The following is a 57,671-nucleotide window of genomic DNA, read 5'->3' as shown; positions in this document are numbered from 1 at the left end:
GCTAACCACCTACGGAACATGGTTTTTTGATGAATTGGATTTTTGGAAATTATTCTCTGGCTGGTGGGGAAATAAGTTCGTCTTCCAATTGGGGGCTACTTACTATCCAAAATCTAACCTACCCTCTCTGAATCTTGAGTATACAGCTGCCAGACCGTGGACTTATTCACATTTATTTCCAATTAATAGTTACACTTCAGGGGGCAGAATATTGGGGCTTCGCGAGGGGCCCAATTCGACGACAGTAGCAATATCCAGCTCATGGCAATTAAATTCAACCCTGTTGCTCTCAGGAGGAGTGGAAATTAACAGGCGGGGTGATGATCCTGGTGCTAATGTATTACTTAGCTATTCAGAACGAGGTGATTTTGAGACTGAAGATGATCAGTTTCTAAATGGACAGATAATAAGGTCAACAAGAGAATATTTTGCACTAGATTTTCACTACAGCCAGGCACTTTCTTTCAAAGCCATTTGGCTGTCAGATCAAGGATTAGAATTAGGAACCAGGTTTACCTGGTAAGGGAAGAAGATTGAAGAACAAAATTATCAACGCTGCTGGTAAAACTTTTCTCATCACTTGTACCCTCTTCATCATGATTGCTTGTCATAAGGGAGCCAAGGATCCCTCTCCAGATTCTCTAGGAAGTATAACCTCTACCTCATTTAAGCTTGAGTTCAATAGCTATGATCTGCAAATACTGGATCAGGAAGACATGCCTTACAGCCAAATTAGCCTTCTGCAGGTAGGTAGTCTCCCCTCTGATTCCAACGATACATTGCGAATGGGCATGTTTATTTGGGAAGGTGAGTACTACAATCACCCAGTACGACTTGCTCAGAAAATTTTACGTTGTGAACTCACTTATAGAGAAACTGGGGATAGCCTCTTCTTAAGGGGGGCTGATATATATATCCAAAAATTGTTTGAAATTGGACATTGGAACGATGATGCTATCTATTTTCCGTACGAATTCGAGCTATACCCCCACGCAGGTCGAGGAGAGGACAATGACATCAAGTTAAGGAATCCTTGGTTCTCTGGTATGTCTCAAGGACAAGTTTTATCCGCACTTTCATTACTATACAGAACGACGGGGGATGTTAAATATCTTGACTATGCAGAGCCCGTATTTAAGAGTTTCACCAAATTAAAATCGAACAACGATCCATGGATTGTATACATTGACTCAGCGGACAATTTGTGGATAGAAGAATATCCATTTGATGACCCGACCAATGTGCTCAATGGATTTATTTTTGGAATATTCGGGTTGTATGACTACTATCTTTGTGATCAGCAAAATGAACTGAGAAAATTTATCCTGAATGCTACCATCACTACAATCGAAAACAATATTCAAAGATATCGTAGAGAGGACAGCTATAGCTATTATTGTTTAGGGCACAGATACGCAGCCGAAAGCTATCACCACATTCATGCTGATCAATTGGCCACATTATCAATGATAGCCAATAGTGATTATTTATTTGAAATGAGTGAAAGTTTCAAACTTGACAATGATTGATTTGAATGGACTTGGGACAATTGCACCTAAGATACGAGATGTAGATAATCAAGTTATGCCACATTCCAAAAATCTTTAGCAGAGCACTAAAACAGTAGGTTCTCAATCTGACAAGTCTACTGATCAGATATTTTATTCAGTACTTTTTCCCAATGCATGACTGTTATTATCTTTTGAAGGATACCGTTATGCCTTGAAGCACATTGGAGATCAGGCTCTCCTTCAAAAAATGTTTCCTGACATAAGCTGCTCCATTGGATCCATCATTAATCCGTTTTTCAGAATTGTTGTAGTAGATCATGATGCTTGATGCAATTTGTTCTGGATTTTCTGGTTCTACAATCAGACCACATCCCGACCTATTTACGATGTCCTCTACTTCACCTCTAATTGATACAATTACGGGTTTTCCTGCTCCCATATATTCAATCAATTTGGACGGGATTGCGTTTAGAAATAGATCGCTTTTTTGAAGAGGAACCACACAGATTGCAGCGGAGAGAATGTAGTCGATCAGTTGATCTCGGGGTATCGATGAGATAAATTCAACATTGGTTAGTTCTCTTTGTTTCGTCATTGCTACCAAATATTCTTTGCGTGCTCCATCCCCCACTATCTGGAAGGTAATATCCTCATCTTTTAGGATGGTTGCAGCCTCAATGATGGTTTCAAGATTTTGAGCAAGTCCAATATTCCCGCTGTACAATACTTTAAAACTATCCTGGTCGGACATGACAGGCGAAGATTCAAGTTTCCGGATAAATTCTGAACTTATACCATTCATCAATTGGTAGTTGAACTTGAGCAGTTCCTGAGGAAATTTCCTGCGAAAATATTTTTTAAATCCTGGTACCGTAAAAAGAAAACCATCGCTCATCCGATAAATGGTTTTCTCCATCAGTCTCCCAATATTTACCATAATCTTTGAGTTTAGTTCGCCTAACACTTCGGCGGACTCTGGCCAGAGATCACGAATATCCAGAAGCACAATACTCTTTTTGAACACTTTGATAACAGATCCAACCAATCCAACAAAAAGTGGTGGACTTGATACGATGACTATGTCATAGGACGGGAGCTGTAGGGCTTTAATCATAGCTGATAGCATAAAACTGATAAAGAAACCAAAGCGTTGCAGAGTCGTCTGCCGTGAATTCGCCCAAACCGGAACCCTGATAATTTTTATGCCAGATTGGGGTGATTCTTCAGTATGAGTACGAAATTTAGAATAACCATTGGCAATTATACCAGTAGGGTAGTTTGGGATTTCACAAAGTATTGTTACATCGTGCCCATAAGAAGACAAGATGTTAGCATACTCGCCCCACCGGGTAGCTGCAGCACCGGTCTCAGGTGGAAAGTATTGTGAAACGATTAGAATTCTCATGCTCAGTCTAATTTCTTTGCAATCTCTGCATATACATGAAATAATTGTTTTTCCTCAGATTCCCATGAATACTTGTGCTTTGCTAAAGCCATGCCCCTACGCCCAAACTCTGCCCTGATGGTATCATTTCTGAGAAGGTATTTAATTTTCTCCACTGCCAGGGGAATATTATCATGGGGTATGAAATACCCTGCGTTATCATTTTCAAATAATGACCGCCAATATTCAAAATCAGATGCGATATAGGGCACCCCAAAACGCATATACTCAAATAGTTTTGTTGGCAAAGAATCAATATAATTGTCAATGGGGTGGAGAATTGCTAAACCAATTTTGGATCCAGCTATATCTTGCATGGCGACCTGATAATCTAACCGTCCTGAGAGCACAACGTTCTCTGTGAGGTCATTATCAAATATCAATTGCGATAGTGTTTCTTTCATACGGCCAGATATAGGGCCGACAATTTTCATCAGAAAACCAGGGTATTCAGATTTTAATGATGCAGCTATTTTTACCATCTCAATTGCACCACGTTCTTTAAGAACGCCTCCAACATATATTACATCAATCGTTTTGGAAGTATTTCCATTCTCTTCCCACAAAGGATAATTGTGAATTATATGAGAATTTTCTGGCATAAACGATTGATAAGAATCCTCAGCAAGAATGATGCTGTCGAAATATCTCATCGATGCGCTCTCCAACATAGAAAATATCCAAAATAGTGCACCCCTGAAGATCTCTGGTATCCAATTACGTTCTCTTATGAGTTGCCTGGTATTTTCATGGACATCATAGACGACGCATTTGCCCTTAATAAATTTCGCGAATAAACCCAGAAGGATTAGTTCGGGATCATGAAAATGAAATACATCTGCCTTGGATCTTAAGATTCTCCAGAATAATATTACAAATGTTCTAACCCTCGACATTTTGGAGCTCCATTGGGGCAATCCGAAGATCCGAACATTGTTTTCCTCTTCATAGCTGAAGGTTGCTGGAGCATGCAATTCAACACTGAATTTTTTGGCCAGGCTGACTGCTTGTTTGTGATATATGCGTACATCATTCCAGGGGTGAACCGAAGAAAAAATAAAGGTTTGAAGTTTTTCGCCAGCATTATTCATAATATTTTTGAAAAGCTATTCAACGATTTGACCTGGTCTCTAGACTGAAACATAAATATGCTAATTAAAACCACCATAAATGCTATTTTTAACAAGACCTCACCGGCAACTGCAACGTTCATCGCTTCAGCGCCTCGGACCACCGCGTAGCTACCACCACTGAACACAATTAAGCGTAAATAAGATTTGAAACTGGGCATGGGAAAGTTCGTCAGCTTTCGTATAACCATCAGACTTCCCAGCGCTGATATCAGATAGCCAAGGAAGAAACCATACACCCCTGCCTTCAATACAGGTACCTGGAAATAAACCCCAGCAAAAAATGTCACGACCAGAGAGATGGCAGCGGAAAAATAAATTATGGAATTGTAGCCTTTGTCAGACAATGCATCGATGGGGCTTCTTAGTATCTCTGCAACAAGGTAAAACGGAATTGTCAGCAGTATAACCGAGGCCATCCAAGATCCAGTATCCGTAATTGATCCTAGCCAATAATTCAATAAATCACCACCCATTGAGCTTAAAAATATTGATAAAACACAGCTAACGATAACAATCAATTCCAAGAGTTGAGCAAGTCCTTGGCCAATTTTTTCAGTTCCATTGGTCTCCACCAATCTAGCTATTCTGGGCAACAGAACTATACCCAGAGGACCTATTACAAATAGGAATGTTCGAACAATACTAATCAGTGAATTAAAAAACGCTAAATCGGAATATGGATTTGAAAATGATACAAGTATTGGTGCCCCGGCCAAAAGAATGAACTGTGAAATAAAACTGATAATGCGTTCACCCCCAAAGTGGGTAAGCTTCTTGATATATGCAGTATTGTTAACCCATACGGATTTATCAGGTATCAATAATAGGTAAGAAATACCACTGATTAAGATCATCCCAAATCCAATTATAGTAAGGGAGACCTTTGGTATTCCAATATATGAGAATACAATAATGGGCATTATGGCTGTCCCTAATAGTTGTATACTATTGGCTCCCATCATCTTTAGGTGGCCACGATAAATGCCATATATCATTGCCTGAAATGCAATTCCAGCCATATAGATTCCGTATGCACTTGAGTTTGAATGAACAAAACCCGGTGCCAAGCCCAAGTGAACTAGAAGCATCATCGCTGCAATTATTGGTATGGTAAAGATCGTAAAAAGAAGAAAGGCACTACCTTCGACGCTACGTGTATTCCATCGTCCCAACATACTTGGGACACCTATGTTCATGCCCAGAAGTAGGATCCCCATTAAAGAAAGGGTGGTCCTCTTTATCAATAGAAATTCACCCAAAACTTCAAGACCATATTTGCGAGCGATGAGCCCATTAAGTACAAAGACACCCATCAAAACCATGAGACCATTTATGGAAGTAATAAAATAATCAATCCTAAGAGAGTTTTGCCCTTTGAAAAGGCGAAAGAATATAAATCCCTTTGTCATGTACTTGTTGAGCGTCTTGCTTTTAGGACGAGGTGAGAATAGGTGGTAATCCGGGAAGGGGACAATTCAAGCAGCATCCTACTCAGCCCCATTGGTCAGTTTTTTAGACCTCAGCCAAGGAATAAATAAATTACGCAATAAAACTGATGCCTTAGTATTGTTTGAGGTTTTTAAATATTCAAAAACCATCAGGAAACCGATAAGAACAACTAAACCTTTAGTGAAAAACAATATTGTAAAATTTGAACTAAAGAATCCGAAAGTGAAATTTGGGATGGCTACTGCAATTGAGGTGATGTAGATGATATTTTTTCGATACTTCGCCACATCTAATATTTTCCAGTGAAAAATATGTGTAATGAATCCAAAAAATAAAGTTGCCAAAGTTGTACCCCACCAACCAAAGCTTGCCCAATACAAACCCAGATAATGAGCATTTGCTGACCCCGTGGTGGTAGGCATTTTCCACCATAATTTAGCGACATAATTTGAGACATTGAAAAGACCCTCAGCAGTCATCCAGGAGAACAACTGGGTTGATCTTCCCAATAGAAATTCGTGCCTTTCTGGAAAGAACTGAAAATAGTAAAAGAGTACTTCAGCAGGGGTAACCAATATTCTATTGATATATGACCACAAGAGAACCTTATAAACATCTGGTCTATCTGCAAAAAGAAAATAGGATATGAGAACTGGACCAGACAGGATAATCACGAGAAGCATCAGGATGAAATAGGGTTTTATTTTTGTCCTCTTGAGAAATATATAAGCAGCGATGGACAAAAATATTGCTGCCAGTGGTGATTTCTCAAGTGTGAGCGAATTCACAAAGAGGCCTAAAATAAAAAAAGACACAAACAACAATTTATACTTTTTCAGCTTATAGAAATTTGTCAAAAACAAGGTGCTCACAATACCAAAGGGGATGAAGAGCGAACGTAGCCAATGAAATAGATACTTCTCAACAATGGTCATGTGAAGGGTTTTTAATGCATCCTCACGCATTAGTGCAAATTTTGCGTTTCCGCCAGGATTCTTCAGCACTTCAATAAGCGGGATTTGATCAACACGCAAAAGGTACAGACCAAGAATCAAAACACAGATTGAAAACAGTATTAACCCCATTTCATAAAAAATGTTATCGCCCTTATCTGTCTCAACTTTTGACCCTAAAATAGACCATGCTCTAGGAACGTCTATTTTTCGATAGAGTTGCCCTAGAAATAGTCCTGCCGGGAACAAGTAATAAAACAATAATATTGAATAGAAATATGCTGATTCATTCTGATGATCCCGAATCATGAGTATATATATAGATGGGATGGCAATAAACACAGTATACGTGGCTATGACCGCTGATGGGATTGAGATTATCCTTATTCCGGAAAAGCCGTAGATAAGACGATACTTATAGGTGATCAAGATGTAAGCAAAAATACTGATGCAAAGCAGTGAGGATTCTAATAGCCATTCATTGGGCATCCAAATCAATACTGCAACCAAAACCAGAGGAAGCATGAAAACTAATTTTAGATCAATATTCCAATCATTAGCATGAATGGTGCCGCTATTATTGTTTTTCATCGGGAGGAATTATTTTTCAATTATCTTCCGATTTAGGCTAGCAATCTTTTCCGAAAATAGACATAATACATTGAGAGTACTGAGGAGAACACAAATCCAATTAGTAATATTTTAATTCTAGCCGGTTTCAATTTTTTATGGATTGGAATAGCAAAATCCAATACTTGAACCGTGGGGGTATCTTTCGCCTCTTTAATCTTAGCCTCTTCATATTGTTGAGTTAGAAACACAAAAAGTGTGTTTTGTATTTCTACCTCACGGCTCAAACGCATCAACTGCACGCCAAGCTCCGGGACTTCCGAAAATGCAGGGAACAGATTTGAACTGCCTGAAGCCTTTATCTTGGACCCAGCATCCATAGAACTCAATTGGATATTTAGCTCTTTAATCTCTTTCTGAACTCTATCCATGTCAGGATGTCCAGGTGTTAGTGTAGATTCCATCACACCGAGCTGTACTTCATTTGATAGAACCTGCCCTTTAAGCAAGGCTGCTGTCTCTATTGCCACCCGCGTCTGTTCGGGTAGGGAGATCATTCCATTTTCTTCTTGAAAAGTTTTAAGCCTATTTTCAGTCTCTTTTAGATCCTGTATATTTTGATTATATCTTCTTTCAATGAATTGCCTTTGAAATGAAGCCTGTTGAGTTTTTAAACTCTTGCTCACTGAATCGAGTTGTGCCACAAAAGCATTTGCAATATCTGCAGCCAGTTGCTTTGAATATTCTTCCTCGTCATCGGGATGGAACCAGCTCGTAGAGGCTGTGACAGAAATTTGGATTGTACCTTCTTCCTCAACTGAAAAGTTAGAACTTTCCCGCAGTGCTTTGACTGCTTTTTCCATGTTATCACAATCATACACAGTCACCAGGTCAAATTTATTTACTATACTCTCCATAACAGATCGACTTTTCAGTACGGCCAAACTGCTCATCGTTTCATCACCCGACTGCGACATTAACCCACTAAAGGGAAGCTCAGATAGGGTGCTAAGGATGCCCGAAGTTGGACTTTGTGATGGAGGCATCAATAGTGCGACTGCTCTAAACGTTTTGGGCAACATAAAAGCAATAGCCACCGATATCACCGAAGCAAAAAATACATTCCTAATAATTTCGTATCTGGCTTCCCAGATGATCAATCCCAATCCTAAAAGATCTAAATCATTTGGTCCATTACTATCGATGTCATTTTTCATAGTTTCATCTTCACTGAGAGGGTTTTTTTTATTCATATAGATGATCGATTCCTAAAATTTTCCAGCGGACACGAAAAAGTCCTGGGTATTAAAGATGATGTTTAAATCACATTCAACACTTTTGATTGATCCAAATGAGTTTATTAATTTCAACAGATTATCCTGATGGATTCGTCCTCATCTTCCCGCTGTAGCCAGGTAGGTAAGATAAAGGGTTGAGAGTGCTGTAAAGACACCTAGGATACTTGAGTTCCCAATAAGAATGTCCTTCCTGTTCCTTGGAACATATATCACATCACCCCTCTTGACGATCACGTCATTTCCGCGTTCAGTATCACCGTCCAAATGGGTTACAGTTACTCTACGCGGGTCTCCAAACTCCAAATTACCTCCAGCCAGGCTTATATAGTCAGCAACAGAATATCCTGGATAAAAGGAAAAGCCTCCTGGAACCTTAACAAAACCATTTACCATCACTCCTCGTTCCCATAGAATATTTATTTCATCTTGAGCTAATAGAATGGTCTCATCAAAATGTTTGGGTGAGATCACCAGATGCTGAGTCTTACCATCGACCATGCGGGTAAGGGTTATATTTCTTACATCCGCGCTTTCACCATAAACAACTTTCCGGCGAAGATAGCTACCTAAAGTTTCATTCTCAGAAATAATATCATAACCAGCCCCCATAATTGAGCCTCGGACTACAATGCCGCTTTTGTCGACTTGACCAAAAGGAACCTTAATCCTATCGCCTTCATAGAATGTTGGATTTGAAGTGAGCTCTCCAAATAAAATATATTTATGAAAATCAATGATCTCAACTTCACCCTGTGCCCTGGTAATTTCTATCTCGAATTCCTTCGCAAGCTGGTGGAATTGGCCGACTCCTTCAATCACATCCGACAATCTTGAAGTCGGGGTAACCGTAGCAAACCCTGGTTGTTGTACGGCACCAGTTACCTGTAATAAGAAGTGCCTGGGTTTAACAAGTACCATACTCACCCTTGCTGAAGGGTATGCCTGTCCAAGCACGTATCGTTTCACTACTTCCATTCCCTCTGTAAGAGATAAACCTGAAACGTGACATACTCCTACCCCAGGGATAAGTAAATCACCTGTAGGTGTTATGGATATCAGAAAAGTCTGGTTAAGTGCAGTTTGAATATTCAAGCCAATCTCATCACCAGGTCCTAGCATATACTCATTCGGATCGATGACCCTTTCGAATACCAAATCCTCCAGACCATCGGCCACCGCCTCTACCTCCATAGGTGCTTCAAGGCTTTCTGCGACTTTATTCTGCGGTGCATTTGATCCGAAGCTCTGAGCAATGGTAATACTAGTTAAGAAAATGTAAGTAATAGCACTTAGCGCGAATCTCATCATGAGGCTCCCAATCGAATAATTTTATCACTCTTGATTCCAGCAGTGGCATTTCTGGTATCAACGATAAGTCTCGAGTTTTCTACGATAGCCTTGATATCATACTCGGAGTGATTGGTAGTAATAACCACACAATCATAGTCACCGAGCTTATCCATATCCAGATCGATGCTGGATTCCATCCTTGAATCAAACTTTACTTCATCAACATAGGGATCATGGAAGCTGACCCTGGCACCTTTGGCTTCCAGAAGTGCGTACACATCCAGAGCCGGAGATTCTCTCACATCATCAATATCAGGCTTATAAGCCATACCCAATAGCAGGATCTTAGACCCATTGATACTTTTTGATCTACCATTTAATCCTTCGGCTACCAGATCAACCACATACTCAGGCATGGAAGCATTGATCTCACTGGCCAATTCAATAAAGCGAGCCTTGTAGTCAAGGGTTCTCATCTTCCAGGAGAGATAGTGGGGATCAATGGGGATACAGTGACCTCCCAAGCCAGGACCTGGAGTAAACTTCATAAATCCAAAGGGTTTGGTGGCAGCAGCATCGATTACTTCCCACACATTCACCCCCAGCTTTGCACACATGATGGCCATCTCATTGGCCAGACCAATATTGATACTCCGGAAAGTATTCTCAAGGAGCTTGGTGAGCTCAGCAGCCTCAGGGGAAGACACCGGGATGAGCTTATCCATGACATGGCCATAGACAGCCATACCCAGCTTGAGACAGTTATCAGTAACACCACCAATGACCTTGGGGGTATTGGTTGTATGATAAACTGGATTACCAGGATCAACTCGTTCAGGTGAAAAGAGCAGGTAGACATCTGTTCCAACCTTGAGACCCGATTCTTCAAGGGCTGGTTGTATGAGATCACGGGTAGTGCCGGGATAGGTTGTACTCTCTAATATGATGATGAGATCTTTATGCACATACTTAACCAGTTCTTTGTTCACATCCAGGATATAGGTGATATCAGGATCTTTGGTCTTACTTAAAGGGGTTGGCACTGCGATACAGATGGCATCGATGTGTTTGATACTTGAGAAGTCTGTGGTGGCAGTGAAGGTACCTGCATCCACCAGAGCTGTCAGTTCAGCATCATTCACATCCTGGATATAGTTCTCTCCAGCATTCAGCTGATCTACTCTGGCCTGGTTCACATCAATACCAATGGTACGGATACCTGCCTTGCCAAATTCAACTGCCAGGGGGAGTCCTACATATCCCAGACCCACTATCCCTACAGTAAAATCCTTTTGCTCAATTCTTTTTAATAATTTTTCCAACGATACATCCGCCCAATTTTATAAATTCTTGTTATATGTTACTACGGCCTACATTTCTGTAATTAAAGCCAAATTCCTTCAACTGATCGATACTCAAAATATTTCGAGCATCTACAATATTTGGAGCTCTGAGATGTGTCTTCAATTCTTTTAATCCAAGCCCCCGCAGTTCGTTCCACTCTGTCAGAATGATAACCAGATCAGCATCCTGTACTGTCTCCAAAACCGTCTTACGAGTATCCAGGTTGGGGAGAAAAAACTTCTTCATATTTTCAGCAGCAATAGGATCGTAGGCTTTCACCCTTGCTCCAGCTTGTTCTAATCCCTGAATAATTGCCAAAGCAGGTGTATCACGAACATCATCTGTATTGGCCTTAAAAGCCAGACCGAGAATGGCCACAGTTTTGTCTCTCAAATCAGGAACAAGTTCCCTTGCTTTGGCTAATATGACATTTCTCTGATTCTTATTCGCTCCAATAGCAGCTTTGACAACTTGAAAATCAACACCATGCTGCTCACCTGTATAAACCAGAGCCTCAGTGTCCTTGGGAAAGCAACTCCCGCCATAGCCTGGTCCGGGATGCAGAAACTTTGAACTGATACGGCCATCCAGACCCATGGCTCTGGCAATGGTATGAACATCTGCTCCAACTTTGTCAGCCAGGTTGGCCACTTCATTGATAAATGATATTTTTACTGCCAGAAAAGCGTTGGAGGCATATTTGATCATCTCTGAGGAAGGAACATTGGTGACAACCATAGGGGTTTCATTGATAAACAGAGGACGATAGACATCCTTCATCATTTCTTCTGCACGTTTGCTGCTCACACCCAGAACCACTCGATCGGGAATCAGAAAATCTTTGACTGCTGAACCTTCCCTTAAAAACTCCGGGTTGGAAACCACATCAAATTCGTAATCAGATTCCTTTTCCCGGGCAATCAGGGCTTCCAGACGGGCACCTGTGCCAACGGGTACCGTAGATTTTGTGCAAATAATTTTATAGCTGTTCAAATTTTTAGCAATGGTGACTGCAACGGCTTCCACAGCCTTAAGGTCCGCTTCTCCGTTGTCACCCATGGGTGTTCCTACAGCTATGAAAATGACTTCAGCATTCCTGACGGAAGTTTCAACGTCTGCACTGAAAGTGAGGCGGCCGGCATTTACATTGCGATCCACCAGCTCTTTAAGCCCTGGTTCATAGATGGGAATCCCACCAGCTTGAAGCATATCGATCTTGTCTGTATCGATATCTGCGCAAACAACAGAATTACCAAAATCTGCCATTCCAGCCCCGCTGACGAGACCAACATACCCAGTTCCAATCACACAAATATTTCTCATTTATTCCCCAAAATAGTTACCTTCATAAAAAAGCACAGCAATATAGACGGCTGTATAGTTGGCAGAAAGTTATTTCCCTATAAGAGCCCGTTTCTTCGCCGCCAGATCCATTCAAAAGTCAACAACACAACCAATACTGCGAAGAGAAGCGGCGAACGAACACCTCTATATTGATATGAAGATTCTCTCACCACCATTTCAGTTGGTATATTGGGCAATTCATCTTCACCGATTTGGATAACCTGCCCCCCACTTCGGGATGCCAGACGAGAGAGGAAAACCTCATCCACGCCCCGGCTCTGATCTTCTCCATTAAAGCTCATCAAGTGAATCCTACTCGTATCTCTACCCCATAGTTCCCCAAACCGATATGCTTCGGCGATGACAACAACCTTACCAGGGTGCTTGGTATCAAGTTCTGTCTGGTAAATTCCGTACTCATCCCGGGAAAGATTTAAGGTTGTTTTATTGCCGGCCTTATCCTCCTGCCAGACCCGCAATTCCGCTGCCCTGATAATTCGATTATCAAGATCCCTTATTGTCACATCAGATTTGATATACGCCCCGGTTGAGGCGGTGTGAACTGGAATATCGATCTGGACTGGGTTGAAGGAAGCTATTTCCTCCAAATACGTGAGGAGGTAGTTCCAGACTAGCTTAAAAGAGGTCTTTGATTGAGGGTGGAAAAACCATTTCCAAAATCCACTGCCTGAAAATATTGCCCGGGGTGGCTGATCACTTATCCTTAGCACCGGTATGGCTGAAGAACCGAAGCCAACCATTAATAATTGATCACCCCCAATATCAATGGAATTGGGTGGGACATCTAAGGGAGCATAGTCCATGAGGTCTCCAGGACTTAACCCCTGCCCCTGTAACCCAAGATAAAAAGCGTGTTCCTTGGAGATTTCGCTCCAATAGCTGGTCTGTGAACCCCCGGCATTATTCACAGTAAACCCCTTTACTCCAAGCCATTCAATCCATTTGGGATGTAGCTTTTCCACTCCATCATAAAACATAACTGATGGGGTTGTTGAATTTTTATCAAGATTAAATGTGGTATGGGAAATCGCTTCAAGGACTCGATCCCCCGAGTGATTGAGGATGATCAAATCTAGATTCTCGGGAATAGAAATGGTTTGGGCTTGCTCACCCTTTCGATAAGTCCCTTGAATAATATGAATCTGGAAAGTTGAGTCAGAAAAACTCTGGATCAAAAATTTATGCAGACGGTTAATTCTCTCACTAATGATTAATACGTTTTTCTTAGCCTTGTTCGGAATAATTTCAAGAAATTGTTCTGTAAGGAAGTCTCCGTTCTCCAGAAACACTTTTACTTTAACCTGAGTGACATGCTTGTTCGTTTTTCCCAGGAGCACCTTCATATCTTGAAAACTCTGATTGAGCTGGATAATTTCTTCACTCAACAATTGATCTATTTCGGTTAGAACTTGTACCGTAGCTCGTCGACCAAAAAGACCCTCTTGCTCTAATTTTCCCTGTATCAGGATTTCTCCATCGCCAGCCTCACCAACCAAATAACTCACATCAATTAATTTTAAGGAAGCGTTTGATTTTGGCTTAAGAGGGTAGACCACGTTCACCCCTAGTGATTTTGACCACGCCATATCCAATGGAGATCGTCCCCCATTCAAGTGACCGTCTGAAAAGAGGAAAACCGCAGCGTATAGATCTTCTGCTTCAGGACCATTGATTGCAAGTGGGCTCCAGTTAAAAGCACTTGATTTGTCTGAAAAAGTAAAATTATCAGAGCTGATCTGCTGTCCCTCCATGGTCCAGATATCAACATCGGTATTTTTCTCTAGCGCTTCGATTGTTTCAGTGATGGATTTTTTGAGGTCCTCGGTGTTACCCTGCCAGGCATTCCCCATACTGCTTGACTGGTCTATAATGACTGCCAATCGCTTGGGGACTAAGTATTGTCTCTTCAAAGTAAGTTGAGGAGCGAAAAGCAAGAGGAGCAATATCAGCAAAGCCAGCATCCGGAAAATGGGGATAATCCAGGTCAGCCAGTAGTCAGAGCGGGATGAGCTGTTTTTCCGCGGTTTGTTCATTAAAAAGGTAAAAACACTACCTAGTGTCAAGAGAGCCAGGAAAAGGTATCCGTCACCGCTAAAATCGGCTTCTAATGAAAAACCAAATGGCAGGTTCATTTAGCCGCCAAAACTGAGTTTTAAATTGGGAACGGCTGCCATATCCAGGGAATCCGATCCCTGATTACCAGCTTTCCAATAGCCCATATAGGCGATCATGGCAGCATTGTCGGTACAGTAACGCATATCCGGTTGATAAAGCGTTTTATCCTGTTCTTCAGCCAGCTCTACCATCCTCTCACGGAGTCTTGAGTTTGCGGCTACACCACCAGCCAAGACTATCCTGTTATGACCTAGATCACTGGCAGCCTGCATGGTCTGTTTTGAGAGAACGTCAACCACAGCCTCTTGAAAGCTGGCTGCAATATCAGGTAAATGGGCTTTGATAAACGCTGACTCTTGCTTTGAAATATATTGAAGTACATTTGTTTTAAGTCCTGAAAAGGAAAAATCATAACTATCCTTAAATGCACTTCTGGGAAACTGATGGAAATTCGAATTGCCTTGTTTGCTCAGCTTATCAATAAGTGGTCCGCCCGGATAGCCAATACCCAGCAGTCTGGCGACTTTATCGAAAGCCTCTCCAGCGGCATCATCTCGGGTCTGGCCAATCAACTTATAGTCTCTGGCGTTTTCAACATGGATCAGTTGCGTGTGACCTCCAGACACCAATAGACAGAGAAAGGGTGTGGGTAAGGTCTTGTGACCAATAAAATTGGCGAAAATATGACCTTCAATATGATTGATGCCATATATGGGGATATCCAAACCCAGTGCGAGCCCTTTGGCATAGCTCAAACCAACCAATAAAGATCCCGCCAATCCTGGTCCCTGGGTTACTGCAATCCCCTGGACATCTGCCAGAGTCATATCTGCCTGCTCAAGTACACCTCGAACTACTGGACCAAGCAGCTTATTGTGCTCCCGGGAAGCGTATTCAGGTACCACTCCTCCATAACTGGTATGGACAAGTTGCGTTGCTGTAATGTGGTGAATCATTTCAGGCCCACGAAAAAGAGCAGCCGCAGTTTCATCACAGGATGTTTCAATCCCAAGGATAACAGTGTCTTGCATCTATTTTTGTACGATCTCTATTTTATCTGGAATAAATCGATTTACTCTTTTTACACCAACTGGCAATACTGCTTCAGGTACATATAATTGTTCATTTTGATTCCAATGTGCCCGATAGTCGAAACTGACAATAAAGTCTTCTGGTTTCAGCTCCAGGAGTCGATCCATACCACCTTCTGCTTCCAATCCAATAAATTGAGGAATCACAGAAATTTCTACATTGCGAGGGACATTCTCAAGTCTGATTGGAATATTGAAAAACTCAACTGCTCCGATACTTTGAATATCAGCGCTCAGGGTTATGGCAGAAGTATCCAGGATAAACAGCTGGGCTGGCTGAAGTGATAGAGCCAGTGATACTGACACATCTACATTGACATCAGATACCTGATATGGCGGTACAGTAATACTGGTGAGCTCATTAAGCATTGAAGCAGGACCATGCACCATCACTTTACTTGGCTTTACCTTGATATCACCAACCAGCATATATCCCAGGGCAGGTTCAATGACAGCCTGGACATTTACATTGAGTTCTTTATGGGCCATGCTCTCAACACTCACCCAGATTGATTCTGGCTCAACAATATGCAATAGATCCAATTTATAGTCCCTGGGTAAAATGAATTTATCAGGATGCTCGGCATAGTATTCATTTAGGTGATAGACTTGTGTGTTTTTCGTTTTTGTCAAATCAAGTACTAATCCAGCTTCTGACAAGGGCATGGTCATATTTGCCCACAGAAGTGTATGTCCCTTGCCCCGGAATCTTGCGGTAATCATTTCAGGAATTTCATTATTGAAGGCTTTATCATCAGAAAGCCCGTCAATTCTTAGAGGAATATCCAGATCAAAAAAATACTCAATGTCTGTGACGACAAAGAACCAAAGCAAAATTGCCAGGATCACTGATCCCACTTTTATCTGAATGTCTGTGGTGAATATTTTTTTTAGCATCTATTAATATAAAGTTAATGCCCTCAGGCACAAAGCCTTCAACACTTTTGAGGAAGTTGATTTAAAGCCAGCAATTCAAGTGAAAATGAAAAGGCGATGTACCTGAAAAACAAGATAAACATCGCCTTTATATTTCAAATCGGGGTAGATTTCCCATCCCGATGAGATTAGATCAGGAGTGCTTACTCCTTAGCTCCCTCATCTGAATCAGCAGCTTCAGCTTCAGGGGCTTCAGGGGCCTCTTCGACTTCTTCAGGGGCTTCGACAACTTCTGGAGTTACCTCCACCTCTGCTACTTCTTCTACTTCCTCGACTTTAACTTTCTTTTTAGGAGCAGCCTTTTTCTTGGCTGGCTTCTTCTCGGCTTTCTCAGCCTTCTCTGCCTTTTCAGCTTTCTCGGCTTTCTCAGCCTTCTCTGCCTTTTCAGCTTTCTCGGCTTTCTCTACAGGTTTTTTTTCTGCTTCGCGGATTTTGCTAAGAATGGCTTCTGGGATCTCGAGTTTATCGCTTACCTGGTCTTGACCACGGATAAATTCATCGATATCATTGCGTTCTTTATCTTTAATTGCTGAGGCGTGGCTGACGACAACTTTTTTCTCAGTCGCATCCACTTCAACAACCTTTACTTCAACTTCAGCATCCTGTTCAAACTGATCGAGGATTTCCTTGCGCTCTTTCTTACGGAAATTGCCCAGAGAAATTATTCCTTCTACATCCGTATCAGGGAAGCTAAGGATGACGCCCTTTTCGAGAAGCTTTATGACCGTACCCGTATGTGATGTATTCACAGCAAAACGATCCTTTAGTTCAGGCCATGGATTTTCCTGTGCCTGCTTGATTCCCAGTGAGATTTTGCGTTCACTCTGGGAAATATCAAGGATTTTTACCATGATTTTGTCACCACGGTTCACAATTTCTTTGGGATGGCGAACTTTGCTCGTCCATGATAAATCAGAAATGTGAACTAAACCGTCAATGCCCTCTTCAAGTTCGATAAAAGCTCCGAACTGTGCCAGGTTGCGGACGGTACCCTCATGGGTTGAACCGACGAGATATTTCTCTTCGATGGTTGTCCATGGATCGGGTTGAAGCTGTTTTACTCCAAGGGAAATCTTGTGGTTTTCAGCATCTACTGAAAGCACGATGGCATCGATCTCATCACCTACATTAAAAACATCTGAAGGATGCTTAATGTGCTGGGTCCATGAAATCTCTGAGATGTGAACCAGACCCTCAACACCGGCAGTCAGTTCAACAAAGGCACCATAGTTGGCAAGGCTAACAACCTTACCATGTACAGATGTTCCTTCTGGGTATTTTGCTACAACACTTTCCCATGGATGGGGTTTGAGTTGTTTGAGACCCAGTGATACTCTCTGCTTGGTTGTATCATAATCTATAACCTTGACCATGATGTCCTCATCCAGACCAACAACCTCTGAAGGATGATTGACACGACCCCATGAGAGATCTGTGATATGGAGCAGACCATCAATTCCACCCAGGTCAACAAACACACCAAAGTCGGTAATGTTCTTGATCCGACCTTCGAGAATCTGGCCAACTTCAATTTCATCCAGGAGTTTACTACGCTGTTCCTTCAGGCTCTCTTCCAGGAGTTCCTTGCGGGAAACAACAATATTTTTACGAAATTCATTGACCTTAACGATCTTGAATTCGAAAGTTTTTCCAACATAAGCATCGAAATCTCTGATAGGTCTTACATCCAGCTGTGAACCAGGCAAGAATGCATCAACACCGAGGATATTTACAACCATTCCACCCTTGATACGTCGGGAAATGGTACCTTCAACCGTTTCAGCATCAGCATATTTCTGCTTAACATTATTCCAGACACCCATGAACTCAGCTTTGCGTTTGGATAGTACGGCCTGGCCGAGCTTATCTTCAATGCGCTCCAAAAAGAGTTCAATGGTTTCACCAATTTCAGGCACATTATCATCAAATTCATGACGAGGAACGAGACCTTCAGATTTGAAACCAAAATCTACCATAACCTCTTTGTCGCTCACGGAAATAATACGAGCCTTGACCAATGACTGTTGATCTAAATCGATGACAGCATGATCCAAAAGTTCCTGGTACGCAATGGATTCTTTGCTGGTAACTTCCTGATCTTCAGGCAGTTCACCTTGTTTCAGGGTTTTGATCTCAGCAAAAAGATCATTCATCAACGCACGTTTCCCCTGGGATACATCAGGTGCGTCTGTAGAAGCTTCAGAAGGAGCAACTTCCTCGGCAACCTCTGATTCAGGAGCTTCAGCTGGAGCAGCTTCTTCCACAGATTCTGCTTCTGGAGCTACTTCTTCGGCAACCTCAACTACTGGTTCCGCTTCAACAACGGGTGCTTCTTCAACAACATCAGCAACTTCTGCCACCTCTTCAGTTGCTTCTACTACTTCCTCTACAGGAGCAGCTTCTTCTGTTGCTTCTTCTTTTACTTCTTCAACAACCTCTTCAGTTGCTTCTTCAGCAGCAATTTCAGTTGCTTCCTCAACCACGGCTTCTTCAGCAGGGGCTTCAGGGGTTTCCTCGGCGGGCGTCGTCTCGACGGCGTCTTGGGATTCCGCGGATACTTCAGCTGTATCTTCTGTTGCTTCTACAGCAACGTCTTCTGTTACTTCTTCAGCCTTTGCATCCATGTCTTGTTTCTTGGTCATTAAGTTTCCTCCATTTGACTTCGCTGTCTCCACCCTGGAGACAATAAATTCTATTTGATCATCGATACTTAACGCGGTCGTATCGAGTGTAATCGCATCTTTGGCAGCTTTCATGGGCGCCAACTTGCGTTTGGCATTGTGTTCATCTCTCTCGAGAATCTCTTTTTCTAATTCTTCTACGGATTTATCAATACCCTGTCGGGCAAAATCTTTCTGTCTGCGTAAAGCTCGAACCCGAACATCAGCCACCATGTATATCTTGATATCAGCATCAGGAAAAACAACTGTTCCTATATCTCGCCCTTCAAGAACAACATCATGGGATTTGGCAACTTCACGCTGAACCCCCAGCAATCGTTTTCTTACTCCAGCGATGGCGCTGACATCAGCTACCAGGGCGGTTACTTGAGGGGATCGAATTTCATCCCCTAGCAGGGTTCCGTCCAGATAGATTTCCTGATTATCATCGTTGAATGTGACTTTGAGATCAAGATCATCCAATAAGCTCTGGAGTGCATCGAGCTTTGATAAATCCATGTTTTCATTGATTATTTTTAGGGTGATAGCTCGATACATTGCACCTGTATCGATGTGTCGAAAATTTAATTTTAGTGCAACGCCGTGAGCCGTTGAGCTCTTGCCGGATGCCGCAGGGCCATCAATTGCAATAATCATTTCAAAAAGCCGCTTTAATCAATATTATTTTATATCCTCGTTTCAAAGCGGCGCAATATAGACGACCATTAATGCCAACACAACCTAGAATAGTTGACCTAAATAATTGAATTTTATAAGGGAGTGACGGCAAGAACTACTTGATGCGATAGCCTTTATCCTCGTATTCCAATACCCAATTGACGATGATACCAATATCCATACGTTGGGTTGCCCCTAGAAAACGTCTGTTCCTGAAGTAATAGGAAGAATAATCCTGCTTGGTTTCTTTCTCCATATCATCACCCAATGCTGCAAGTCTTTCCTGCCACTTCTCAATATTAGATTTTCGCAAATCCAGCCAACCCCCGCTGGTCCACTTCTCAATATTTTCAGGATTAATTTCAAGGACAGTTCTCCCCTCAAAATTTGGCTCAGACATATCAGGACCGCGGAGAAATGTGAGACCATCCTTGAATAGAATTGGTGTGCCAACCGAGAGGATTGTGGAGCGCAGCTCCTTATTGGTGAGAATTTCCTTTTCCATTTGACCTGCAAGCTCTTCAGGATCAGCACTCAAGACCTCTGATATATTTCCCTTAAGACGTTTGAGGATGTAGACTTCGTATAACAGTTTTGTGAGACGGGGTGGACCCAGCAATTCGAAAGCCACACTATCCTTCCCCGTTTCTTCCTCGAGGACTTCCATTTTCTTCAGAGCATCCTTTCGGATGAGTCCAGCTCGATAGGAAGGAGCCAAAACAGATGAATCAAGACTGGAAATGATGTCATTCCCCGTATTTCCACCCTTGATCTCCAGAAGCGTCAAATCAGCGATCTCTTCAGGTGTTACGAATTCCATTTGACCCTCGCCAGTCAAAACCGAGAATTCTCCAGCGGAGAAATACCCATTTTCACCAGCATCGATATATACTGACTCTAGAAACTCATCTCCCACTCTCTCCCAGGTAGATTCAGGGGATTTACTCAGGGCATCACCTAATATTGTGGTTTCATGTGGTAATGAATCATAGAGAGGTATGTGACTTCCCCTTCTCACTACCTTGCCGTAACCAATTTTTTTCCAGGCGATGGCAGCGGTGGGTTTGATTTCTTTGATTATGGGAGCATTGGGAGTTCTGCCAAGCAACCAGAGCAACATGGTATGAGCGCCAGCCAAAGATGACTTACTCATAAGCATTTTCGAAGGTTTGTCTTCAGAATGAGTATAGGGAATATTAAAACCCATACCACCCGTACCACTGGTACCCACTTTTAAATACAATTGAGTATCAGCCTGGCGCATACTTTCGATAAGTATTTGGACGTGACGAATTAACTGAGGGATATAAAGCGTGGAGATTATTCGTTCAACCGTATCAATCAGCTTATCGTCAACCGTTTTGCCCTTGCGGATTTCATTGATTTCTGCCCGTAGCTCTGCAACAATCTGATAAACATTCTGGTAGGCAAAAGCTGTGGCGGTATTAATACAATCAATGAGGATTTGTGGCTTATGCTTGTCCATGATCTGATATAATTTCGAATTATCAATAATATCTGGACCGAGATCATCATAAATATCATGAATCATTAATTCCACTTGTTCAGTGTTGGCATAAATATCGGCCTTTGACAGATAGGACAATTCGTTTCGCACAAAGAGATCACCATGAACAGAAATTATTTTCGTCCCTTTATTGAGGGGATGATTTTCCAGAATGTTCTGAATTTCTTCAGCCTCATTCTCCCTCAAGGATGTAACGATTAATTCAGAGGGTATTTCTTCAAGCAGTTGTTTAGCAATGGCTTGACCAACCAGTCCCCAACCACCAAATATTAAGACGCGTTTACCTTTAATGTCCATGTGCCAATTCCTTCAATTTTGCGATCTCGGCAGCTGATAATTCCCGGTACTTGCCCAGGGAGAGATCATCTACTCTTAAAAATGCAAATTGCTCTCTATGGAGTTTCACCACCTTGTGACCCAGAGCCATAAAAATTCTCTTTATTTCGCGTTTTCGACCCTCTCTCAGGATGAGTCTGATTTCTGTAAATCTTTCGAAATAATTGTAGTCAAGAACCTCTGCGATTGCAGGTGTTTTAGCTTCAATATTTATGCCAAGTGGTAAGCGATCCAGGTCATCCTTGCTCACTTGTCCAAGAACCCTGACTGCATAAGTTTTGGGAATTTGAAATTTTGGATGGGTCAGGCTATATGCCAGGTCACCATCATTTGTTAGAATAATGGCCCCTGTGGTATCATAATCCAACCTGCCAACAGGATATATTCTCTCCTCTGAGGGAATTAAATCGATGATGGTGGTTCTGCCATAGGGATCATTTGTTGTGGTAATGACCTGCGTAGGCTTATTCAATAGAAAGTATTGATAGTTTGCTTCAAGAACCATCCGCTTACCCTGAAAGACAACCTCATCAGAAAGAGGGTTCACACGGGTTGCCGGATTACTTTCAATCTCGCCATTAATTGTGACCAACCCTTTTTGAATTAGATCATCACAAACCCTTCGCGAGCCAAGACCAGACATGGCCAGAAATCGATTGAAGCGTACTTGTTCTTCAGGTTTTTCAGTCATATTACTCAAGATTTTGTATATGATCCAAGGGATCAAGTGGTTGATTAAACCAGCTCTTGGTCGTCCTCTGCAAGAATATCCTCTACTTCTCTAAGTCGAGGCAAGTCTTTTACTGAATTCAGACCAAAGTATTGTAAAAACTCAGTGCTGGTGCGATATAAGAGGGCGCGTCCAGGACCATCCTCTCGGCCACGAATTTCCAAAAGTTTCCTATCCAGGAGTGTGCGCAGTGAAGAGTCAGAGCTGACACCGCGTATAGACTCAATATCATTTCTGGTTACCGGTTGCTTGTAGCTCACGATAGCCAGTGTTTCCAGCGCTGCCTGGGATAATCTGAGTTTTCCAGATTTGGAAAATAGACCCTTGATATAAGGTTCGAACTCTCCATTGGTCACGATCTGATACCCGCCAGCAACTTCCTTGATGAAAAAAGCCCTTCCGGACTGCTCATAATCTATTGTCAACTCACGAATGACTTCCTGGAGGGGTATTTTGCTGACACTATCCCCCAGACAGGTGTGAAAGCGAGTTTCTGTGAGGGGCTCTGGCGTAGCAATCAGCAAGGCTTCAACAATCTGCTTTAATTCATTAATTTCCAAATGTGCTACCTCTTGATATAAGTAGATCATCAAACAATTTTGATTGCTTTACTTTGACCTGGCGATTCCTCAGCATCTCAAGAATGGCCAGGAAAGTGACAACAACAACCAAACGAGATTCAAATTTCTCCAACAGACCTGCAAAACTCAATTTGGCGTTGGCCTGGAGTAAAGCACTGAGATATCCGACTTGTTCACTCAGCGTCACTTCTTCAACTGCTACAGAATGAGTAGCAGGTTCTTCATAGTTTTTGATAAGATACTGAAAAGTAAGCATGATATCATACAGTTTGACATCTTCCAAAATAGCCGTGTTATCTTCCTGTTGGGGACTCCATGATGCAGGAATATGATAATAATGAGGTCGTTCAAATCTTTCCATTTCAGAAAATGTTGTGGTGGCTTCTTTGTAACGTTTGTATTCGAGCAACATGTTCATCAACTCGGTACGGGGGTCTTCAATCTCATCATCACCATCAGCTTCAATGGGTAATAACATGCGGGCTTTGATTTTCATCAGGGTAGCTGCCATGAGAACAAAATCGCCAGCAGAGTGAAGTTTCAGCTCTTTTGCCAGACTGACATATTCCAGGAAATTTTTGGTAATTTGTGCAATTGGAATATCATAAATATTTAACTCATCCCGTTTAATTAAAAACAATAATAGGTCCAATGGACCTTCAAACATTTCCAGATCAATACGGTGGAGTTGATTCTTCATCACGACCGGCCGGCGGGTACAAATCCTACTTTTCGATAGACTTTGCTGATGGTTTTCGAAGCCATATGACTCGCTCGCTTTGCACCTTCATCCAGGATTCCGGTGAGATAGCCCTTATCAGCCATGATATTATCATAGCGGTTCTGAAATGGCTCCAGGAAGGCAACTAAAGAATCGGCCAGTTCAGTTTTAAATCCACTGTATTGTTGACCTTCGAAGTGAGTAACAACATCAGTGGGTTGCATATCATTTAATACTGAATAAATAGTCAGCAAATTCCCGATACCTGGTTTTCCCAGAGATGCTTGTGTGATTTCTCTCGCAGAATCTGTGACAGCTCGTTTGATTTTGCGTCTCAATACAGTTGGCGGATCAAGAAGTGATATGTAATTGTTTTCATTGCTATCAGATTTGGACATCTTTTTATCCACATCCTGGAGACTCATAATTCTCGCCCCCGCTTTAGGAATAAATGGCTCAGGAACCTTAAACGTAGGTGAGTATGTATTGTTGAACCGATTGGCTATATCTCGAGTCAATTCAAGATGCTGTTTTTGATCGGCCCCTACAGGGACCAGATCCGTTTGATAAAGTAGAATATCAGCAGCCATTAAAGCGGGATAGGCATAAAGGCCAGCATTAATATTATCTTCATGCCGCTTTGACTTATCCTTAAACTGAGTCATTCTGTTCAACTCACCCATATAGGTAAAGCAGTTTAACACCCAGGCAAGTTCGGCATGCTGAGGTACATGGGATTGAATAAAGATGACATTTTCTTCTGGGTTAATACCTGCCGCCAAATACTGTGCGGCAAAGGATAAACACCTGTTTCTTAAATCTGCAGGTTTCTGGCGAACGGTGATTGCATGCATATCCACAACCATAAAAATGCCCAGATAATCCTGCTGCATTTGCACCCAATTACGCATCGCTCCTACATAATTCCCCAGAGCCAAATGCCCGGAAGGTTGAATGCCTGAAAGCAGGATTGGTTTTTTCTCTTTCTGTAGGTCGCTCATATTTTATTCATCTTCAATTTTATATAACTCGCATGGTCCTGGTGAAATTTTTTGGATATTTCTTGAGAAAGAAGTCAGAATGATCTGGATTAAGGCTGTTCAACTTCACAAAGCCTGAGGAATGAATAAAATCACCTTCACCAAGGGAAAGAGCAACATGGGTGATCTGTTCGGATCTCTCGGTAAAGAATATCAAATCTCCAACTTCCCAACCTGGATAATCATCTTCAACCCTGGTACCCACAGTAGCTTGCTGATAGGCATCTCTGGGGAGCTGCAAGCCATTCAAGCCAAATACGGTTTGGATGAAGCCTGAACAATCGAAACCCTTGGGAGATCGGCCACCCCAAAAATATTGAATGCCTTGAAATCCAAATGCAGTCTGAATGAGTCTCTCAACATCAACTGAATCCATTAGGGGACGCGGGCTATTTTTTACCCAGCCCTTTATACCATCGGGGAGTAGCAATTGTACCCACCCATCTTTTTTGTCCAGCAGGGGAAGCCTGGATAGAAGAGTGATATCACGTGATGTGTTTGATTGGGTGTCAGGACTCTGAAATACCCAGGAAATTTGGTCGCCATGGTAATAGAATGTGTTATCCTCCCATGCAGCAGGTTTTTCGACGACGAAAAACCGCCCGACCCAACCTTCGTACCCATCTTCTTGTCGCACCCGAAACCAATCTCCTCTTTCCTCCAGCACGTCCAATGATTCGCCCAGATGAGTCTGTGAAGTTGTTTCAGATTTAAAAGTAGCATCTCTATAAATGTTAGCGATGCTGACATTTGTTAACATCTTTAAGGTCAATTCGCCCCTCCTTTGCGAGGAGGAATTTAATCGCTGATAACGGTGAAACAAGGGTTGCTAAAATCTGATCTCTTTGCAAAACTGAATGTGAGAGCTGCATGAAAAATAGTGTTTGCCCACCTCTAGGCTTTTCACTAAATAGTCGCCATGGTAGATGAAACACTTCAACTCTTTCAGCGATACCCCGCATCACCATTCTAAGAAGTAAAACTGGTTAATATGGACCCTATCACTTTTTCAACTGCCAAACTTCGCCTTCTTGAACAAATTCGAAATGCCTGTTCGGAGCCCCATTCACATGAAGCTCCTCGGATGATTCGGTGCAAAGTAGAAGTCGAAAAAGTTGCTGCCATGCAATGGTTGGCCTGTCAATCCATTCCTATCAAGACCTACTGGGCAAACCGCAACCAGGAATTCAAAATGGCCGGGCTAGGAGTTGCACATGAGATTTCAGGTCAGGAAACACCAGATCTGACAAAACTATTCGACGACTTGCACACTTTTCTGGATCCAAAATATCCAGATCTTCGGTATTATGGTGGTTTCCAATTCAATCAGGGTAGTAAACCCTCACAGGAATGGAAAAGTTTTGGAGCCTATCGCTTTATCATTCCTCAATTCGAGCTACATCGTTCTGATGAGGGAACCTTCCTGGTTTACAACTTTCTACAGAATACTGAGAATTGCGACCCTCCTGAGGGAATCGTCAATCAGCTCGAGGATGTTCAATTTGAACTCACTCTCAGCGATTGGGAGGAGCGTACCATCTTGCATCGACGGGATATTCCAGACTGGGCAGAGTGGCAATCTTCACTCAAAACGGCCCTCGAGGAAATGAATGCTGGCAAATATGAGAAGGTCGTTCTGGCAAGAAAAGCAACCTTGACCTTCAATGATCCAGTTGATCCCGTTGCCTACTTGCTTCGCTTGAGGAGAATGACGGAAGAAACCTTTAATTTTTATTTCCAGGCGGATGAAGGCCACGCCTTTTTAGGAGCTACTCCTGAGAGGTTATTCAAGCGTCAGGGACGCACCCTCCACACCGAGGCCATTGCTGGTACTCGCCCCAGAGGATTAACAACCCGTGATGATGAACGTTATGCCAGAGCGCTACTGAATTCAGAGAAAGAGCTCAGAGAGCATAGTATCGTTGTTGATATGATCAGAAATGTGCTTGAGAAATACTGTCACAATCTGGTTGTAGACAATGAGGTTCAAATCACTCGACTTTCCCATGTCCAACATCTCTGTAAACATTTCAAATGCGAGTTGGATCCCGAGACGACTGATGCAGATTTGATTAAAGCGCTTCATCCCACCCCTGCCATGGGTGGCTACCCCACGGATATTGCACTGGAAGCCATTGAGGATTTGGAGCCATTCAATCGTGGCTGGTATGCTGCGCCCATAGGATTTGTAGGTCATGATCATACTGAGTTCGTGGTGGCAATCCGCTCTGCATTGATTGAAAGGGAGAGGGTTTCTCTCTATTCAGGTGCCGGGATCGTATTGGGTTCTGATCCAGCTGAGGAGTGGCAGGAAATCGAAGACAAGATCAGCAAATTCTTAAAAGCACTGGATCTCTAAACTCACCTCATTCCAGGTATCCTGGATCTGTACCAATTCTGTTTTGTCACTTTATTCAATGTCCATCTTCATTAGATTGCAGGCCATGAGATTAATTCAATTCAAACCGGCTTTTGGGTATCCGGCTCTATGATGACCAACCTTGATGTTGCACAGATAATCATTGAGGCACTCTCGCATTTGGGAGTAAATCAATTTGTGATCTCCCCCGGTTCCCGATCCACACCCCTTACCGTGGCAATTGCCAGGCATCCTAAAGCAAATACTTTGGTTCACTACGATGAACGTGGGGCCGCATTTTTTGCCTTGGGTCATGCACGAGCTACCCAGATGCCCGCTGTGCTGGTTTGCACTTCAGGAACCGCTGTGGCCAACTATTTTCCTGCATTCATTGAAGCTTCAATGGATAATGTCCCCATGATCGTCCTCAGCGCGGATCGTCCTCCTGAACTCATTGGCGTTGGGGCAAACCAGGCGATTTTCCAGCAGGATATTTATGGCGTTTACCCCAGACTTTCACTTAACCTACCACCCCCTGAACCCCTGACATCAGAAATTGATATTCTTAACCAGGTAAACCGGTTATTTAATAGTAGCACGACAGTGCGTCCAGGTCCCGTCCACTTGAATTGTCAATTTCGCGAGCCCTTGCTGCCAAAAGGGGTGGTGGGTTCCGAATTGCCAACTTATAACGTTGACTGGGTGAAAAATAATCTGCGACCTATTTCTGGGCTGTCAACCTCCCTCCCTCTCCCTGCTGAAAAGCTTCAGCTCGTGCTTCAGAATTTTGAGAAATCCAAACGAGGTATCATCATTGTGGGCAGGTCAGTGAATCAGTCATACAACCAATCCATTCTTCAACTCTCAGAATCCTTAAATTTACCTATACTCCCAGATGTACAATCACAGCTGAGATTTGAGCGCCATGCCCATATTATTAATCATTTTGACCTGGTGCTTCTTTCTGATGAGGCACAACAACAGAGACCAGATTTTGTTATGCATTTTGGCGGGGCCTTTACCTCAAAACGGCTCCTTAATTATCTTGATGATTCAAACATTTTCTACGTCTCAGTAAAAGAAACCCCTGAACAAATTGATCCAAACCACCAGGTCAGCGTTGAAATTCAAACTGATATAGAAAATTTCTGCCAAGGCATGTACTTTCTTGAGATTGTGGAAGAGGATCAATGGCTAAAATCATGGCAAACCATGGAAACACACACTGCTATGGCCATTTCGAATCTATTAGATCATGAGCCACAACTTTCTGAACCTGGAACAAGTTACCAGCTTTCAAAAATAATTCCCAATACCCACGCCCTCATGTTGGCCAATAGTATGTCAATCCGAGAGATGGAAATGTTCGCATCAACAAGTTATTTCAAGGGTGAGATCTTCGCAAATCGCGGAAGTAGTGGAATTGATGGCTTAATAGCAACGGCAGCGGGATATGGGGCTGGCTCTCAGGGACCCGTCACCATTCTCTTGGGAGATCTCGCTTTTTTACATGATTTGAACTCCCTGCAGCTGATTAAAAATTCTGAGCAACCCATTATTATGGTGGTTATGAACAATGATGGTGGCGGCATATTCAGTTTTCTGCCAGTACGTGAGGAAACAGACGTTTTTGAGACTTTTTTCGGAACACCCCACGGGTTGACCCTGGAAAATGCCGCATCCATGTTTGGCCTATCTTATGCAAATCCAGCAGATATGAGTGAATTTCAAACCACATACAGCCTGGCTGCCAAACAGGGAAAATCCATCCTCATTGAACTATTTACGGATCGAGTTGAAAACCACGGTTTCCACCAACAAATTTTTCAAAGCCTCCGTGAATCCTCCTGACGCCACATACAAATGGGATTACCGGTTTGAAGGAAGAAAGGAGGGATATCCCCTGCTCTGGCTGCATGGTTTTATGGGCTCCGGAGATGATTGGCTTAAACTCGTTCAATCCCAATTCTCAGATTACTGCAATATTCTGGTAAATCTGCCAGGCCATGGTCGATCGGATTTCCCTGCTGATACTCCGTTTACATATTTGCTCACATCCCTGGTCAAACAGCTTTCTCTATCAGGAATTGAAACCTTTACGCCCATTGGGTACTCCATGGGGGGGCGTGTTGCATTTCATCTTCAAAATCTTGCTCCAGAGAGAATCCCAGCCCTCATTTTTCTGTCCAGTGCTCCTGGATTAAAGACCAGGGTTGAACGAGAACAGCGAAGCATTGATGATGACATCCTGATGGACAGACTAGAACGTTTGGGTATTTCAACATTCCTGAAGGAATGGTATTCATCTCCCTTGTTTGGTGATATTCAGAATCATTCAACACTTTTTGGTGAGTTGTGCAAGATGAGACAAATTAATGACGTGCAGCAATTAAGAAGAGCTCTGGTCTTGATGGGAAATGGAGCGTTGCCTTCACTCTGGGGTAATTTAAAAGACATTGCAGCTCCAACTCTGCTCGTGACAGGTGAGTTGGACTTAAAATATTTCCAACTCAATCAGGAAATAAATCAGAAAATACCTGGGAGTATCCACCATCAAATTGCTGCTGCCTCGCACGCCTTTCATCTTGAAAAACCATTGGAAACAGCTCGTATTATTACACATTTTCTGAGCGAAACAATTGAAGGAGAATAAAGTGACATCCATAAAGTGGGAATCTGCCGGCGAGTACACTGATATTCGTTACCATAAATACAATGGAATTGCCAAAGTGACCATCAATCGGCCGGAGAAACGTAATGCATTCAGGCCATTGACAGTCATGGAAATGATTAAAGCCTTCGAGAATGCACGTGAGGATCCTGAAATTGGAGTCGTCATTCTGACTGGCGAAGGCGAAAAGGCCTTCTGTTCTGGTGGGGATCAATCCATCCGTGGAGATTCTGGATACCAGGACGGAGAAGGCGTACATCGACTCAATGTGCTTGATCTTCAACGTCAGATTCGGACCCTTCCAAAACCTGTCATTGCCATGGTAGCTGGATACTCCATCGGTGGTGGACATGTGCTGCATTTGGTTTGTGATCTTACTGTTGCTGCTGACAACGCAATTTTTGGCCAAACCGGACCAAAAGTCGGATCCTTTGATGGTGGCTATGGTTCCAGCTATATGGCTCGCATTGTAGGTCAGAAAAAAGCCAGGGAAATCTGGTATCTTTGTAAACAGTATTCAGCACAAGAGGCTCTGGATATGGGATTGGTCAACACAGTTGTCCCCCTGGCAGACCTTGAGAAAGAAACGGTTGCCTGGGCTGAACGAATCCTGGAGCACTCTCCCTTGTCTATTCGTCTGTTGAAATCTGCATTTAATGCTGATGTTGATGGACAAACTGGCCTGCAGGAGTTGGCTGGAAATGCAACTCTCTTATACTACATGTCTGAAGAAGCTCAGGAGGGTCGAAACGCTTACAATGAGAAGCGAAAGCCCGACTTTAGAAAGTACCCCTGGCGCCCTTGACCACTCCAAATAGACCTGGGATAAATGAATGGGTTCAGGCTGCACGGCCATGGACACTTGGCGTTGCAGTATCCCCGGTATTCATGGGAACCATCATCGCCCACACTGAGGGCGGTATTCAGTGGCTGGCTGCTGTAGCAGCCATGCTGGGTGGTGTATTCATTCAGATCGGGACCAACCTGGCCAATGATTATTTTGATTTTAAAAAGGGAGCTGATACAGCGTCAAGAGTCGGTCCCCAGCGTGTAACTCAATCTGGACTCATTGCCCCGAGGACCGTCAGAAATGGATTCTTAGCAAGCTTTGGGATCTCCTTTTTATTAGGTATTTATCTGGTTTATGTGGGTGGATGGCCCATCGTGGTCATTGGCTTGCTCTCCCTCTTATTGGGTGTCATCTATACTGGTGGACCCTTTCCTCTGGCCTACCATGGGTTGGCAGAGCTTCCGGCTTTCCTATTTTTTGGACCCATAGCATGCGCCACGACAACATACGTCCAGACAGGCACCTGGATTATTTCATCTCTCGTTGCAGGAGCGTCAGCCGGTTTCTTTTCAGTAGCTTTGTTGTCCATCAATAATCTTCGGGATTATCAGGAAGATAGAAAAGTTGGGAAACGTACACCCATAGCAATTTATGGTCGTCGCTTTGGCGTTGTTGAATATGGTTTGTCCATCTTGACTGCCACACTTCTCCCCTTACTCCTGGTTTTCATTGCTCCAGCTCATTCCATGATTGGAATCACAGCCATGACCAGTCTTATGGCCCTCCATGCCCTTCGGATCACTGTTAACTACAAGGAGTCATCGGAGTTATATGCTGTCCTAAAAATGACCAGCAAATTGCAGATCATCTTTACTGTCATCTTCATGATCTCATGGATGATTTGAGGATTACATCAAACCATGGAATTTTCTACTCCAAATTTTGCCGGAATCAGCTTATTGCCTCCCTACCAGGATATCCATCTTGAATTAAAATCTGCGCGCATTTATAAATACACCCTCCCCTTTAAGGATGCTTTGGTTTTAAAACATACAACTCTCAACCACAGAGAAGGTCTCATCCTTGTCCTGACAGATACGAGCGGACATGCTGGAATAGGTGAAGTTAGTCCCCTCCCTGGATTTAGTCGCGAAACATTGGAAACCGCCTTGCTCAATACGACCATGCTACTGGATAAAATGATCGGGGCTGGTGAATTTACGGCTCACTGCTCCCCTGAAAGCAATGGCGGTTGGATAGAAAGCGTCGCTCCTGCTGTCTCCCATTTTGGCGTGGAGACAACCATTTTGTCACTCCTGGCAAATATCAATGGTGTGACACCTGGCGCCTTGCTGTTTGGGAACTCCAGCGAAAAAGTCCCGATTAACGGCTTGATTCGAGGGTCACTCTCGGATTGGGTTCCAGAAGCCGAGAGAATGATTGGCTCAGGTTATAAAACGCTTAAAGTAAAAGTTGGCCGAATAAACAGTATTCTTGAGGCCAGAGGCATTCAGGATATTCGAAAGTTTGTCGGTCCTGAAATCAAGTTACGGCTGGATGCGAACAGAAGTTGGGATCTGGCAACAGCCATTGAGTTTGGCAAAGCCGTGGAGTCTGCTGACATAGAATATATAGAAGAGCCCATGCTTGAACCGATGGACCTGCCAAGATTTTTTGATGCATGTGGTATCCCATTTGCCTTTGATGAAACCTTGCATCAAATCATGGATCCAACCATCTCATTTGAGTCATATACTGGATTACGAGCTCTGGTGTTAAAACCAACTCTCATTGCCTGTACAGCAAGACTTATTGCACTGGTGAATCAAGCCAGGGAGAACGGTGTACAACCCGTCATATCCTCAAGCTACGAAAGTGATGTGGGATTAATCCATCTGGCACAGCTCGCAGGTTCAATTAGTGGCGAAAAGATCGCCGTTGGCCTGGATACCAGATCAGCACTCACTTCTGGAACCACATTATCCCCTGCAAGAATTAAAGATGGATACATGTTTACAAAAGCATTAACCACAAAGGATTTGGATCTCAGCCACTGTGAGCTACTCTATCAATCCTAAGTCAACAAAAGAGCATCCCCTAAGTGTGGCTGCCCGAAGGCACTCCTCTTATCCTGCTTTACGAACAGGCAACACGTCACTCACCTATGAATCACTCCATTCACAATCGGAACGTCTAGCCTTTGCCTTGTTCAATCGAGGCATTCAAAGTGGACAAATTGTTGCGCTGGGGGATCTGCCTGCCAGGGAAATGATTATCTCTCTCTGGGGTTGTATGTTAGGCGGTTTTATCGCCTTCCCCCTGAATGTACGTTTCCCCAGTACTTCATTGGCCCAGATACTTGATGATATGAATCCGGCACTCATTATTTCAGATTCATCCTACCCAGGACATGAAACAGTCCCATTTAGTGACTTAAATATGGCTGATAACCAAGTGAGCATGGCGAATCTACCAGTTTTTGATCGCTCTGCTGCCGCCAGCCTGCTCATGACATCAGGTTCCTCAGGCGATGTCAAGTTTGTTCAACATAGCCATCACAATCATATTGAAAGTGCCGGGGGGTCGAATCAGAATATCCAACTCACCTCATCAAACAGCTGGCTATTGAGTCTACCTCTCTATCATGTTGGTGGACTTTCTATTCTTTTCCGATGCGCGTTGGCGGGTGCAACAATCATTATTCAGGAGGCACAACAATCAACGCTTCAGGTTATTGATGAGCGGGGAGTCACGCATATCTCATTGGTGGCAACACAATTGCAAAGATTGTTAAAGGACGAGTCGGGACTGGGAATCCTTCAGGAAATGAAAGCCATACTTATTGGCGGAAGTGCCATCACGCCGGCACTCATTCACCAAGCATTGGATCACAAGCTTCCCATTCATGTGAGTTACGGCTCGACTGAAATGGCATCTCAGATAACCACGACATCAGGTGAAAACCGTGATGCCGCACTCCAGAATTCGGGAAGACTACTCACAGGCAGAGATTTGATTATTTCTCAGGAAGGCGAAATACTGGTTAAAGGTGACACCCTGGCACAGGGCTACTTGCAACACAGCAGGCTTGTTGACTTGCGAGATGAAAATGGCTGGTTTCACACCGGTGACGTTGGCTATACAAATGTTGCAGGAGAACTGACGGTCACCGGAAGAATGGACAATCAGTTTATTTCAGGTGGAGAGAATGTGCAACCCGAACATGTTGAGCGACTACTTTGCCAAATTCCGGGAATTCTTACTGCAATCGTCATCCCGCAGCACGATGAGGAATTCGGAGCCAGACCTGTAGCATTTCTTGAAATTATGGAAGATGCTCCTGGTGGTAAAGAAATCATCCAGCAGCTAAGGGGTCACCTGCCGGGCTACATGCTACCTGTGGCGTATTATGCGTTTCCGGATGTTTTAATAGAGAATAGTTTTAAAATTTCTCGAACGGAGCTGACTAAACTGCTCCAGACAGAAAACAAACATTTGCACCCGCTCTAATAATGATTATTTACGCCAGATGAAAAATACTCCAACAAATTCAAAGACCTCTCGTCTTGACTCCTTTATAGATAATCCCAGGAAAGCTATTTGGACGCTTGGCCTGCCGGTAATGACTGGAATGGCCGTTCAAACGCTTTATAGCGTGGTTGATATGCTATTTGTAGCCCGAATCTCAGTTAATGCCATTGCAGCATTGGGGTTCAATTTGCCTCTCTTCTGGATGGCCATGGGTATCAGCTTTGGTCTGGGTACTGGAGTAACAGCAGTTATTGCCCGTTTTATCGGTGCCAAAGATCATCAGGCAGCGACAAATGTGGCTGAACACGGACTCCTCCTTGGATTGATTATTGGTGGTGTGTTTAGTGCTTCCGGTCTCCTGTTTGGGGAAAATATCCTGATCCTGCTTGGTACTCCAGACGAATTAATGCCAGACACACTTGCCTATTTTCAGGTGATTGCTGCTGGGTTTATCTTCATGATCACATCTATTTTTCTACGCTCCATTTTTAGTGGTGAGGGCGATACAAGAACGCCTGTGAAAATTCAGGTCACCAGTACCATCATAAATATTATCCTGGACCCGATTCTTATTTTTGGTTTTGATATGGGTGTACGCGGGGCTGCGCTGGCAACAGTGATCAGTATGCTGGTTGCAGTCATTATGTATATCAGAGTAATTCTAATTAAAAAAACAACCTTACTCCAACTGGATTTTAAAATATTCCAATTTAAACCAAAATACATCAAGGATATCTTCCGTATCGGTATCCCTTCTTCACTTTCCATGATCATCATGTCCCTGGGGGGCGCTCTGTTTAATTGGATTTTGGTTCACTATTCACCTGAAGTTGTGGCCGGCTACCAGATAGCAGGTAGACTTGATCAGATATTTTTTCTGCCCATCATGGCCATCGCAGGCTCGCTAGTAACGTTGGTGGGAATGTTTTATGGGGCCAAGCGTTTTGACCTTATCAACAGTGTCATCAAGGACGGGCTACGTTATGGCGTCTTTATCGGATTAGGTAGCGGGCTCCTTTTTTATATCATTGCCCCCTACGTTTTTAGAATATTTACCGATGATCCCACAGTTCTTGCTGTTGCCATCAGCATCATCCGTACCTTTTCACCTGTATACTGGCTCATCGCAATTGGAATGATCTCTGGTCGGGCCTTGCAAGGTCTCGGAACGGGTGTCCCTTCCCTGGTCATTACAGCCATTCGTGTGGCCGTGGTCAGTGGACCTCTGGCCTACTATTTCGCCGTAGTTCTGGATAAACCATATGTCTGGGTTTGGTATGCTTCTGTGATTGCTGTATTTATTGCAGCAGGAACATCATTAACCTGGTTGGTGGTTCGATCTAGAAGGGTGCAACGAGAAGTTAAAGCACGAGCCGCTTCCTAGTCCTCATCACCTGAATCAAGTTCAAGCTGTTTGGGTCCTGGTTTGAGCGCCTCTTTCTTCTGTAGTTCAACAATCTTGCTGACTGGTCTATCCAGAGCCCTTTTCCGTGTTGAAATCAGGTCCTGGAACTGACGAACAGCAATATCAAGATTTTTTCCGGTTTTGTCCATCACATCAATAAATTTGTCCCACTGCTGCTGGAACTTAACCACCTCATTCATGATTTCTGAAGCACGTTGCTCCATCATGAAATTAGATGTTGCCTGATTCAAGAGGGACAATACTGCATAAAGTGTGATGGGAGAACACAGCATGATCTTTTTACTCAGCGCTTCTCCGATAAAATCAGGATCTTCCTGGTTTATAAATCCATAGATGGACTCATTGGGGATAAACATCATGGCGTAATCCACCGTGCCCTTGGCTGTATCGATATAACCACGCTTGCTGATCTCATTCATATGCTTACGGACATCCTGTAGAAAGGCCTTTTTCTCGATATCCTGCAACTGGACATCACTGCTCTGGAGGTAATTCTCGTAATGAGCCAGGGGGAATTTGACATCCATGTTGATTTCACGATTTTTGGGCAGTTTGAAAGTATAATCAGGTCTTTGTCCATCATCCATGGTGGACTGTTTGGTGTAATTGATGTTTTCCTGTAAACCAACATATTGCAGGATGTCTTCAACCAGGCGCTCACCCCATTGTCCGCGCTTTTGAGAGCTGGCCAGCAATGTCTGCAGCGTCTCTGTGGTGGTGCGGAGTTTTTGAGTTTCATCCTTTGAGGTTTCCAGCTCTGTTTTCAATTCCGTAGAGCGTTGCACAATATCTTTCAGACGTCCGTCCATGTTTTCCAATGACTTCTGAATCAATTGCTCTTTTTCGCCAAGGTGAGATTGATTCTGCTTGCTCTGATCTTTAAACTTTTCATCAGCCATCCGCAGAAATTCTTTCTGACTATCTCGAAGGACATCCTGTGACAGACTCTTAAAGCTATGCTGGAGCTGCTCTTTCATCTCAAGCAGACGTTTCTTTTCTTCTTCCAGACGATCTTTGGATTCCTCTAAACGGGTATTGATGGTAGCATTGTGTTCCCTCAATTCAAGAGCTTCAGACCGCATTTTATCCAGGTCATTCTCAGCCCGTTCCAATTGCTCCTGAAGGTTGCTGCGTTCCACCTCCAGCCGGGTAATGGTTTCCCGATCCTTCAAATCTCCAGATCCCTGGGTCATTCTTGTAATAATAAAAGTAAGGGCGGCTGTGAGAGCAACAATCAGAAGGGTATAGACTATTTCCATATTTACCTATTCAGGGAATCGCTCTCGGGGAAAGCGGGTTATTTATAGATTTTTTGCCAGGTCCTGCTCAGCCACAAACTTGACCTGAATTTTGTCAAGTTTTTCGATTTCATCATAGCCCACAACAATAGAATACTCATAGACCTGCTGTACTTCCTGTGCAAAAATACGCAGGGCATCAACACCGGGAATGGCCAGCAGCAGTTGTTTGAATTTTCCCTGATTATAATAGTACTCGCCAGGTGATTCTATGGGTCGTGGGAATGAGTGGTAGAAGACTCGACGGAAAGGAAGATTTTCAGGTCCCATGGTGATGATAGGTACTATTCTCCAATCACCCCCAGCAACTTCACGTGTAAAATCAGCATCAATATATCCTAAATCCATAAATGCATGACCTTCAAACGAATCCGTCTTGCCAACCAGAGCTGAGCGCGTTTTGCTGAAATGTTCAATTTCATCTAGGATGCGAGGATTTATACGGTAGCCGACTTTAAAGTTCACCAGGACACTATCTGGTTCGGCTTGCAAGCGCAGGGTATGGATGTCATGGATGTTTGCCAGATATGGATCATAGGCAATGTCATGCCATAGTGCTTCCAATTGGGTCCCAAGTTTCATTCTGGATTGCTGCTCATACTTGCGTTGTAGATCCTCAGTTTTGTTCTGCTTTTTTGTATCAAAAAGTGTATTCAGCTGATCTCTAAGTGCCACCCCTGGTAGCGGCGTTGCATCCCGACTGGGCATTTTGATGTCCTTAGTGCTACTTGTAGTTGGATCATCTTTGAGACGAAGATTTGCCAACGCCCAATCAGACAGCTCATTTTTCCAGGTGAGTAATTTTGTATAGGGGACCTTGTCCTCAAAACGTGCCAAAACTTTGGTATTTCGCAAGGATAGAAGATCCATTTGGACAGTAAGTTCACCTTCCAGATAACTATAGCGACCTAAAACCAGATAAGATTCATAGCCAGGATCTACCTGTCGCTGAAAGACTGATGTCCAGATCAGGTCTTGAAGTTTGTGGGGTCTATCTACCAGATCATTTTGAAAGTCTGGGATAGAATATGCATATAGATAGTCAGTGTCAGCCAGACCAGATTTTAAAAAACCGGGGAAACCCTGTTCCAGCCAGCTTTGCTCGCCTCTGGGACTGTGATTTTCAAATGGTTCTATAAACACAAGAATATTGTTGTTTGAGACAGGCAAAATCTCCTGACCAAAAGCACCAACTACAAGCATCCCTGCAATGATTAACAGAACTAACTTTTTATTCATAAGCTCCCCAGATTATTCAGATTTCTTGCCAAGAAAATAATTCTTTGCTCGTCACCTTTGCAAGCACCATTACAGAACCCGATTTTCAAAGCTTTGTCAGGAATTTCGGGTTATCCTCGCCCAGCTATCCCGGAGGGATACTATTCTGTTGAAAACAGGATGATTACCACTACTATCCTTATCAACACTAAAATAGCCGACCCGTTCAAACTGAAAACGCTGGCCTGACTTAACATCCTTTAGTGCAGGTTCAACTTTTGCCTGCGTGAGAACTTCAAGTGAATCGGGATTAATGTTTGATCTAAAATCCTGACCTTCTTCAACTTTGTCAGGATGTTCGACGCTGAATAAACGGTCGTAGAGACGTACTTCCGCATCCAGACATTTATCTGCAGAAACCCAATGGATCACACCCTTCACTCTTCGATCAGTGGGCTGTTTACCCAAGGTATCCGGATCAAGGGTACAACGGAGTTCTACAACTTCGCCAGCATTATTCTTGATCACATCCTCGCATTTAATGATATAGCCATAGCGCAACCTTACTTCTTTGCCTGGTGCAAGTCGAAAATATTTCTTCACAGGTTCTTCCATGAAGTCATTCTCATCGATGTAGAGTTCTCTGGTGAACGGTACATCACGGGTTCCGGCACTCTCATCTTCTGGATTATTTACGGCCTGTAGAAGTTCCACCTTATCTTCTGGGTAGTTTTCAATAACCACCTTCAGTGGATTCAGAACTGCCATTACTCGCGGTGCTATGGCATTGAGATGTTCTCTTACATGATTTTCAAGAATAGTAACATCTACGACGCTATTGTGTTTAGCCACACCGATGTATTCACAAAAATTACGAATGGATTCAGGCGTATAACCTCGACGTCTCAATCCAGAGATGGTGGGCATCCTGGGATCATCCCAACCGCTGACATAGCCTTCATTGACCAGGGTCAAAAACTTACGTTTGCTCATCACCGTGTAGGTGAGATTTAGACGGGCAAACTCTATTTGCTGGGGGTGATGAATCTCAAGTTTGTCACAGAACCAGTCATAAAGTGGTCGATGATTCTCAAACTCCAGGGTACAGATAGATTGTGTAATCTTCTCAATGGAATCTGACTGCCCATGGGTAAAGTCATACATGGGATAAATGCACCACTTATCACCAGTACGATGATGATGTTCATGAAGAATCCGATAAATGATTGGATCTCTCATGTGAAAATTGGGATGGGCCATATCAATTTTGGCTTTTAGCGTCCGGGTGCCATCTGGAAATTCACCCGCCTTCATTCTGGCAAACAAATCCAGGTTTTCTTCAACCGAGCGATCCCGATATGGACTGTGCTTTCCGGGTTCTGTTGGCGTACCACGATATTCCCTGCCTTCTTCCAGAGTAAGATCACAGACATAGGCCAGCCCGTCATTTATGAGCTTGACAGCCCATTCATAGAGTTGATCAAAATAATCAGAGGCATAATACTCTCTATCTTCCCAATCAAAGCCCAACCACTTGATATCTTCTTTAATAGAGTCTACATACTCTTCTTCTTCTTTGCTGGGATTGGTATCATCAAAGCGTAGATTACACTTTCCACCATATTTTTCAGCCAAACTGAAGTTTAAAGCGATTGATTTTGCGTGTCCAATGTGTAAATAGCCATTGGGTTCTGGTGGGAAGCGTGTATGAACTATCTGTCCAAAACGACCAGATTTCAGATGATCATTTATGATTTCTTCAACAAAGTTCAGTGATTTTTCCGGAACTGTAGCAGCGCTCTCGCTGGTGTCCGCATTCAGGTTTGCACCCATACTATCCTCATATCTGTGGCCTGATTTTACAGGGCTTGGTCCAAAAAACTAATCAGCAAATAACATACATTTTCATCCATAGCATAACCATGATGAATTTTACTCAATCCTGTGCAAGATTTATTGTTGTTGGGCAACCAGTTGGAGTGCTCGATCAATGCGATTCAGACAGCTATCTTTTCCAATGATAGCCATAATTTCGAAAAGACCAAAACCGACAGCCTTACCTGTAATCGCCACACGGATAGCGTGGACAATCATCCCCATTCCCACACCCTCCTTTTCGATAAAAGCGTGGAGGTATTGATCAAGGTATTCAGCAGAGAAATCTTCAGCTTCAGGTAAGATACTTCGCAGTTTAATCAGCAATTCACGCTGGGCTTCAGCATTGACAAGACGTTTCCTGAATGCATTTTCTTCATACTCAAGCGAATCGTCAGCCTGAAAAAACTCGGCATAATCCAGGATATCCCCAGCAAATGATATCCGTTCGTTGGCAGCCTCAAGAATCGCTTTGACCCTGGATCTTGTTTCCGCCCCTGCAGGTGCCTGTACAAGCCCGGCTTTCTCCAGAAAAGGCAGGACCATCTCCAACTTCTCATCCATATCAAGACGCCACATATAGCGACTCTGGAAGGAGGTAAGTTTTTGGGGATCAAAACTGGCAGGCGATTTATTGATACGATCCAGACTAAACTCCTGAATCATCGCTTCTCGGGAAAAATCCTCGGTCTTATCGTCTAGAGACCAACCAAGCAGAAGCAAATAGTTGACGATAGCATCAGGTAGAAAACCAATTTCCCGATAAAAATCGACTATAACCGGGTTGAAGGTTTCTGGAGATGCAGAAAATCCAATTTGTTCAGCGATTTTCTCACCGTGGTCATAGAGAACCTTAAAGTCTCTATTTTTCAGGTATTTATCTAATTTTCGCTTGCTCAGTTTATTGGAGCTTCCAGGCTCAGCCACAAATGGTAGATGGGCATAGATGGGTAATTCAAGTCCAAGACTCTGGGCAATAAATATTTGACGGGGTGTATTGGGTAAATGCTCGATAGCTCGGATCACATGACTGATTTCAAAAGCACCATCGTCCACTACGCTGGTCAAATGATAGAGACAGGATCCATCTGTGCGCTGAATAACGTGATCTTGTTCCCCGCCCCATTCGAAGGACATATCACCACGGACCAAATCGTGAAATTCACATTTGCCTTCTCGGGGCATTTTGAGACGAACGATGGATTCTCGACCCTCTGCCTCAAACTTCTTGATATCTTCATCCGTTTCAGCCATCCAGGTGCGACTATAAATGAACTGGCGCTTTTCCTTCTCCGCTACTTGACGTTCTGCGGCAAATTCCTCCGATTTTGAGAAATCTCTGTAGGCATGGCCGTCTTGGAGCAACCTGGCAACTGCCTCAGCATAAATATCTGATCGTTGGGATTGGAAGTACGGTGCATGGGGTCCACCCATTCCTGGACCTTCATCCCAATCGATGCCCAACCACTTGAATCCTTCCATGATAGGTTGGAGGGCCTCATGGACATTTCGGGCTTGATCCGTGTCATCGACGCGTAGAATGAATTTCCCGCCATGATGGCGTGCAAACAACCAGTTGAATAAGGCAGTTCTGACACCACCTATATGGAGATAACCTGTGGGACTGGGAGCAAAACGAACACGAACTTGAGATGGAGCCATATATTATTTTTTCTTTCTACTTTTGGTTCAACCCAAGCTCAAAGTTCGTCACACCTAGCGGAGTCGAGGTGCAAAGATGTCGGGATTGAGAAATTACTATCTCCCTCGCACTTCGACTCCGCTCAGCATGACGCTCGGGATGACGAGGAACGGAACTGGTAATCAATTAAATCTAATGGTTCCCATGTGATGACCTGCTAAATCCAAACTCACTTCATCTCCAGATTTCAGGACACCCACACCTTCAGGCGTTCCGGTGAAGATAATATCGCCGGGTTGCAAGTCAGTAAATTCCTCCAGGTAGGCAGGAATCTTTTCAAAGGGGAGAATCATCTGGCTGCTATCTCCACGTTGCCTGATTTCCCCGTTCAGGAGCATGGTAAAACGTATTTGATTCAGGGATGGTATTTCGTTTGTGGATATAAATCGGCTGACTATAGCTGCTCCATCAAATGATTTAGCCAATGTCCAGGGTTTCCCCTCAGCTTTTAGCTCATTTTGAAGATCACGGAGGGTAAGATCAAGACCCAGTCCAATGGCGGCAATAAATGATCCGCTATCGTTCCTGTCCATGAGGGCAACAATTTCGGTTTCATAGTGTACGTCACCATGTCCAGGAAACAGAGTTTGTGTTCTTTGCATAGGCACCAGGGCATTAAGCCCTTTCTGAAAAACCAGGGGTCTGGCCTCAACGGCATTGCCAAGTTCCTCTGCATGCTTAGCATAATTTCTACCCAAGCACCAAATTGTACGTGGCTGTATTCCTTTTTCCTTCTCAGTAAAATCAAAGACCATCAGCTGAGTCCTTCTTTTATTCTTGTCGCCATGGTGAGTGAAATCCCTGGAACATGGGCAATTTCCTCTATGCTGGCATTTTTTATATTTTTTAAAGATCGGAAATAATTTATCAACGCTATACGCCGGGATTGGCCGATGCCTTCAATATCGTCAAGGGCAGAGTGTACCATGGCTTTCCCTCTCCGTTTTCTCTGAAAGGTAATGGCAAAACGATGAGCTTCATCTCTAATCCGTCGAAGTAGTATGATGGAGCCACTGGTTTTAGGTATTCCCAGTGAATTTGATTCACCTGGTAGAAAAACTTCCTCAAGACGTTTGGCAAGGCCAAGAATGGGTATATGAGACATGCCAATCCTCTCAAGTGCTCCAATAGCCGCACTGAGCTGCCCCTTACCCCCATCAATTAGAATTAGATCGGGTTCTGAGAGACCTTCAGCTTTTACCCTCGTATATCGCCGATGAATGACTTCTTTCATACTGGTAAAATCATCGATACCATCTACAGTTTTGATCTGAAATTTGCGATATTCACGTTTAGCGGGTTTTCCATCAACAAAACAGACCAGAGAAGCGACGGTTTCAGTCCCACCTAGATGGGAAATATCAAAGCCTTCAATTCGTCGCGGCGGTGCAGGGAGGTTGAGGTCCTCCTGAAGAGATCGAACCATTTTTGGAACAATTTCTACCCGTTGGGCTTGTTCCAACGCCCAATCTTTCAGAACGAGCTCGGCATTGCGTTCTGCTAAATCCAGGAGGGTCTTCTTCTCACCTTTCTGTGGTCGAAGAAAGGAAATTTTGACCCCTGAAACATCTTTGAGCCAGGCATGGATCATATCCAAATCAGCGACTTTGTCAGGAACTAAAATTTCCCGCGGGATAAATGAGGCATCTTCATAGACACGGGTAATCATACGGCTGAGGATGCTGGGCATGTCCTCATCCTCAGTTCCTCTAAATCGAAATTGTTCTTTACCAATAAGCTTGCCTGCTCGAATGCGAATCAGAATACCACAGGTCAGATTGTCCTGTCTGGCTACACCAAGGACATCTCTATCCTCAAAATCACTGGTTTTCAGCCGTTGTCGACTCACATAGGATCTGACCGCTTCCAGTTGATCTCTATGTATGGCAGCGTGTTCATACTCCTGATGTTCAGCAGCGTGCTGCATCTTATCTGAGAGGTAGGTATCCACATTGTCAGTCCTTCCTTTAAGGAAGTCCTCAACACGGTGGATCATTTCAGCATACTCATTCTTTGAAATCAGACCCTGACAGGGGCCATCACATTTGCCGATGTGATAGTCCAGACACAATTGTACTTTTTTTGCAGCCACAGATTCATCATCCATGCGATAACTGCAACTACGGATGGTAAAGATGCGCTTGATAACAGCTAAAGCAGCGCGAAGCCCCTTGACATTGGTATAGGGACCATAATAGATAGACCCATCCTTCACAATGGTACGGGCGACAAATACCTGGGGGTAATCTTCATTGGTGATGCGGATATAGGGAAAGGTCTTATCATCCCGTAAGTCGATATTGAAACGGGGACGGTGTTGTTTGATCAGATTTGCTTCAGTAAGCAAAGCCTCAACTTCAGTGCGAGTCACCAGCGTCTGAAGATCCCAGATACGAGCAATCAGACGGGCAGTTTTGGGGCTATCCGGCGTTCCAGTGAAGTATGATTTTACACGGTTTTTTAATACTTTGGCTTTTCCAATATATATGATCTTACCATTCTTGTCATAGTAGAAGTAAACCCCTGGCTGGGTTGGCAAATCTTTAAGTTTGGCCTTATAGGGGGCTTCAGTTGTACTCATGGTGAAAATCTAAAATGAAGCTTGAAGAAAGCGAGGTGTATTAGTGCTAGCTCTTTTCACAAAGCTCTATGAGGACACCACCAGCTGATTTGGGATGTATAAAGATGATACGCATATCATGGGCACCCAGACTGGGTGCTTCGCTGAGGAGTACAATACCGGCTTCCTTCAGCTTGACGACATAGCCATCCAGCCCTTCCACCTCCAATGCGATATGATGCAACCCTGGTCCCCGCTTCGCTAAAAACTTGCCAACAGGAGTTTCTGTGGAGAATGGCTCCAATAATTCTATGCTTGATTCGCCAGCCTTATAAAAATGAGTGGTGACACCCTCCTGCTGAACGACTTCTGACCCTCCAGAATTAAGGCCCAGAATGTCCTCATATAGAATCCTGGTCTGTTCTGGGTTATCTCCTGCAATGGCAATGTGGCTGATCCTGGTCACTTTCATGCGATTACTCCATCTCTGAGAGGATAATGGCAATCTGATCCTGAATAGCCCTCACTTGGCTTGTGGGGATGGTAAAATGATTTGCCATAATGGAAAATATGATGGGTTCACCAGATTGGGTCCAGGCATACCCAGACAGAGAACTCACATAGCCTATTGTACCTGTCTTGGCTCTCACATTTTGCTCTGCATCTGTGCCAATCATCCGCTTGCGTATGGTACCGGTCAAACCGGAAAGCGGAAGTGACTCGATAAAATAAGTTCTGTATGGATGTTCCCACATCATCTCCAACAGCGAAACACTTGTGTTGGGGGAAACAAGATTGTGCCGCGATAAACCAGAGCCATCCCGTAGCCGCAAATTCTCAACATTCATCCCAAGTGAATCATAAAACATCATTTGAATTATACGGCCTTCTCTGGAAGAGCCTTCGGCTCCAAATTCAGCCCCCAGCGTTTTCTGGAGTGTTTCAGCAATAAAATTCTGGCTGGGACGATTTACCTTAGAGATAATATCTGACATGGGGTGAGACAAATAGGTGAAAATTGGATGCATCTGTGAGTAATCCAATGAATCTGTCAAATCGTCTCCATCCTGCGGTGATCCACTTACTTTGATGCCAGCATCCTCCAGTCTCTCTTTAAGGACATTTACAGTAAAAAGGGTTGGATTGTGAATGGTGATGGCTCTTTCTGTCTCCCCTGCCTGATAACGATAATTCCCTTCAAACCAGGCGTTGTTTGTCTGACGTTTACGATCATAGGTCCACTCAGTGGCAGTATCACTACTTACCGTGATCAGGTCATTGCGTAAATTCAAGTAGCTTGTCTGAGGATGAGATTCAATGATAACAGGACTTCCCAGGTTCAATGAATCAGGAGTGAGGGTATAATCAATATAGTTTTCATTGTAGGAGAGTCCGGATAACTGAGCAGCATAATAATAAGTTTCATCATCCCAGGACCAGCCATACCCCAGGGATTGGTCATCAAAGACATTGTCATCACCTACAAGATCACCCTTAATCTCGGTAATTCCATAAAACTGAAGTGAATCCACAAATCTTACCATAACTGAATCATAATTATTATCATAAAAACGCCATGACCAGGATGGATCGCCGCTACCTCGTATGATTAAATCTCCATGCAACACACCGTTTGTGTCCAGGTCACCATTGGTCATAAAATCCGTTTCATAACGATATTGTGGTCCCAGAAGACAAAGCGCTGCTGCTGTGGTATACATTTTCTGATTGGAGGCTGGCATAAACATTTTCCCGGGATTTCTTTCATAAAACACCTCGCCTGAATTGGCGTATTGAATTTTTACTCCCCACCAACCCATATCAGTCGGTGCATGATTCAGGAGGGTATCTATCTCGTAAGCAGCTTGCTGTTGGGCACTACGCAGAAATTGATGCTTTGGAAGCGCCGTGGCATTGGGGGACCATGTTGTGCAACCAGTCGTAAAGATGACGACAACAATGAGTATGAGTAGTTGGGGCGAGTATTTCACATTAAGCTCCTGATGGATTGTGTTCAATCATATAAATAAAATATACCCTGTCTATCTTTTCACAATTCCCAAACCAGGTTTATCAAGCAAGAGAATTTTCCCGGCGTGATTTCCTACACCACTATATGGATCTTCGGCCAGCAACACATTGCCATCCAGGTCTAACCAGCGTGCAAAAGATCCCAGCTGTGACATGGCTGATATTCCCACAGAAGTTTCCACCATACAGCCCAACATGATGTCAAATTCATATTTGTGAGCCAGTTTTACCATTTTCAGCCCATTGGTTAAACCACCACACTTCATCAACTTGATATTAATACCATCATAGGCACCTACGAGACCAGGGATGTCCTGGGGGCGGACAGAATTCTCATCTGCCACCAGAGGCAGGGGTGAGAACTCTCTCAATTTAGCGATGTCATCCAGTTGATTCGAAGGCATGGGTTGTTCGAGAAACTCCACATTTTCCTCAGCCAGCCATTCAGCCCCCCGCTTGGCATCATCCAGGGTTTTCCAACCTTCATTAACATCCACTCTGAGGATCTTATCTGTTTGGGTTCGGATTGCTCGCATGATATCATGGTCATAATCTGTACCCAATTTTATCTTGAGAATCGGATAATCATTAGCCTCTGCAATTTTATCTGGGATAATGCTGAGATCTGATATACCAATGGTATAAGAAGACGTAACCAGCTCCGGTGTGGCACCAAAGATTTTCCAGAGAGGCTCTCCCTGGCGTTGCCCATATAAATCCCAAAAGGCTGTATCCAGAGCTGCCTGAAGAGAATAACTCTCAGGAAACATACGCTCCAATTGGTCCTGACGACTTTCGGCATCATCAATGGGTAGTTCTAGAATCTGATTGTTTTGGGCTGCCAGCATTTCCATTACTGCCCCAGAACCTTTTTCATATCGTTTGGAAGGGGCTGCTTCTCCAAAACCTGTGAACTCACCATCGCTCAATTCCAGGATGACAACATCATAGTAGCTTTCAGCACTCCTGGCGATTTTGAATTCAAATTTGGTTGTAATCCGTTGGATGGACCACGTAAGAGACAAGGTCATAGATTTCCTCACATTCCTAGAGATGCTTTTCGGGGAAAAGATCTCGAAGTACTTTTTCTGCAACGATTCGTTTGGGTGCTCTCACCATGTCCTCCACTGGCAAGCCAGTTTCTTCATAAATACGTTCACATGCTTTTTGGCTATCCTCACTGCTCAAGTCTTTGGAGTACAGGTTGATACCCAGCACTTTTGAAGGTTTAAAAGGACGCATCAATGTTTCATGGAGGTCTATCACATAGCCAATGTCTGGCAAGGGATGATCATAATCATCATGTAGACGACTGGGTTGGTGAGCAAGGACAAATGCATCGGGCATGGCACCGTGGATCAAGCCCATTGTGACACCGCTATAGCCCTGGTGGGTTACGGCTCCCTGCCCCTCAACAATAATAAGTGGTGCCTGGCCATCGACTTTATCAATCTCAGCTTCGATAGCACCATTCACGAAATCAGATATGACGGCATCCACAGCGATCCCGCGACCTGATATCATCATACCGGTTTGACCGGTACCTATGAATATGGAATTCAGACCAATTTTCTTTAATTGATTTTGAAGCGTCAGGGCCGTGGTCATTTTTCCCACATTGGAATCTGATCCAATGGTGAGGATTACTTTTGACTTCCTCTGGCGCCAATGCCCTTGGGCAACCTTTAAACCTGTTGGGGGTCTACGAACATCCCAAATGAGATGCTGGAAGTCTTTCAGTTCATCAATGTCAGCAAGAAATTGATGTAAACCAGCCCAAACCTTTAATCCTGCTTCCAGGGCAATCTTAATTTCAGGTATCCACTCAGGATTAACTGCTCCTCCAATGGGAGCGATACCAATTGCCATGGTATCCGGCTTATACGCCATGGCTTCAGAAATATGGGCCACAATTGGGATAGCACCACCATAGCCCAGCACATCCTGAGCTGTTAAACCTGCTTTGCTGGCATCAACAATTACCTGAATTTCGTCTTGACGAAAGAGGATCAATCCATTGGCCGTTTTGCTGCCAAGAGCGTGGAGACGATTCTGGGCATAAAGTACAAATCTTCGTTGTTTTTGATCCATCTGCAGTGACTTAGCGATTTTTAAATTTTGCAGGACGTCGCTCGAGAAAGGCAGTGGCACCTTCAATTCGATCTTCGGTTTTAAAGACATCTCGAAAAGCGGAGGCCTCTTCTTCCAGACCTGCATTCAAGGTAGTTTCAATTCCCTTATAGACGGCCCTGAGGGTCAGTGCCTGAGCTTGTGGTGATTGTGCCATGAGCAATTCGGCGTATTCTTCAACTTTTGATAATAATTCTGCCTGAGGGAAAACACCATTTACCAGACCCATTTGAAGGGCTTCCTCAGCTGTGACCATCCTACCCGAGAGGAGTAGGTCCAGAGCCTTGCCCCTGCCAATTAGACGCGGCAAGCGTTGGGTTCCACCATACCCTGCAATAACTCCCAGCTTTACTTCGGGTTGCCCAAACATGGCATTCTCTGCAGCAAATCTTAAATGACAGGCCAGGGCAAGCTCACAACCGCCTCCCAGGGCAAATCCATTGATTGCAGCAATGACCGGTTTGGAGCTTGATTCGATTAGCGAGAAAACAGCCTGTCCACGCTTTGCGAATGTATGAGCCGCTTCAGGGGACATGGAAGGGAATTGGCTGATATCTGCACCAGCGACAAAAGATTTTTCTCCTGCCCCCGTTATCACAATAACACGAGCTTCTTCTCGTTCTTTCAGATCGAGAAAGACTTGCTCCAGTTCATTGAGGACCATCTCGTTTAGGGCGTTTAATTTTGACTGACGATCTATGGTGACTCGGCCTATCCCACCCTTCATCTCAACCTTGACCACTTCCATCAGGACCTCCAAAAATGACGGTTAAACAAAACCACTACGGTTAATACTTCCAAACGTCCCAGCATCATCACAAAGGCCATGACCCATTTCTCTATATCGCTAAAAAAGGAGAAATTGTCTGTGGGTCCAACATTTCCCAGACCTGGTCCAATATTAGAAAGCATGGATATGGATGCAGTGGTGCTGGTGACCAAATCATGCCCAAAACCAGTGAGCATGAAAGCTAAGCCAACAAATATCACCATGAAGAACAGGAGAAAGGTCGTCGTGTTGCGTACGGCATCATCATCCACAAATTGATTGCTGAGTTTGATGGGTAAATAAGCCCTGGGGTGGATCATCCGACGAAGTTCAGTGATGGCCATTTTGGTAAAAAGCAGGATTCTGATAGCCTTGATACCCCCACCAGTGGAACCTGCCATACCGCCCACAAACATGAGACCAAACAGGATAAACTGGGCATAATAGGACCATTGTTCAAAGTCAGCGGTGACAAAGCCTGTTGTAGTAATAATAGATACAACCTGAAAGGTTGCTTGCCTGAGAGGCTCGGCCTTCAAGGCCAGGATGGCAGCACCCCCGCTGTCATAAAAGGAAGAAAAGTAAAAATCCATGAGCATAAGCCCCAGGGCCATCCCCAAAATGCTCATCCAGAATTGCCATTCACGACTTTTCAGATAGCGAATAACCTTGCCGTGCAGTCCAAAATAGTGAAGTGAAAAATTGGTTCCTGCCAGAATCATGAAAAAGATGATCACCCAATCCACATAAGCACTTTGAAAATGAGCGATAGAGGCATTTTTGGTCGAAAAACCTCCTGTTGCCATGGTACCAAAGGTGTGACAGGCAGAGTCAAACCAATCCATGGGTCCGATCCACAAGAGGATAAATTCTGCGAATGAGATCAACGCATAGACCATATACAGCAATTTGGCAGTATCAGAAATCCTGGGGGTGATTTTGTCGCTTACAGGACCCGGCGCCTCAGCAGCAAATAGCAAAGTTCCACTGCGGCCTGCAAGGGGCATGACGGTGACTGTAAATACAATAATACCCATACCACCTAACCAATGGGTAAAACTTCTCCAAAAAAGGATCCCGTGGGGCAGACTTTCAATATCTGTCAATATTGATGCACCTGTTGTGGTAAATCCTGACATGGCTTCGAAGAAGCAATCGGTGTAGGATATATCAGTTGCCAGGAACATAGGCAAAGCTCCAAATAGAGAAGCCGATATCCAACTGAGACTAACACTCAGAAAAACCTGTCGAGGTGCCATAACATGTGAATGGCGTGTAAAAATGAATCCCAGACCACCTATTGAAAGGGTAAGTATCATGGCTTCGAAAAGGGCTTTGCTATCCCCATCGCCATAGGCCAATGAAACTAACAGCGAAAGCCCCATAGATAGCCCAATGAAGAGAGTAAGCGCTGCCAACACATTGAGTGTTGGGCGCAGGCTAAACCGTTTAGTTGAAGAGTTCTTCGACATCTTTTACTCTAGAAGCTCTGGCAAAGACAATTGCCCGATCACCTTTTTCTATGATACTTTTGCCCATAGCAATTTCTTCCATTCCCCCTTTGATAATAGCACCAACAACAGCATCTGGTGGGAAGTCAAGCTCCTCCAGGGGGACTCCAATAATTTTGCTGTTTGGAGCAGGTGAAAGTTCAATGACTTCCGTATCAATACCCTCTAACATCATCACAGAGTGAACCTGTCCCCTCACTACATAGCGCATAAAAGCATCAACAGTAGAGAGATTTTTACTGACAACAGAATTGATTCCCAGTCCTTTTACCAGGGGCAAATAATCTGGTGAATTGATGTGTACAATAACCTTGTCTACCCCTTTTTTCTTAGCCATCAACCCTGCAAAAAGATTGGTGGTTTCGTCATCAGTCAGGGTGATTAAAGCATCAAAATCACTGATTCCTTCGCTTTCCAGAAAGTCTATATCCAGGGCATCTGCATGAAGAAGCAAAACATCTGGTAATTCTTTGGCGGCCTTTAGCAATTTCTCTTTACGATTGTCGACCAGCCTGACACTATACTGATCCTTAAGGTAGGCAGCAACCAGGCGACCTAATTTACCTGCCCCCATTATCAACACTGTTTTAATCGTTTTCTTCTGTTTGAAACCACACAGGCGGTACATCCCATCAAGCTCATCCTTTAGACAGACTACAAAGATTTTATCTCCTGGTAGAAATACATGGTCCCCTTGCGGAATGATGGTCTCACCATCACGATCGATAGCTACTGTTCGAAAGGGTAGTTGTGTATAAGTATTCCCCAACTCTCTTAAAGATTTATTCATCAATTCGCAGGTATCTGTAGGTGTGAGGGCTACCATGTAAACTCGTCCATGATTGTATGTCATAATCTCCTGGGCAGTGGCGTGTTGCACGAGGTGCTGAATTTCGCGAGCGGCGATCTGTTCAGGGTTAATCACCTTTTCAATCCCCAATTCTTCCAGGTTTAATAGGGCATCCTTCTTCTGATAATCACCGCTGCGAACCCGGGCCAATATCTTGGCATTGGGATTCATTTTTTTGGCCTTCATGGAGGCAACGATGTTGATTTCATCGATACGGGTTACAGCCAGAAACAAATCAGCTGATTCAACCTGGGCATCCTTCAGAATGTTAGATTGAGCACCATGACCCTCTATGACCAATGCATCTAGTTCCTGCTTCGCTCTTAGAACTTTTTCAGGGTCAATATCGATAATACTGATATCATTCCCCATTTCAGCCAACGTTTTGGCCAGGTAAAACCCAACACTACCGGCACCAACGATGACAATCTTCTTTTTCATATTTTAGCCTAACACTTGTTTAAGAATTTCCACGGAGCGGAGCAATTGCTGCTCATCAAAATCTAGGTGAGTTACCAGTCTGATTCTATAATCATTAACCACCGAAACCAACAAGCCCGCTGCCTTGAATTTCAGCTCCATTTCCTTTGTATTGCCATCAGGAAAGGTCAAAAGAACAATATTTGTCTGGGTCCAGGCAATATCCTTTTCCAGATATCCCAACTCCAGGCAGGTTTGTGCCAGAGTTTTAGCCCTGATATGATCCTCTGCGAGGCGTTCAATATGATGGTCCAGGGCATATAAACCAGCGGCTGCCAGGATGCCAATTTGACGCATCCCTCCACCAAACATTTTACGAAATCGATGTGCCCTGTTGATACATTCAGCATCTCCCACTAAGACGGACCCAACCGGAGCCCCAAGACCTTTGGAGAGGCAAAGACTCACAGAATTGAAATGATCTCCATATGCACTGGGATCGAGCCCGCTTGCTATGACAGCATTCATGAGACGAGCCCCATCGAGATGCATGCGAATTTTCCGAGTATTCGCGTACCTGGCGATATCCTCAACCACAGGCAAGGGATAGACAACGCCCCCTGCTCGATTATGGGTGTTTTCCAGCGTAATAAGTCGGGTTTGAGCATAGTGATGGTCAGCAGGTCGCATTGCCTCAGCGATCTGATCTGAAACAAGTATTCCGTTCTCAGCTAGCAGTGGATGAAGTTGGACACCACTTAGCAAGGCCGGCCCACCGCCTTCATAATTGAATATGTGTGAGTTATACTCGCAGATGACCTCATCACCGGGCTGTGTCTGGCTACGAATAGCGAGTTGATTGCTCATGGTCCCAGATGGTACAAACAGGCCTGCTTCTTTCCCCAGCATGTCAGCGACTCGTTCCTGAAGTTCATTTACCAAATGATCTTCACCATAGACATCGTCTCCAACCTTTGCTTCATACATGGCAGTTCTCATGGCCCCAGTTGGACGGGTCACCGTATCAGATCGCAGATCTATATAACTCATTTATGATTGATCTTTAATTTTGCATGGAACACGGGTATCTCATAGGCCACACCGTTGGGTCCTGCAAAGATGGCATCTTTGAATGCCAGCACAAAAAGTGGCGCATCAGGATTGATAATTCTCACCGGAATGGTCATGATAGTTGGATCAGACATATTGAAGACGTCACCAGGCATGCTAAAGATCAGAACCTTCATCTCTCCACGACCCCCCTCACTGGATGAGACGGTGAAACCTGGATTCGATGACGTGAGCGAGGGCTTGATCACCTGACCCACAGCTGGATCCCAGGTAAGGGTGAATTGTATGCCCTTAATTATATCATCTGTTTTCATCAATACTGGGATATCTACGCCCTCATCAGCTGCATCTATACTGGAAGCTGTCACCCCAAAACCAGGGTCACTCAGTTCAATTATTTGGGCTTCCTGTGAGCAGGATAGTAGAATCAGTAGTGTGGCGGCGAGTAAGCAATTCAATAGGCGCATTTTAGATCAATCCCCTTGTAATAATAATTCTTTGGCAGCTAGAAGTGTTGTTTCTCCTGGGGCTCCATCCCCGATGAGAGTAGCAATTTCATTTATTCGTTCGTTTTCATCCAATCGTTTCACCCGGGTGACGGTCCTTTGATTAATGAGATGCTTTTCAACTCGGAAATGACTATCAGCCAGACTCGCTATCTGGGGAAGGTGGGTGATGCTGATGAGTTGGTGATGGCGACCCAGATCCTTGAGCTCAGCACCTACAACACGGGCTATACGCCCAGAAATTCCTGTATCAATTTCATCAAAAATGACTGTCCCGATCCCATCTTTGCCTGACATGGCTGATTTGATGGCAAGCATGATGCGGCTGATTTCTCCACCTGAAGCGATGCGGGCCAGTGGTCTCAGGGGTTCACCAGGATTGGCCTGCATCCAGAACACAACTTTGTCCATACCAGAGGCATCCGCTTTGAATTTTTTATTGTTATGCTCAACCAGTCCCTGTTCTTGCTCTTCCTGACTCACTTCAATTTGAAACCGAGCCTTGGGAATACCAAGATGACTTAATTTTTCCACCACAGTTTTAGACAGAATTGCAGCTTCTTTTAAGCGGTGTTTACTTAAAGCTGTACAAGCTTTGGAATAATCTTGAGTATGCTCCTCAATGGATTGAGTGAGCTCTTCCTTGCTCCAGTCTGGATCATCTTGTTTGTCTAGTCGAATTCGAATCTCTTCCCAGTAGACCAGCAGCTCCGGGTAGGATCGATTATACTTTTGGCATAGTCGACCCAGTATTCTGACCCGTGATTCTACCTGACTCAGACGTTGTGGGTCAGCCTGGACCTCCTTTTCATATTCAGAGGCGAAATCAGCGATGGCCTGAAGCGTGACGCGAGCAGCCAATGCTTCAGGTAAAAATGCGGCAGCGGTTGATGTGTATGTACTCAAACTTTCCAATTGTCGGATAATGGTGTTTACCCGTTCCAGGGCAGAGCTTTCTGAGCCCTCTACCTCATTATACAGTATCGAGGCCTGCTCGCTGATGGTCAGTGCATTTTCAAGAACTCTGCGTTCCTTCTCAAGCTCATCCAACTCATTGGGTTGGGGATTGATATCATTCAATTCCTGTAGCTGAAAGGCATAGAGTTGAAATTGTTCATTTCTACTTGAGGCCGTTTTTTCTCGTTCCTCTAATTCCCGAATCAGACCACTCAGGGTATGATATTTCTCTGCAACGGATTGTTTCAACTTACTGCTTTCAGCAAACTGATCTAAAAAATCTATATGGTGTTCCTCATTGAGAAGATACTGATGCTCGTGCTGACCGTGGAGGTCCACCAGAAGATCGCCCAATTCCTTGAGTTCCTGAACGGTTCGAGATTGACCATTAATCCAAACTTTTGATTGTCCCTGGAGTCTAATTTCACGCTTCACAGTAATGGTGCCAGCATCAAATCCCTGGGGGGCGAGTTTTTTTAATTCAGATGGTTTTACTTCAAACACAGCTTCAACAATGGCACTGGGATAGCCATCACGAATAAAATCTTTAAAGGCTCTCTCACCCAGAGCAATACTTAAGGCATCAACGATAAGTGATTTTCCAACTCCCGTTTCACCGGTAATCACATTCAAACCTCTATCGAAGCTTACGTTGGCTTCATCTACGATGGCGAAGTTCTCGATATGCAGACTTTTAAGCATTTTGTCTAAACCGCTCCAAAAATGGAATTTTCATAAGTAGGGAGAAAGTAATAATGGAAAGGATAACACCAAATGTATCTGCAACCACATCTTCTATGGTGGAATAGCGTGATGGGACAAAGGACTGGTAGATTTCGTCTCCGATTGCTGATAGAGCTCCGATACTGGCAGCAAGACGATAAGAAGATCTTAGTTCTTGCAAGGGTTTATCACGGAGAACTGCCCAGATTAATGTCACACCATAGAAATGGTATTCTATGAAATGAAGAATAAAATCATCTAGACCCCAGGAATAGTTGGATACCAAACGCTGATTCAGGCTGGACAATGCAAAAATGAGGATCACGTATAAAACAGCTGGAGAATAGTATTTAAGTCGGTAAGCCACCGTACTCCTTCAGAGCTTCGGGAAGCGCTTCTACGATATCACTGGCGATTAAGCCCAAAACCCCTTTTTGAGGGCGACTTATTTCAGCAGCTCGTCCATGTATGTACATGGCAAAGTTTAGTACTTCAGGGTCATCCATCCATTGGGACCATAAAGAGGCTATTACCCCGCTGAGTACATCGCCACTGCCTGCAGTCGCCATTCCAGCGTAGCCAGTTGAGTTTATGGTGACTTCTCCGGAGGGCATTACCAGAAGAGATGGGGCCCCTTTTAGAAGCAAAGACACGCCATATTCCTTGGCAAAATTTTGGGCATCTTCCCAGGTCGGATTATAGTCACCCCTATGCTTCATGAGACGTTTAAACTCCCCCGCATGTGGAGTAAGAATTGTAGGAGCAAGCCTGGCCAGCAAAAGTGAAGGGTCATCGCTCAAGGCGAATAAGGCATCTGCATCAATCACCATGGGCTGCCTGGATTCTTTTACAATTTGCTTTACGATTTGAATGGTCTCAGGATGACGTCCCAAACCAGGACCTATTACAACAGTATCTGCCCACTTACAACCCTGCTGAAGGTCTGGTAATGCGGATAATGCAATTCCCATATTTTCAGTTTCCGGGACATAATCTACAACGGTTTCAAGCGAATGACCTTCAGCTATTGGTCCCAGGGATTTCGGGATTGCCAGCCGGACCAATCCTGCACCTGAGCGCAGGGCCGCTGTTGCGGAGAGTAGCGCTGCTCCAGTAAATCCCTGAGAGCCAGCAATTATAAATACTTTGCCTGCTGTATACTTGTGTGTGTGGTTCTGTCTGCTGTATTTGGATTTTGGAAAATCAGTGTCCTCATTCTGCCAGAGTACTTGTCCACTCACATGATCCAAGCTGTCCTCAGGAAAGCCAATTTCCACGGGGATAACAGTTCCAGAATAGGATCTGGCTGGTTCGAATAGACACCCCTGTTTGCCGAACCCCATGCTTACGGTGAGTTCAGCATGGATACAAGACTCCAGCGTCTCTCCTTGATCCCCAGTAACGCCAGAGGGCACATCAACGGCAATGCATAGGGCGCTGCTCTGATTTGAAAGATTAATAAGTGTGTCGTAAGGAGATCTGATTTGTCCTGAAATCCCGGTACCCAATAGAGCATCCACAATGATATCAGCCTTCAGAACCTGTTGCTTCTGTGCTTCTGAATTGTTCCAGGTCTCAACTGCGATATCAAGGTCCTTCAACTTACTAAAATGAGTCAGGGCATCACCGGTTAGGCGATTCTCAGCAGAAACCATCATTAAGGCAACGGATATACCCCGCTTGAACAATCCAGCAGCAATGACATAGCCATCACCACCATTATTGCCATGCCCTGCAAGTACCAATACTTCGGGTGAATTATTAAGATAGCCATGTTTGTACATCTGTTCCACCAGTGCATCACCTCCATTCTGCATGAGCAGGCTACCAGGGATTCCGCAAGTTTTAATGGCATACTCATCTACAGCTCGATTGGCTGCCATGGAAAGGAAAGCCCGCAATGAATCAATACTCCAGTATGGCGAAGGCTATGGCCATGGATCGTTCATGGGAGATTGTAACCAGACAGGTCCCCTTGATGTGTGTAAGCAGGGATACCATGGGGCGTCCTTCAGAATCATTCAATATCTCGATATCTGAGAAGGGGATAATTTTATCATAACCGCTTTGGTATACGGCTTTGGCAATGGCTTCTTTGGCTGCGAAACGACCCGCGAAATGTGTTTCTGGATGCTCTTTGGATTCACAATAGGCTGTCTCACCTTTTGTAAATACTCGCTTGAGAAAGCGGCTACCATAGCTTTCTCTCAGTCGATTAATTCGACTGACTTCAACGATATCACTACCTATTCCACGAATTGCCATGAGTGTTTAATTTATACCTCGGGACCGAGGGAAAAAGTGGAAATTGTTATGATTGGAAATCAATAAAGGGGGGCTGAATTTTCAGTGGATTGATAATATAATCGAGTAGGAGGATAGGGATTAATTCCCTATCCGTCCTCTCACACCACCCTGCGTACGGTTCCGTACAGGGCGGTTCCTTAATTTACACCTTAACATTTCGGTAATAATCCGTGAAAAAGAGGTATCCAGCTTC

Annotated in this window: 47 protein-coding genes (1 of these 47 running past the window's edge); 10 read left to right on the top strand and 37 right to left on the bottom strand. The window is 43.9% G+C overall.

Annotated elements, in window-relative coordinates; all coding sequences use genetic code 11:
* Together ISR87_04665 and ISR87_04660 are read left to right on the top strand one after the other, a co-directional pair.
* Positions 1-523, top strand: partial view of a hypothetical protein gene (locus tag ISR87_04665; protein ID MBL7024729.1) — the final stretch only. 1,037 nt of this gene lie to the left of the window's left edge; the window shows 523 of its 1,560 coding nt (coding positions 1,038-1,560); its start codon lies off the left edge, out of view; the stop codon is at positions 521-523.
* Between the two features lie 10 nt (positions 524-533).
* Positions 534-1,529: a hypothetical protein gene (locus ISR87_04660; GenBank protein MBL7024728.1), complete on the top strand. Its 996-nt coding sequence runs from the start codon at positions 534-536 to the stop codon at positions 1,527-1,529.
* Between the two features lie 166 nt (positions 1,530-1,695).
* Here ISR87_04660 and ISR87_04655 read toward each other — a convergent pair whose 3' ends face one another.
* From ISR87_04655 to ISR87_04570, 18 genes are all read right to left on the bottom strand, one after another.
* Positions 1,696-2,916 (bottom strand): glycosyltransferase family 4 protein, encoded by a 1,221-nt coding sequence (locus tag ISR87_04655; protein ID MBL7024727.1) that lies wholly within the window; start codon positions 2,914-2,916, stop codon positions 1,696-1,698.
* A 2-nt stretch (positions 2,917-2,918) separates the two neighbouring features.
* Positions 2,919-4,046, bottom strand: coding sequence for a glycosyltransferase (locus ISR87_04650; protein MBL7024726.1), 1,128 nt, complete (start codon positions 4,044-4,046; stop codon positions 2,919-2,921).
* Positions 4,043-5,497 carry a hypothetical protein gene (locus ISR87_04645; GenBank protein MBL7024725.1) on the bottom strand — a complete coding sequence of 485 codons (1,455 nt, stop codon included), beginning with the start codon at positions 5,495-5,497 and terminating at the stop codon, positions 4,043-4,045. The genes ISR87_04650 and ISR87_04645 overlap by 4 nt, the downstream gene beginning before the upstream one ends.
* A 78-nt stretch (positions 5,498-5,575) precedes the next feature.
* On the bottom strand, positions 5,576-7,081 hold the full coding sequence (locus ISR87_04640) for an oligosaccharide repeat unit polymerase (GenBank protein MBL7024724.1): 1,506 nt from the start codon (positions 7,079-7,081) through the stop codon (positions 5,576-5,578).
* 32 nt (positions 7,082-7,113) lie between these two features.
* Positions 7,114-8,313 carry a hypothetical protein gene (locus ISR87_04635; GenBank protein MBL7024723.1) on the bottom strand — a complete coding sequence of 400 codons (1,200 nt, stop codon included), beginning with the start codon at positions 8,311-8,313 and terminating at the stop codon, positions 7,114-7,116.
* Positions 8,314-8,454: 141 nt separating this feature from the next.
* A complete protein-coding gene (locus ISR87_04630; GenBank protein MBL7024722.1) occupies positions 8,455-9,666 on the bottom strand; it encodes an SLBB domain-containing protein in 1,212 nt (403 codons plus the stop codon).
* Positions 9,663-10,970, bottom strand: a complete 1,308-nt coding sequence (locus ISR87_04625) for a nucleotide sugar dehydrogenase (protein ID MBL7024721.1) — start codon at positions 10,968-10,970, stop codon at positions 9,663-9,665. The genes ISR87_04630 and ISR87_04625 overlap by 4 nt, the downstream gene beginning before the upstream one ends.
* 31 nt (positions 10,971-11,001) lie before the next feature.
* On the bottom strand, positions 11,002-12,315 hold the full coding sequence (locus ISR87_04620; protein MBL7024720.1) for a UDP-glucose/GDP-mannose dehydrogenase family protein: 1,314 nt from the start codon (positions 12,313-12,315) through the stop codon (positions 11,002-11,004).
* A 77-nt stretch (positions 12,316-12,392) separates the two neighbouring features.
* Positions 12,393-14,489 carry a hypothetical protein gene (locus ISR87_04615; protein ID MBL7024719.1) on the bottom strand — a complete coding sequence of 699 codons (2,097 nt, stop codon included), beginning with the start codon at positions 14,487-14,489 and terminating at the stop codon, positions 12,393-12,395.
* On the bottom strand, positions 14,490-15,503 hold the full coding sequence (tsaD, locus tag ISR87_04610; protein ID MBL7024718.1) for a tRNA (adenosine(37)-N6)-threonylcarbamoyltransferase complex transferase subunit TsaD: 1,014 nt from the start codon (positions 15,501-15,503) through the stop codon (positions 14,490-14,492). It lies immediately after the preceding gene.
* Complete coding sequence (locus ISR87_04605) at positions 15,504-16,460, bottom strand: hypothetical protein (GenBank protein ID MBL7024717.1); 957 nt, start codon at positions 16,458-16,460, stop codon at positions 15,504-15,506. It abuts the gene before it with no gap.
* Between the two features lie 182 nt (positions 16,461-16,642).
* Positions 16,643-19,816, bottom strand: a complete 3,174-nt coding sequence (locus tag ISR87_04600) for a (d)CMP kinase (GenBank protein MBL7024716.1) — start codon at positions 19,814-19,816, stop codon at positions 16,643-16,645.
* Positions 19,817-19,952: 136 nt separating this feature from the next.
* A complete protein-coding gene (locus tag ISR87_04595) occupies positions 19,953-21,662 on the bottom strand; it encodes a short-chain dehydrogenase (GenBank protein MBL7024715.1) in 1,710 nt (569 codons plus the stop codon).
* The gene (locus ISR87_04590) at positions 21,652-22,392 is read right to left on the bottom strand and encodes an rRNA pseudouridine synthase (protein MBL7024714.1); all 741 of its coding nucleotides are present in this window, start codon (positions 22,390-22,392) and stop codon (positions 21,652-21,654) included. The genes ISR87_04595 and ISR87_04590 overlap by 11 nt, the downstream gene beginning before the upstream one ends.
* A 44-nt stretch (positions 22,393-22,436) precedes the next feature.
* The gene (gene scpB / locus ISR87_04585; protein MBL7024713.1) at positions 22,437-22,991 is read right to left on the bottom strand and encodes an SMC-Scp complex subunit ScpB; all 555 of its coding nucleotides are present in this window, start codon (positions 22,989-22,991) and stop codon (positions 22,437-22,439) included.
* A complete protein-coding gene (locus ISR87_04580; GenBank protein MBL7024712.1) occupies positions 22,981-23,712 on the bottom strand; it encodes a segregation/condensation protein A in 732 nt (243 codons plus the stop codon). Before ISR87_04580 ends, scpB begins: the two co-directional genes overlap by 11 nt.
* Positions 23,712-24,734, bottom strand: a complete 1,023-nt coding sequence (gene trpS, locus ISR87_04575; protein ID MBL7024711.1) for a tryptophan--tRNA ligase — start codon at positions 24,732-24,734, stop codon at positions 23,712-23,714. Before trpS ends, ISR87_04580 begins: the two co-directional genes overlap by 1 nt.
* Positions 24,735-24,753: 19 nt before the next feature.
* Positions 24,754-25,545 carry a C40 family peptidase gene (locus tag ISR87_04570; GenBank protein MBL7024710.1) on the bottom strand — a complete coding sequence of 264 codons (792 nt, stop codon included), beginning with the start codon at positions 25,543-25,545 and terminating at the stop codon, positions 24,754-24,756.
* A 312-nt stretch (positions 25,546-25,857) separates the two neighbouring features.
* On the opposite strand from ISR87_04570, the gene ISR87_04565 reads away from it, so the two are divergent.
* From ISR87_04565 to ISR87_04530, 8 genes are all read left to right on the top strand, one after another.
* Positions 25,858-27,132: an isochorismate synthase gene (locus ISR87_04565; protein ID MBL7024709.1), complete on the top strand. Its 1,275-nt coding sequence runs from the start codon at positions 25,858-25,860 to the stop codon at positions 27,130-27,132.
* A gap of 129 nt (positions 27,133-27,261) precedes the next feature.
* Complete coding sequence (gene menD, locus ISR87_04560) at positions 27,262-28,983, top strand: 2-succinyl-5-enolpyruvyl-6-hydroxy-3-cyclohexene-1-carboxylic-acid synthase (protein ID MBL7024708.1); 1,722 nt, start codon at positions 27,262-27,264, stop codon at positions 28,981-28,983.
* Positions 28,928-29,785: an alpha/beta fold hydrolase gene (locus ISR87_04555; protein MBL7024707.1), complete on the top strand. Its 858-nt coding sequence runs from the start codon at positions 28,928-28,930 to the stop codon at positions 29,783-29,785. Before menD ends, ISR87_04555 begins: the two co-directional genes overlap by 56 nt.
* A gap of 1 nt (position 29,786) precedes the next feature.
* Complete coding sequence (menB, locus tag ISR87_04550; protein ID MBL7024706.1) at positions 29,787-30,608, top strand: 1,4-dihydroxy-2-naphthoyl-CoA synthase; 822 nt, start codon at positions 29,787-29,789, stop codon at positions 30,606-30,608.
* Positions 30,605-31,498, top strand: coding sequence for a 1,4-dihydroxy-2-naphthoate polyprenyltransferase (locus ISR87_04545; GenBank protein ID MBL7024705.1), 894 nt, complete (start codon positions 30,605-30,607; stop codon positions 31,496-31,498). The genes menB and ISR87_04545 overlap by 4 nt, the downstream gene beginning before the upstream one ends.
* A gap of 15 nt (positions 31,499-31,513) precedes the next feature.
* A complete protein-coding gene (gene menC / locus ISR87_04540; GenBank protein MBL7024704.1) occupies positions 31,514-32,671 on the top strand; it encodes an o-succinylbenzoate synthase in 1,158 nt (385 codons plus the stop codon).
* Between the two features lie 25 nt (positions 32,672-32,696).
* Positions 32,697-34,103 (top strand): o-succinylbenzoate--CoA ligase, encoded by a 1,407-nt coding sequence (gene menE / locus ISR87_04535; protein MBL7024703.1) that lies wholly within the window; start codon positions 32,697-32,699, stop codon positions 34,101-34,103.
* 19 nt (positions 34,104-34,122) lie between these two features.
* Entirely contained in the window at positions 34,123-35,508 is a 1,386-nt protein-coding gene (locus tag ISR87_04530; protein ID MBL7024702.1) for an MATE family efflux transporter, read from the top strand.
* Here the strand turns inward: ISR87_04530 and rmuC are convergent.
* From rmuC to acpS, 19 genes are all read right to left on the bottom strand, one after another.
* Positions 35,505-36,809 carry a DNA recombination protein RmuC gene (rmuC, locus tag ISR87_04525; GenBank protein MBL7024701.1) on the bottom strand — a complete coding sequence of 435 codons (1,305 nt, stop codon included), beginning with the start codon at positions 36,807-36,809 and terminating at the stop codon, positions 35,505-35,507. The genes ISR87_04530 and rmuC overlap by 4 nt on opposite strands.
* A 42-nt stretch (positions 36,810-36,851) precedes the next feature.
* Positions 36,852-38,087 (bottom strand): hypothetical protein, encoded by a 1,236-nt coding sequence (locus ISR87_04520; protein ID MBL7024700.1) that lies wholly within the window; start codon positions 38,085-38,087, stop codon positions 36,852-36,854.
* Between the two features lie 96 nt (positions 38,088-38,183).
* Positions 38,184-39,899, bottom strand: coding sequence for a glutamine--tRNA ligase/YqeY domain fusion protein (locus ISR87_04515; GenBank protein MBL7024699.1), 1,716 nt, complete (start codon positions 39,897-39,899; stop codon positions 38,184-38,186).
* Positions 39,900-40,019: 120 nt separating this feature from the next.
* Complete coding sequence (gltX, locus tag ISR87_04510) at positions 40,020-41,603, bottom strand: glutamate--tRNA ligase (GenBank protein MBL7024698.1); 1,584 nt, start codon at positions 41,601-41,603, stop codon at positions 40,020-40,022.
* Positions 41,604-41,765: 162 nt separating this feature from the next.
* Positions 41,766-42,398, bottom strand: coding sequence for a fumarylacetoacetate hydrolase family protein (locus ISR87_04505; GenBank protein ID MBL7024697.1), 633 nt, complete (start codon positions 42,396-42,398; stop codon positions 41,766-41,768).
* A complete protein-coding gene (locus tag ISR87_04500; GenBank protein ID MBL7024696.1) occupies positions 42,398-44,224 on the bottom strand; it encodes an excinuclease ABC subunit C in 1,827 nt (608 codons plus the stop codon). The genes ISR87_04505 and ISR87_04500 overlap by 1 nt, the downstream gene beginning before the upstream one ends.
* Positions 44,225-44,270: 46 nt before the next feature.
* Positions 44,271-44,675, bottom strand: coding sequence for a methylmalonyl-CoA epimerase (gene mce, locus ISR87_04495; GenBank protein MBL7024695.1), 405 nt, complete (start codon positions 44,673-44,675; stop codon positions 44,271-44,273).
* Positions 44,676-44,679: 4 nt separating this feature from the next.
* The gene (gene dacB / locus ISR87_04490) at positions 44,680-46,194 is read right to left on the bottom strand and encodes a D-alanyl-D-alanine carboxypeptidase/D-alanyl-D-alanine-endopeptidase (GenBank protein ID MBL7024694.1); all 1,515 of its coding nucleotides are present in this window, start codon (positions 46,192-46,194) and stop codon (positions 44,680-44,682) included.
* A 51-nt stretch (positions 46,195-46,245) separates the two neighbouring features.
* The gene (locus tag ISR87_04485; protein ID MBL7024693.1) at positions 46,246-47,265 is read right to left on the bottom strand and encodes a dipeptide epimerase; all 1,020 of its coding nucleotides are present in this window, start codon (positions 47,263-47,265) and stop codon (positions 46,246-46,248) included.
* Between the two features lie 16 nt (positions 47,266-47,281).
* Complete coding sequence (locus tag ISR87_04480; protein MBL7024692.1) at positions 47,282-48,325, bottom strand: DUF1611 domain-containing protein; 1,044 nt, start codon at positions 48,323-48,325, stop codon at positions 47,282-47,284.
* Between the two features lie 10 nt (positions 48,326-48,335).
* A complete protein-coding gene (locus tag ISR87_04475; GenBank protein MBL7024691.1) occupies positions 48,336-49,112 on the bottom strand; it encodes an enoyl-CoA hydratase/isomerase family protein in 777 nt (258 codons plus the stop codon).
* Positions 49,112-50,605: a TrkH family potassium uptake protein gene (locus tag ISR87_04470; protein ID MBL7024690.1), complete on the bottom strand. Its 1,494-nt coding sequence runs from the start codon at positions 50,603-50,605 to the stop codon at positions 49,112-49,114. Before ISR87_04470 ends, ISR87_04475 begins: the two co-directional genes overlap by 1 nt.
* On the bottom strand, positions 50,583-51,935 hold the full coding sequence (trkA, locus tag ISR87_04465) for a Trk system potassium transporter TrkA (protein ID MBL7024689.1): 1,353 nt from the start codon (positions 51,933-51,935) through the stop codon (positions 50,583-50,585). Before trkA ends, ISR87_04470 begins: the two co-directional genes overlap by 23 nt.
* A gap of 3 nt (positions 51,936-51,938) precedes the next feature.
* Positions 51,939-52,964, bottom strand: coding sequence for a low-specificity L-threonine aldolase (ltaE, locus tag ISR87_04460; GenBank protein MBL7024688.1), 1,026 nt, complete (start codon positions 52,962-52,964; stop codon positions 51,939-51,941).
* A complete protein-coding gene (locus ISR87_04455) occupies positions 52,961-53,452 on the bottom strand; it encodes a hypothetical protein (GenBank protein MBL7024687.1) in 492 nt (163 codons plus the stop codon). The genes ltaE and ISR87_04455 overlap by 4 nt, the downstream gene beginning before the upstream one ends.
* Positions 53,453-53,458: 6 nt before the next feature.
* Positions 53,459-55,150 carry a DNA repair protein RecN gene (gene recN, locus ISR87_04450; GenBank protein MBL7024686.1) on the bottom strand — a complete coding sequence of 564 codons (1,692 nt, stop codon included), beginning with the start codon at positions 55,148-55,150 and terminating at the stop codon, positions 53,459-53,461.
* Entirely contained in the window at positions 55,143-55,538 is a 396-nt protein-coding gene (locus ISR87_04445; GenBank protein MBL7024685.1) for a VanZ family protein, read from the bottom strand. The genes recN and ISR87_04445 overlap by 8 nt, the downstream gene beginning before the upstream one ends.
* A complete protein-coding gene (locus ISR87_04440) occupies positions 55,522-57,054 on the bottom strand; it encodes an NAD(P)H-hydrate dehydratase (GenBank protein ID MBL7024684.1) in 1,533 nt (510 codons plus the stop codon). Before ISR87_04440 ends, ISR87_04445 begins: the two co-directional genes overlap by 17 nt.
* 22 nt (positions 57,055-57,076) lie before the next feature.
* Entirely contained in the window at positions 57,077-57,436 is a 360-nt protein-coding gene (gene acpS, locus ISR87_04435) for a holo-ACP synthase (protein ID MBL7024683.1), read from the bottom strand.
* Positions 57,437-57,671 lie beyond the last annotated feature (235 nt).

The sequence above is a fragment of the Candidatus Neomarinimicrobiota bacterium genome (assembly GCA_016784545.1).
GTDB lineage: Bacteria > Fidelibacterota > UBA8477 > UBA8477 > JABMPR01 > JABMPR01.
The sequence above is the reverse complement of the archived record's forward strand: the minus strand, read 5'-3'. Positions and strand labels throughout refer to the sequence as shown.

What these genes read in the sequence shown, in the direction of transcription:
- ISR87_04655 (MBL7024727.1), bottom strand. Translation starts at nt 2,916, where the DNA reads ATGAGAATTCTAATCGTTTCACAATACTTTCCACCTGAGACCGGTGCT.
- ISR87_04530 (MBL7024702.1), top strand. Translation starts at nt 34,123, where the DNA reads ATGAAAAATACTCCAACAAATTCAAAGACCTCTCGTCTTGACTCCTTT.
- ISR87_04580 (MBL7024712.1), bottom strand. Translation starts at nt 23,712, where the DNA reads ATGAAGAATCAACTCCACCGTATTGATCTGGAAATGTTTGAAGGTCCA.
- ISR87_04515 (MBL7024699.1), bottom strand. Translation starts at nt 39,899, where the DNA reads ATGGGTGCAAACCTGAATGCGGACACCAGCGAGAGCGCTGCTACAGTT.
- ISR87_04500 (MBL7024696.1), bottom strand. Translation starts at nt 44,224, where the DNA reads ATGAGTACAACTGAAGCCCCCTATAAGGCCAAACTTAAAGATTTGCCA.
- ISR87_04505 (MBL7024697.1), bottom strand. Translation starts at nt 42,398, where the DNA reads ATGGTCTTTGATTTTACTGAGAAGGAAAAAGGAATACAGCCACGTACA.
- trpS (MBL7024711.1), bottom strand. Translation starts at nt 24,734, where the DNA reads ATGAGCGACCTACAGAAAGAGAAAAAACCAATCCTGCTTTCAGGCATT.
- ISR87_04620 (MBL7024720.1), bottom strand. Translation starts at nt 12,315, where the DNA reads ATGAGAAATATTTGTGTGATTGGAACTGGGTATGTTGGTCTCGTCAGC.
- ISR87_04470 (MBL7024690.1), bottom strand. Translation starts at nt 50,605, where the DNA reads ATGTCGAAGAACTCTTCAACTAAACGGTTTAGCCTGCGCCCAACACTC.
- recN (MBL7024686.1), bottom strand. Translation starts at nt 55,150, where the DNA reads ATGCTTAAAAGTCTGCATATCGAGAACTTCGCCATCGTAGATGAAGCC.
- ISR87_04595 (MBL7024715.1), bottom strand. Translation starts at nt 21,662, where the DNA reads ATGGACATTAAAGGTAAACGCGTCTTAATATTTGGTGGTTGGGGACTG.
- rmuC (MBL7024701.1), bottom strand. Translation starts at nt 36,809, where the DNA reads ATGGAAATAGTCTATACCCTTCTGATTGTTGCTCTCACAGCCGCCCTT.
- ISR87_04565 (MBL7024709.1), top strand. Translation starts at nt 25,858, where the DNA reads ATGATTCGGTGCAAAGTAGAAGTCGAAAAAGTTGCTGCCATGCAATGG.
- ISR87_04485 (MBL7024693.1), bottom strand. Translation starts at nt 47,265, where the DNA reads ATGACCTTGTCTCTTACGTGGTCCATCCAACGGATTACAACCAAATTT.
- ISR87_04590 (MBL7024714.1), bottom strand. Translation starts at nt 22,392, where the DNA reads ATGACTGAAAAACCTGAAGAACAAGTACGCTTCAATCGATTTCTGGCC.
- ISR87_04600 (MBL7024716.1), bottom strand. Translation starts at nt 19,816, where the DNA reads ATGATTATTGCAATTGATGGCCCTGCGGCATCCGGCAAGAGCTCAACG.
- ISR87_04650 (MBL7024726.1), bottom strand. Translation starts at nt 4,046, where the DNA reads ATGAATAATGCTGGCGAAAAACTTCAAACCTTTATTTTTTCTTCGGTT.
- ISR87_04640 (MBL7024724.1), bottom strand. Translation starts at nt 7,081, where the DNA reads ATGAAAAACAATAATAGCGGCACCATTCATGCTAATGATTGGAATATT.
- tsaD (MBL7024718.1), bottom strand. Translation starts at nt 15,503, where the DNA reads ATGCAAGACACTGTTATCCTTGGGATTGAAACATCCTGTGATGAAACT.
- ltaE (MBL7024688.1), bottom strand. Translation starts at nt 52,964, where the DNA reads ATGAGTTATATAGATCTGCGATCTGATACGGTGACCCGTCCAACTGGG.
- ISR87_04615 (MBL7024719.1), bottom strand. Translation starts at nt 14,489, where the DNA reads ATGAACCTGCCATTTGGTTTTTCATTAGAAGCCGATTTTAGCGGTGAC.
- acpS (MBL7024683.1), bottom strand. Translation starts at nt 57,436, where the DNA reads ATGGCAATTCGTGGAATAGGTAGTGATATCGTTGAAGTCAGTCGAATT.
- ISR87_04635 (MBL7024723.1), bottom strand. Translation starts at nt 8,313, where the DNA reads ATGAATAAAAAAAACCCTCTCAGTGAAGATGAAACTATGAAAAATGAC.
- ISR87_04630 (MBL7024722.1), bottom strand. Translation starts at nt 9,666, where the DNA reads ATGATGAGATTCGCGCTAAGTGCTATTACTTACATTTTCTTAACTAGT.
- mce (MBL7024695.1), bottom strand. Translation starts at nt 44,675, where the DNA reads ATGAAAGTGACCAGGATCAGCCACATTGCCATTGCAGGAGATAACCCA.
- ISR87_04605 (MBL7024717.1), bottom strand. Translation starts at nt 16,460, where the DNA reads ATGCTAAAAAAAATATTCACCACAGACATTCAGATAAAAGTGGGATCA.
- ISR87_04520 (MBL7024700.1), bottom strand. Translation starts at nt 38,087, where the DNA reads ATGAATAAAAAGTTAGTTCTGTTAATCATTGCAGGGATGCTTGTAGTT.
- ISR87_04480 (MBL7024692.1), bottom strand. Translation starts at nt 48,325, where the DNA reads ATGGATCAAAAACAACGAAGATTTGTACTTTATGCCCAGAATCGTCTC.
- trkA (MBL7024689.1), bottom strand. Translation starts at nt 51,935, where the DNA reads ATGAAAAAGAAGATTGTCATCGTTGGTGCCGGTAGTGTTGGGTTTTAC.
- menC (MBL7024704.1), top strand. Translation starts at nt 31,514, where the DNA reads ATGGAATTTTCTACTCCAAATTTTGCCGGAATCAGCTTATTGCCTCCC.
- ISR87_04455 (MBL7024687.1), bottom strand. Translation starts at nt 53,452, where the DNA reads ATGCGCCTATTGAATTGCTTACTCGCCGCCACACTACTGATTCTACTA.
- ISR87_04475 (MBL7024691.1), bottom strand. Translation starts at nt 49,112, where the DNA reads ATGGAAGTGGTCAAGGTTGAGATGAAGGGTGGGATAGGCCGAGTCACC.
- menD (MBL7024708.1), top strand. Translation starts at nt 27,262, where the DNA reads ATGATGACCAACCTTGATGTTGCACAGATAATCATTGAGGCACTCTCG.
- ISR87_04645 (MBL7024725.1), bottom strand. Translation starts at nt 5,497, where the DNA reads ATGACAAAGGGATTTATATTCTTTCGCCTTTTCAAAGGGCAAAACTCT.
- ISR87_04440 (MBL7024684.1), bottom strand. Translation starts at nt 57,054, where the DNA reads ATGGCAGCCAATCGAGCTGTAGATGAGTATGCCATTAAAACTTGCGGA.
- gltX (MBL7024698.1), bottom strand. Translation starts at nt 41,603, where the DNA reads ATGGCTCCATCTCAAGTTCGTGTTCGTTTTGCTCCCAGTCCCACAGGT.